The organism is Pedobacter sp. R20-19 (genome assembly GCF_000708265.2).
Classification (GTDB): domain Bacteria; phylum Bacteroidota; class Bacteroidia; order Sphingobacteriales; family Sphingobacteriaceae; genus Pedobacter.
The window spans coordinates 749729-807399 of the sequence record NZ_JCKI01000001.1; the positions used below are offsets into that span (position 1 = coordinate 749729).

Genomic DNA, 57671 nt, shown 5'->3' on the forward strand with positions numbered 1-57671 from the left:
CCACTGGCAGATGAAAGTGTGTCTAACAGTTGGTTGGGTAATTTTGCAACGGCAAAACAGAATAACATTATTTTAACCAATCTTAAGTCTGAAACCAGTATTATTCAAAAATCGGTTTATGAAGAAACCTACCTGGTTAAAGATTCCATCCGTAAAATAAACTGGAAAATAACTGATGAGTTCAGAAACATTGCAGGCTATGATTGTAGACGGGCAAATGCTTTGATTATGGATTCTATTTACGTAGTTGCCTTTTATGCGGATGTAATTCCGGTATCTGGCGGTCCGGAAACCTTTAGTGGGTTGCCAGGGATGATATTGGGCGTAGCTTTGCCACGTGAACATATTACCTGGTTTGCAACGAAAGTAAAAGATGTAGAGGTTACAGATGCACAGCTTAAAGTACCTTCAAAAGGGAAGCCCGTAAATAAAAAACAATTGAGTGATATTTTAAAGAGTGCGTTGAAAGATTGGGGCAATTATGCCAGTGATATCTTAAAATCTGCAGATATGTAATGTTTAAGTTGCGCACTTAATTATTTTGTTAGCCCGATAAAAATGTATAGCCAACTATATAATCATATTAAAAAGTTTGTTAGTTTGAGTAGTGGTGAAGAAGAAATTCTAGCCGCTTTACTCAAAACGGTATCTGTTAATAAGAAAGCATTTTTATTGGAGCAGGGGCAAATGTGCAAGGCAAATTATTTTGTTGTAAAAGGATGCATCAGGCTATATTTTATTGATATTAAAGGTGCAGAACAAACAACGCAGTTTGCCATTGAAAACTGGTGGCTATCTGACTTGACCAGCTTTCTGTTTCAAAAACCATCTGAGTTTTTCATTCAGGCTGCAGAAACCACAGAAGTGATTGCCATTGCCCATCATCATTACGAAGAAATGTTTACTCAATTGCCCAAGTTGGAGAGGTATTTTAGGTTGGTATTACAGAAATCTCACCAAGCTGCTCAAATGCGGATCAGGTATCTGTACAGCATGACTGCCGAAGAAAGATATCATCATTTTAATGCGTCATTTCCAGAGTTTGTTCAACGGATTCCACAATATATGCTTGCTTCTTACTTAGGTTTTACGCCTGAGTTTTTAAGTAAAATTAGGGCAAAGCGATAATGTTTACCATAGAGTTTATTGCTATAAAAATTGAGCTTATCTGTATCTTATATTACTATATGTTTCATAAATATTGTTTTCTGCAATTTAAGACATGTAAGGAAATATAAGATCACAAGTAAAGTTATAAGCATATAATTAGTGTCTAATAACATTAAAAATTGAGCTTATATGTATCTTATATTATTATATGGTTCATAAATATTGTTTTTTACCATTTAAGACATGAAAGGAAATAGACAATATCTTAATTGTTTCAACCAAGGAAGGCACTGAACAATGCCTAAAATCTTAAGAAGGTGATGTGATTATTAAACCTTATACCCAGTTTTGCTTTCTTTGCGAAGAGCTTTGTAAATTTTGCGGTTAACTCGCTTCTTTTCTTAAACTAGATTAAGTTTTTTGATCCTTTGATTCCAGACCTTTATAGTGTAATCAAAAATATAAAAATGGAAACTAGAATAAACATTAAAAAAGTGGAGCCAGCAGCTTATGAAGCCATGTATGGTTTAGAAAAATATTTATCAGGCACTAACATTAACCCAATCCTATTGGAACTGATTAAAATGAGGGCATCGCAAATTAATGGCTGTGCTTTCTGCCTAAATATACACAGTATAGATGCGCGTAAAATAGGTGAAACCGAGCAGCGTTTATACTTACTAAATGCATGGAGAGAGACCACTTTATTTACCGAAGAAGAGAAGGCAGTTTTAGCTTTAACGGAAGAAGTAACCTTAATTTCAAGCCATGTTTCAGATGCTACATACAGTAACGCTTCAAAATTTTTTAATGAGCAAGATTTAGCTCAGGTGATTATGTCCATTATTACCATCAATGCCTGGAATAGAATTGCCATAGCAACGAAGTTAATGGTTGACTAATTGCTTCGATCACTCATCTGCATGAGCAGATGAGTGATCATTTTAAGATTTATTTATCTTTTGTAAACCTTCGTAAATTAAACGTGCAATTTCCTTGGCACCAGCGGGCTGAAAATGCGTATTGTCATTTTGCCCCTTTGGGTAGGCGACATATTTCCCGGAATCTAAATTCATAAAATAGTTTCTGGTAACGAAATCAGTGCCTTTTGAAGTAAATAAATCTGCTGAAAGTGTGGTTAAGTCAATTACCGGAACACTTAATTCCTTCGCTACATCCATAACAGCCTGAGGATATTCACCATGAGCACTGCCAAGTACTCCATTCTTCCAGGGATAATTTCGGGTTACGGGAGTAATCAGAATAGATTTGGCACCTTTCGCCCTGGTTTCATTTACATACATTCTTAAAAATTTTTTATAGCCAGGAATATCAACATAACGCTCAGGTTTATCTTTTGCCCCATCATTATGTCCGAATTGAATGAGCACCAGGTCATTTTTCCTCAATGTAGATAAAACCTCTTTCCACCTGCCTTCTTCAAAAAATGACCTGGTACTTCTGCCACCTTTGGCTTTGTCTACTACCAGGGCACTATCATTTTTGATCAGATGATTTAAGTTTTTCAGATTGTCTTTTGTAAGGAACTGCTGAAAAACCTGTCCCCAACCCATTAGTGGATAACGTTTCTGCGTGTAATCTGCTTCAAGGCTATAATCAGCAACAGTAGAATCACCAATCAGGTAAACCTTAACAGGTTCACGCTTCATGATAAATGACATTAATAAAATAGTGATTCCTGTGAAAAAAAAGATTTGAATATATTTTTTCATATGCTACAGTTATTTTAATTTATCAATTCTGAACCAGTCATATTCCGCTATTCCGGCATCATTGGTTTGTGTCTCCCTTATAGCGAACAAGCCTACTTTTGCGCCAATCCATTGCCCCGCTGTAGCCTGAAATTCATCACCAACATGATTAAATTTGATGCCGTCTTCACTAAAACTAAACTGACATTTAGCACCTACAGCAACAGTTACCCTCATGTAAACCTGGCCTGATTTAAGTTTGGCAATTTCTTTTTCGCTTTCAGTTTTTCCCTTATCCGCACTCTGGCAAATGCCAAACATCAGATAAAGTCCATCCTTTCTACTTTGGACGCTGATTTTAGCATAACTTCTACCCATTATTACTAAACCGGTTTGTTCATTTTCAAGCTTCGGATTTGGCTTAAAATTAACCTTTGTAGTTACCGTAAATTCTTCTGCAGGAAATTTCTGCATCAGTAAATTAGGTACATCCCATAAGTTTTTTCCTTCTTCAGGAATTTTTGCCGTGTACAATTTTAGCACACCTTTTTGAGCATCAGTGAATAACCATACAGGCTGAGGATTGGCTTGCCACTGCCATTGCAGACCTAAAGTTTCCGCATCAAACTCATCGCTTTCTACAAGGGTTTCTATGGGATAAACTTTACCTACATTTGGTTTTTTATATACCATAACTGGTTCCCCAATACCATCATCATCCTGATCAGAACCAATTATTGGCCAGTTATTTTTCCATTTCATCGGTTGTAACTGAACCACTCTGCCATAGGCGTCTTTATCCTGAAAATGGAGGAACCAGTCTTCGCCGGCTGGTGTATTTACCCAGGCACCCTGATGTGGCCCGTTAACTGTTGATTTTCCCTGATCCATCACTACCCTTCTTTCATAAGGACCGTAAATATTTTTACTTCTTAATACCAATTGCCAGCCAGTAGAAACCCCGCCAGCTGGTGCAAACAAGTAATAAAAGCCATTGCGCTTGTAAAATTTAGGTCCTTCAATGGTTGGGTCTAAATCATGCCCATCATAAACAATTCTACCGGTCTCGGTAGCTTTTGTCCCATCTGGGGCAAGTGGCATTACGGCCAATACACTTTTAATTCCCGCTCTGCTACCCGCATAAGCATAAGCCAGGTAAGCTTTTCCATCTTCATCCCAAAGTGGACAAGGATCAATCAGGCCCTTGCCTGAAATAACCAGCTTTGGGGCAGACCATTCACCCGTTATGGTTTTGGCCTTAGTAAGGTAAATGCCGAAATCCGGATCAGGGTAATAAATATAAAATTCACCATTTCTATACCGGATAGCTGGTGCCCAAACACCATTGCCATGCTGGGTCTTTTCAAAATGATCAAATGGAGGTTGCCTTTTTAAAGCGTGTCCAATAATTTTCCAGTTTACTAAATCTTTTGAATGAAGAATAGGCAATCCTGGAACAGCGTCAAAGCTAGAAGCAATCAGGTAAAAATCATCACCCACGCGGATTGCATCAGGATCTGAATAATCGGCATTTATAACAGGGTTTTTATAATTTCCATTACCTTGATCAGCCACCCAAACTTTTGAAACATAACTTTTATTTTGAGATTGTGCCAACGCCTGGATGCAAAGACTCATTACTAGTATGGAGTTCAGGAAATATTTCATTATGATGATTGATATCTGGTTAGTATTATGGGATTAAATATTTAGCTAACGGTATTTAAGTAAGGCTGCTGATCAAGCAAAATAGTCAACTAACAAGATTAAGCCTTTTTTTATTTTTGAACAAGCTGATACTGTGCAATCGTTCCCGACATCGTTTGCGCATTTATTATTGAATTTCTTTTTTCCGGTGAATATTAATGTTTAAAATTGCTCATCATATATTTGTTAAAGCTCGGCTGCGTGATAAAGTTTAAACTTTGCGTGGCCGATTTTATTTATACTAACCAAAATCCGAGATGAAGTTTATAGCCGTAATTTTGCTTATTACGTTTTCATTTACCGCAAATGCCATAGATGTTAAACCTGATTTTGTGGTGGATGCAAAAGGAAGTGGTAATTTCAAAACCGTTCAGGAAGCCATTCATGCCGTACCCGATTTTAGAAATAAAGTCACCACTATATTCATTAAAAAGGGAATATATAAAGAGAAATTAATTCTGGCAGCATCTAAAAAGAATGTAAAGTTTGTGGGTGAGGATTTAAATGAAACGATTTTAACCTATGATGATTTTGCTCAAAAGAAGAACACTTTTGGAGAAGAGAAAGGTACATCAGGTTCTGCCAGTTTTTATATTTATGGAGAGGGATTTTCTGCTGAAAACATCACTTTTGAAAATTCTTCAGGTCCGGTGGGGCAGGCTGTTGCAGTTTGGGTTGGTGGCGATAAATCTGCTTTCATAAACTGCAGGTTTTTAGGTTTTCAAGATACGCTTTATACTTACGGAGGCAACAACCGCCAGTATTATAAAAGCTGTTATATTGAAGGTACAGTAGATTTTATCTTTGGTTCTGCTACGGCCTGGTTCGAAAACTGTACTCTTTTTTGTAAAAAACAAGGTTACATTACCGCTGCTTCTACCGCAGATACCACTAAATTTGGTTATGTTTTTAACCAATGCAAAATCAAAGGTGATGCGCCAGCCAATAGTTTTTATTTGGGTAGACCATGGCGGCCATATGCAAAGGTTTCATTTCTAAACTGTGAATTGCCAGAGTTTATTCGCCCGGAAGGCTGGAATAACTGGGGAAAAGAAAGTAACGAACAAACAGCATACTATGCTGAATATCAAAGCACAGGAAAAGGTGCACAGCCAACAAAACGGGTAAAGTGGGCTCATCAGCTTACCAATGAGGAGTATAAAAGTTACAATCTCGAAAATGTATTGCGTGGATGGAATCCAGAACAGAAATAGTATATTTAAATTACTGAAGATCAATATTTTGATTTTTTATAAAATTAGTTTTGCAAGTTTTTTCCGGCAACGTTTGCATAGATTTCTTTTCGCTTTTAGGGGCAAACAACGTACACTTGTTTTACAATAACCAAGTATAATTTAACCGCACACATAATGAAATACAGTTCTGGTAGTCTATGCCATTTTAAAATCGCCCTCGCATTTATTTTTATTTCTTCTGCAGGTGTGGCAATGGCTCAGCAAAAAATGAGTTTACCCATTATCCAGCAGGTTAACATTAAAAATGATACCACCAGTATTGTTGCTTTTGGAGCAAAGGGTGATGGAATTGCTTTGAATACAGAAAGCATCAATAAAACTATAGCCAACGTAAGTCAGAAAGGTGGAGGTGTGGTTTTAATTCCTTCGGGATTATGGCTTACCGGCCCCATAGAATTAAAAAGCAACGTTAATCTTCATTTAAAGCGTGATGCCATTCTTCAGTTTACAGCTGATTTCAATCAATATAAATTAGTAGAAGGAAATTGGGAAGGTAGACCAGCCTGGCGCAACCAAAGTCCAATTTCTGGAACAAACCTGCAAAACATAGCCATTACCGGAACCGGAATTATTGATGGAAACGGTGGCGCATGGCGCATGGTGAAGAAAGATAAGTTAACCGAATCTCAATGGAAAAATTTAGTTGCATCTGGCGGCCTTGTTCGTGAAGATGGTAAAATGTGGTATCCATCTGCTAAAACTGTTAAGGGATCAAACACTAAAAATGCAGGCGTAATTGAGCCTGGCAAAACAGCAAAAGATTATGAAGATATTAAAGATTTTCTTCGTCCGAATTTGCTGGTATTAACCAATTGCAAAATCGTTCTTTTAGAAGGTGTTACTTTTCAAAATTCTCCAGCATGGAACCTGCATCCATTGCTTTGTGAGGATTTAACCTTAAGAAATCTACAAGTTAAAAATCCGTGGTATGCACAGAATGGTGATGGGGTTGATGTAGAGTCATGTAAAAATGTATTAATTGAAGGCAGTACCTTTGATGTAGGTGATGATGGAATTTGCATTAAATCTGGTAGGGATGAAGCAGGTCGTAAACGTGGTGTACCTACAGAAAATGTAATTGTAAGAAACAATGTAGTATACCATGCGCATGGCGGTTTCGTTATTGGAAGTGAAATGAGTGGCGGTGCTAAAAACATTTGGGTATATGATTGCTCTTTTATTGGTACCGATATTGGTTTGCGTTTTAAAACGACCCGTGGTAGGGGAGGTATTGTAGAAAACATCTACGTAAACAACATTAACATGATTGATATTCCTGGCGAAGCCATCTTGTTTGATATGTATTATGCCGCAGTAGATCCAATTGTTTTAGCTGGCGAAAAGCGTGAGGCCATTAAAAGCGTAGTGGTTCCGGTGACGGAAGCTACACCGCAGTTCAGGAATTTTTACATCAAAGATGTAGTGGCTAATGGTGCCGGGAAAGCCATCTTTTTTAGGGGTTTACCAGAAATGAATATTAAAGATATTCACCTGGAAAATGTAACCATTCAAGCTAAAGAAGGCATAGAAATCATTGAAGCAACAGGCATTTCTTTAAAAAATGTAAATGTGATTACCGATAATTCTAACCCAATCGTCAATATTCAGAACAGCTCCAATATTAATATCAATAACCTTCAATATAAAAGTGGAGCAGAGTTATTGTTTAATGTAGCTGGTCAAAAATCAAAAGGTATTAAAGTGAGTGGAACAGATGGCTCGAAAGCTAAAAAGGCCACCAGCATTGCTGCCGAAGTAAATAAAAACGCATTAGAGATTTCAAAATAATGAAGAAGAGATCAATTTTATATACCGCAATTGCGCTTCTGGGATTCTCTATAGTATCCCTAACTGGTTTTGCACAAAAAAAACTTTCCGAGCAGTTAACCCGAACTGCAATGGAAAAACTGTTTCAGGATACCACCTTATTGAAAGGCGCCAAGGGCCCTAAATGGACATATGATATGGGGGTAGTATTGGAAGGTGCTGCTGCCGTTTGGCGCAATACCGGAAATGGCGACTATTTCAAATACATCCAATCTTCTATGGATGCCTATTTAGATAAAGAAGGAAATATTACAACCTACAAAGCCGAAGATTTTAACATTGATAATATTAAAAATGGCCGTTCACTTTTGCTTTTGTACAAAGTTACAGGTCAGCAGAAGTATCTTCTAGCAGCAAACAAACTTTACGACCAACTGCAAAAACAGCCCCGCACAAAAGAAGGTGGTTTTTGGCATAAGAAAATATATCCCAACCAGATGTGGCTTGACGGATTATATATGGGCGAACCTTTCTATGCTGAATATGCTAAACTGATGAAAAAAGATGCGGCATATGATGACATTGCCAATCAGTTTATCTGGATGGAAAAAAATGCACGCGATTCGAAAACTGGCCTTTTGTATCATGGTTACGATGAAAGCAGGACCGAAAAATGGGCAGACCCCAAAACAGGTTTATCACCTCACGTTTGGGGCCGGGCAATGGGCTGGTACATCATGGCGCTGGTTGATGTTTTAGATAATTTCCCTGAAAATCATCCACAGCGAAAAGAATTATTAGCTATTTTAAACCGGACGGCAACAGCGGCGGTAAAATATCAGGATGCGAAATCGGGTGTTTGGTATGATATTGTCGATCTGGCAACTAAAAAAGGCAATTACCTGGAAAGTTCTGCATCGAGCATGTTTGTTTATGGCTTAGCTAAAGGTGTTCGTAAAGGCTGGTTACCACAAACTTTTATGGCTGCGGCAAATAAAGGTTATGCCGGACTAAAAAAAGAATTTATTGAAAAGGCTGGTGATGAAAGGGTAAATCTGACTAAAACTGTTTCCGTTTCTGGTTTGGGCGGTAAGCCTAAATACCGTGATGGCAGTTTTGAATATTACATTAGCGAAAAGGTAATTACCAATGATCCGAAAGGTGTTGGGGCTTTTATTTGTGCTGCCGCTGAAATGGAAATAGCCGCATTGCCTAAAACTGGAAAAGGCCTGACTGTTACAGTTGATAATTTCTTTAACAACGAATACATGACTGGCCCAACGGGCGATAAAATTCCATTCCATTACTTGTGGGACGAAGACGATAACAATGGATTTTCTTTGCTTGGAAAAGTATTTAACGATTCAGGTGTAAAGACAGCAACGTTAAAAGCTGCACCAACCTTGGCGAATTTAAAGGGCAGTAATATTTACATCATCGTGGATCCGGATACAGAAAAGGAAACCGCGAACCCAAACTTTATGAATGCAGATCATGCCAAACAAATAAGTGAATGGGTAAAAGAAGGTGGTGTTTTGGTGCTGCTATTAAACGATGTAGGTAATTGTGAAATTACCAAATTTAATGTTTTGCCAGAATCATTTGGAATTAAATTTAATGAGGATAGCCGGAACAAAGTTCAAGGCGCAAACTTTGAGCAAGGCGCTATAAAAATTCCTGTCGGAAACACCATTTTTAAAACAGCTAAGAAGGTTTACATCAAAGAAATTTCAACGATTGTAGCCAAAACACCAGCTGTTTCAGCATTAACCGATAATGGTGATGTGATTATTGCCACCGCAAAATATGGTAAAGGAACGGTATTCGCCGTAGGCGATCCATGGTTTTACAATGAATATATAGATGGCAGAAAGCTTCCCGCAGAATTTGAAAATTTTAAGGCTACGAATGATTTAGTCAACTGGTTAATTAAGCAGGTGCCGGGGAAGAAATAAGATAGTAAGCAGCGGAAGTAAAATACATATAATCTTGTTTCTGCTACCGAAACTCAGAATTTATGCTTATTGCGAAGGAGAATTACGATCGCCATTCCCTCCTTTGGAGGAGTGCCCACAGGGTGGGGTGGTTATAGATAAATATGATTCGTGGCAAGAAATAGACTTAACAAAATGATCAGAATTAAAACAATATTCACCCTTTTATGCAGTTTTTTGCTGACTTCTTGTTTCGCACAAATGCCGACAGATTCTACAGCAGAAAAAATGTTGGTTTATCAGTTAGGGAACGGCGGTTGGCCTAAGCAGCTGGAAGATAAAAGCGTAGTGAACTATGGTGCGTCTTTAACACCACAGTTGTTGGCGAAAGTAAAAGCCACCGAAGATAAACATGCCACATTCGATAATAAGGCTACCAGTAGAGAGGTTGTTTATTTGGTAAAAGCTTATAAAAAGACACAAAATAAAACATATTTAAAGGCCGCTGAAAAGGGCTTGGATTATATTTTGGAAGCACAATATGCCAATGGTGGTTGGCCGCAATATTATCCTGATCAGTCCCTTTATCGCTCAGAAATTACCTATAATGATGATGCCATGGTTAATGTGTTGAATATCCTTCAAGACATTGCCACTCAAAAAAATAATTTCGAGGTAGTAGACAAAGCATATATCCAAAAAGCGGAGAAAGCCGTTGCAAATGGTGTTGACTGTATCCTTAAAACGCAGGTAAAACAAAATGGACAACTTAGCATTTGGGCAGCACAATATGATAAAGATTCGATGTTACCTGCAAAGGCCAGGAATTTTGAACCCGCTTCCTTAAGTACCAGTGAATCGGCAGGAATTGTTCGCTTTTTGATGCGCATTCAAGGCCCATCAATTGGGATAAAAACAGCCCTTGCATCAGCAATAAAATGGTTCGATACTTATAAAATAACAGGTTATCGTTTTGATAGGGAAAAAGGGAAAACGGCAGCTTTAATTGCTGATCCTTTCAGCATGGTTTGGGCACGCTTTTACGATTTGGATAAAAACGTACCCATTTTTGGTGACCGGGATAATTCCATAAAGTCAAAGCTGGAAGAGTTAAGTCCGGAGAGAAGGAATGGTTACGCCTGGTATGGTAACTGGGGGCAAAAATTGATAGAAAAGGAATACCCGAAATGGTTAGCTGCAAACGGAAAATAAATAAAAAATAAACTCGTCATTGCAGAGGTACGAAGCAATCTTAAACTTGAGGTAGAAATTTTACCGCTTAAGATGACTTCGTTTCTTACCATGACGGAAACGGTGTGAACATGATTCTAAACAAAGAAAATTTAAAAAACATCAGCGGATCAAAGGTGAAGAAACCAACTGCTGAAATGCTGGAGTTGCCAGAAAAGGTGATTCAATTTGGTACTGGCGTTTTATTACGCGGCTTACCAGACTATTTTATCGATCAGGCAAATCATCAGGGTATTTTCAATGGAAGAATCGTGGTGGTTAAAACCACATCTAAAGCTGGAGCAGATGATTTTGCCAATCAGGATAACTTATATACGCTTTGCGTTAAGGGTATTGAAAATGGTGTCGAAGTGGAAGAAAACATGATTAATGGGGCCATCAGCCGCGTATTATCAGCAACATCAGAATGGGCAGAAATTTTAAAAACTGCACATCAGCCAGAAATGAAAGTGGTGATTTCAAATACCACCGAGGTTGGAATCGTAAAAAGCGAGGATAAAATTACAGATACACCACCGCAATCTTTTCCAGGTAAACTCTTGGCTTTCTTACATGAAAGGTATAAGGCCTTTAATGGATCAGCGGAAAGCGGGATGGTAATCGTTCCAACTGAACTCATTAGCGATAATGCCGATAAATTAAAAGAAATTGTGCTCGATCTGGCCATTCAGAATAAATTAGGATGGGATTTTGAAAACTGGTTAAAAACAGCAAATCATTTCTGCAAAACACTGGTAGACCGGATTGTGCCAGGAAGACTTCCTGCAGAAGCGCAGCAAAGCATGGAAGATGAACTGGGGTATACTGATGGATTGATGATCATGGCTGAACCCTTTAGGCTTTGGGCAATTGAATCATCAAGTGAGCGAGTAAAAGAAATTTTATCTTTTGCTTCTGCAGATAAAGGTATTTTTATTGTACCATCCATTGATAAATTTAAAGAACTGAAACTGCGTTTATTAAACGGAACACATACCATAAGCTGTGGATTAGCCATTCTTGCTGGTTTTCATACCGTTAAAGAAGCCATGGCTGATGAAGATTTTTCTAACCATGTGCTAAAACTGATGCAGGAAGAAATAGCACCTGTGGTAGAGAATGAAGATATTAGCAAAGATGAGGCCATCGCTTTTGCAAAAAGTGTGATCGATCGTTTCAGTAATCCATTTTTAGACCATCAATGGCATGCCATCACCCTCAACTATACCCAGAAATTGCAGATGCGCAATATGCCATTGATTAGAAAATATTATGCACTTAATAACGAAGTACCTCAACTTACTGCGCTTGGTATTGCGGCATATATTGTTTTCATGAATGTTACTCAGGAGGGCGACCAATATATATCTACAATTAAAGGAAAAAATTTCAGTACACAGGATGAGTTTGCTGAAGTACTTCATGGTTACTGGAAAAACCCTGAAACCGTAGTAGATAGTACGCTTGGAGATCGACGTTTGTGGGATAAAAACTTAAATAATTATCCCGGTTTCAATGCAGCTGTAAAATCTTACGTGGAACAATTACAAAATAAAGGTGCAAAAGAAACTTTGAGTAACTTGCACAAAGAAAGAACAATTTAAAAATGGTGACTAGAATTTTAAAAATCCATCCAAATGATAATGTGCTGGTAGCCTTACAGAATTTAACGAAGGGCGAAACCATCATTTACGATGGACATGAATATGTTTTACAGGATGATATTCAGGCGAAGCATAAATTTTTTATGCAAGATATGAATGCAGGTGATCATATCATTATGTATGGCGTTTTGGTAGGCAAAGCGCAACATTTTATTCTTAAAGGAGGGTTAATGGATACTGAAAATACCAAACATGCTTCAGACCCATATGAATTTAAACCCTATCATTATGAGTGGCAGGCACCAGATGTTTCAAAATTCCAATACCGCACTTTTAATGGATATGTACGAAATGATGGTCGCGTAGGTACAGCAAATTACTGGTTGTTTATTCCAACCGTATTCTGCGAAAATCGCAACCTGGATGTGATCCGTGAAGCACTGCACAATGAATTGGGTTATGCCGTAACTGATAAATATAAATCATATGCACACCATTTAGTTGAGGCCTACAAAAATGGCGAAGATTTAAGCGAGGCAGATATCAGTTCTATCGGACAGGCCAATCATGTAGCCAATCGTATTTTTAAAAATGTTGATGGTATTAAATTTTTAAATCATCAGGGTGGATGTGGCGGTACCCGTCAGGATGCAGCAACATTAAGCAAGCTTTTAGCCGCTTATGCAGATCATCCAAATGTTGCTGGGGTAACTGTTTTAAGTTTAGGCTGCCAGAATTTACAGGTACAGGATTTTGTGGACGATTTAAAACAACGTTCTCCAAATTTTGATAAACCGTTATTTATTTTCGAGCAACAACAATCGCAAAGTGAAGAACAGCTGGTAAAAGAAGCGATTAGAAAAACATTTATTGGTTTAACAGAGATCAATAAAATTGAGCGTCAGCCAGCACCATTAAGTAAACTAGTTTTGGGTGTAAAATGTGGTGGAAGCGATGGTTTCAGCGGAATCAGCGCCAACCCAGCTGTCGGCTATACTTCAGATTTATTAGTGGCTTTAGGCGGAACAGTGCTTTTAGCCGAATTCCCTGAGCTGTGCGGCGCAGAGCAACAATTAATTGATCGTACAAAAGATGAAACTGCAGCCCGTAAATTCATCCAGTTAATGACAGCTTATAACCAGGCTGCAGAAAATGTAGGCTCCGGATTTTTTATGAATCCATCACCTGGAAACATCAAAGATGGTTTAATTACTGATGCTATAAAAAGTACAGGTGCAGCTAAAAAAGGTGGTACATCACCGGTTGAAGATGTTTTAGATTATACCGAGCCTGCTACAAAACCGGGATTAAATTTAGTATGTACACCAGGTAACGATGTAGAAGCCACAACGGGAAAAGCAGCGGCAGGTGCAACACTTATTTTATTTACAACCGGATTAGGAACGCCAACAGGAAACCCGGTTTGTCCTACCATTAAAGTATCTACCAATAATTCTTTAACCAAACGCATGGGCGATATCATCGATATCAACTGCGGGCCGGTAATTGAAGGTGAAAAAACCATTGAACAAATGGGCGAAGATATTTTAGAATATTGCATTAAAGCAGCTAGTGGAGAAGTGATTCCGAAAGCAGTACTCTTAAACCAGGATGATTTTATTCCATGGAAACGGGGAGTGAGTCTTTAGTTTGGAGTTATTAGTTGGGAGTTTGGAATCAGAAGTGTCCTAAGTCTCAAGCTTAAAAACCGTTATTGCGAGGTACGATGCCATCTTTTTCAAAAATAGAATGCCGTACGCTCAATGATTATAAATACCAAAAGAAATTAGTGGTCTGTGCCTTCACAGAACATAATACAAAGATTACTAAATAAATAAAATGAATAGATAGGCGTTTTGATCATCTCAAATCTATTATCTAATGTCTCAAATCATATCGAATGAAACCATTTTTAGACGAAAATTTTCTTTTGCAAAGCAAAACTGCTGAAAAGCTTTACCATGATTTTGCAAAGTCTTTACCCATCATTGATTACCATAATCACCTTATTCCTGATCAGATTGCGAATGATAAACAGTTCGAAAATATTACGCAGGTTTGGCTGGCTGGCGATCATTACAAATGGAGGGCGATGCGTGCCAACGGTGTAGATGAAAAATACATTACTGGCAATGCTTCTGATTTCGAAAAATTTGAAAAATGGGCCGAAACCGTTCCTTACACTTTACGTAACCCATTATACCACTGGACACACCTGGAATTGCAGCGTTATTTTGGCATCACCGATCTTTTATCAGGCAAAACGGCCCGTAAAATTTACGATGAGTGTACGGCTAAACTGCAAACACCGGAATATTCAGTTCGTGGTTTATTGGCAAAAATGAATGTAGAGGCGGTTTGTACCACCGATGATCCGTTGGATAGCCTGAATTTTCACCAGCAATTGGCCAATGAAGGTGTAGCTTTAAAAATGTTACCCGCATTCCGTCCCGATAAGGCCATGAACAGCGATGATGTTGCAGGCTTAAACGAGTATATTGATAAACTGGAAAGTGTGGTTAACAAAACCATTAGTAGTTTTCAGGATTATATTGATGCGTTAAAAAGCCGTCATGATTACTTCGCTGCCAACGGTTGTTCCGTATCTGATCATGGTTTAGAGCAGATTTATGCGGAAGATTATACCGATCAGGAAATCACTACCATTTTTGATAAAATCAGAAGTAAACAAGAAATCTCTTATGAGGAAAACCTGAAATTTAAATCTGCCATGCTGATCTATTTTGCAGAGTGGGACCATGAAAAAGGATGGGTACAACAATATCATTTAGGTGCTTTGCGTAACAACAATGCCCGTATGTTGCGTCAATTAGGTCCTGATACAGGCTGGGATTCTATTGGTGATTTTTCTCAGGCCAGAATGCTCTCTAAGTTCTTAAACCGTTTAGATAATCAAGATAAATTAGCAAAAACAATTATCTACAATTTAAATCCTGCAGATAATGAGCTAATCGCAACCATGATTGGCAACTTTAACGATGGGTCGATCGCTGGTAAAGTGCAGTTTGGATCTGCATGGTGGTTTTTAGATCAGAAAGATGGCATGATTAAACAGTTAAATGCTTTATCAAATATGGGGCTTTTAAGTCGCTTGGTAGGTATGTTAACCGATTCCAGAAGCTTTCTATCTTTCCCGCGTCACGAATATTTCCGCAGGATCATTTGTAACCTTTTTGCCGAAGACATAGAGAATGGCGAATTGCCTGACGATTTGGAATGGGTCGGGAAAATAGTGCAGGATATTTCGTACTTTAACGCAAAAAATTACTTTACTTTTTAATTCAGCGCCTCGGTTGGTGTCAGCCCAAAACGAAATTTAATTAATGGTTCGTAGGCTTACGAACCAGGCAGATAAACAGCCGAACAAACTAAAAAATGAGTAACCAGATATCATCCTCGATACAAAAAGGAGCAAAAGTTTTAAGTTTTGGAGAAATCCTTTTGCGCATCTGCCCGGATATGGATGGACAGTGGCTAAAGGAAAATAAGCTGCCATTTTATGTTGGCGGCGCAGAACTGAATGTGGCTACAGCATTGGCGCTTTGGCAAGTGCCATCGGCTTATCTTTCTGCCATGCCAGAAAATTCAGTTACGCAGGACATTGTGGGTTATCTTCATGAAAGAAATATTGATACCAAACCCATGGTTTTTCATGGCGATCGTTTGGGTTTATATTACCTTCCGAAAGGAAAAGATTTAAAAAATGCTGGTGTAATCTATGACCGGGCTAATTCTGCTTATGCAGATTTAAAAGTAGGTCAAATTAATTGGGATGAAGTTTTTGAAGGTGTAACCTGGTTTCATTTTAGCGCCATTTGTCCTGCGATTAACCAATCTATAGCAGACGTTTGCCTGGAAGCTTTAAAGGTGGCTAGTGAAAAAAATATTACCATTTCTCTGGATTTAAATTACAGGGCCAAACTTTGGAAATATGGTAAAGACCCAATCGATATCCTTCCAGAACTGGCGAAGTATTGCACCCTGATTATGGGTAATGTTTGGGCAGCCAATAAAATGCTGGGTACACATCTCCATGATGATTTAAAACCAACAGAAGGCTATGCAAAGGAAACGTTACTGCAACAAGCCATCGATACCTCTAAAGAAATATTAAGTTTGTTTCCGGCATGTAAGGCCGTTGCCAATACTTTTCGCTTTGATCACGGAAAAGGCATCAGGTATTACACGGCCATTTACAGCAATGATGAATTAACCGTTTCACCAGAATACGTTTCTGATGAGATTTTAGATAAAGTAGGCAGCGGCGATTGTTTTATGGCCGGGTTAATTTATGGGTTTTACAACCATCTTCCGGTTGCAGAAACCTTAAATTTTGCTACCGCAGCAGCTTACGATAAATTATACATTCCAAGCGATGCCACCACCAGCACCGTTGCGGATATTGAAAAAAGAATAATACATCATGATTAGTAACCAACACAAGATTTTAGATGCCATTTTAGAACAAGGCATGTTGCCACTTTTTTACCAGGATAGTGAAACAGGTAGCGTAGAGGTATTACGCACTTTATATAAAGCCGGTGTTCGTGTATTTGAATACACCAATCGTGGGAAATCAGCCTTGCCTAATTTTAGGAAGCTTAAAGAAATCAGGGATGCTGAAATGCCTGACCTTTATCTGGGCATCGGAACCATTAAAACACCGGCCGATGCGAATGCTTTTATTGAGGCAGGAACAGATTTTATTGTAGCACCCATTGTTAATCCTGCAGTTGCAGAAATTGCCAATAAAATAGGGATGCTCTGGATTCCTGGTTGTATGACTCCTACAGAAATCAGCATTGCACAAGAACATAAAGCGATGCTGATTAAAATCTTCCCGGCTAATATTTTAGGGCCGGAATTTATTTCATCTATTAAAGATCTCTTTGCCGGACAGCTGTTTATGCCAACCGGAGGTGTGGAAATTAATGCTGATAACCTGAAAACCTGGTTTAAAGCTGGCGTTTGTGCCGTGGGGATGGGCAGCAAATTAATCAGTAAGGATGTAATGAGCAAAGGCCTTTATGATGAACTTTTTGAAAACACCCAACTGGCGCTTAACCTGATCAAACAAAGCAAGTAACTAACCACACCAACCTAAAATGAGCCAAACCAAACCAAGCAATTACAGATGGACCATATGCCTGCTGCTGTTTCTTGCTACTACGATAAACTACTTAGACCGGCAGGTTTTATCACTCACCTGGACAGATTTTATTAAACCGGAATTTCATTGGGATAATAATGACTATGGAAACATAACGGCACTATTCTCTATTTTCTATGCGATTTCTATGCTTTTTGCTGGCAGATTAGTGGATAAGCTAGATACCAAAAAAGGCTTTTTATGGGCCATTGGTGTATGGTCTGTTGGTGCCTGTTTACATGCTTTTTGTGGAATTGCCACTGCCGGAATGATTACCGGAAACTGGATGGTAGGTTTTGAAGGTGCGAAGGATATTATTGCCGGAGTGAACAACACCGGAATGGTCGTTTCAGTAAGTGTTACGCTATTTATTTTTGCCCGTTTTGTGCTGGCTGTTGGTGAAGCCGGGAATTTTCCTGCAGCGATTAAAGCTACAGCAGAATATTTCCCTAAAAAGGACAGGGCATTTGCTACCAGTATTTTTAATGCAGGTGCCACAGTTGGTGCACTGGCAGCTCCTATAACCATTCCCTTTATTGCTAAGGCATATGGATGGGAAATGGCTTTCCTGATTATTGGTGCTTTAGGTTTTGTATGGATGGGCCTTTGGGTTTTTGTATACAACAAACCGGAGTTGCATAAAAGGGTGAGTGTGGAGGAATTGGCTTACATCCAGCAAGATGTGATCAATGATAGAAAACTGGCTGATTATGTTGAAGAGACTAAAGAAAAAGTTTCATTTATAGATTGCTTTAAATATAAACAAACCTGGGCTTTTGCCTTCGGTAAATTTATGACAGATGGCGTTTGGTGGTTCTTTTTATTCTGGACACCAGCATACCTTAAATCAGTTTATAACATGGATTCTACCCAGAGTGCATTGCCGCTATTTGTACTGTATATGATTACCTTGCTTTCCATTATTGGGGGCTGGTTACCAACTTATTTTGTAGATAAAAAGGGAATGAATCCTTACGAAGGCAGAATGAGGGCCATGTTAATTTTTGCTTTTTTTCCACTTTTAGCATTGGCTGCACAGCCTTTAGGGCATATCACGTACTGGATTCCGGTAATTATTATTGGTATTGCTGGCGCTGCACACCAGGCGTGGTCGGCCAATATATTTTCTACGGTAGGAGATATGTTTCCTAAAAAAGCCATTGCCACCATTACCGGTATTGGCGGGATGGCTGGTGGTATTGGTTCCTTCATCATCAATAAGGGATCGGGCTTATTATTTGATTATACAGGTAAAAACCAAATCGTTTTTATGGGGTTTAAAGGAGAGGAAGCAGGTTATTTTATCATCTTCTCTATTTGTGCAGTTTGTTACCTCATTGGATGGACGGTAATGAAAACATTAGTGCCAAAATATAAAGTAATTGAACTAAAATAATTAAGTGCCAGAATCTGTTTGGATTCTGGCTTTAAAATAATTTAAATCTATAGTTATTCTATCGATTTTATAATTGTAAACCTAACAACCAAAACTAAATTGAGCACAACACTAAATCTCGAAAGTATTTTCGTTGAAGAAAGCCAGATTCCAGATGAATTTAGGCTGAAGGAAGAAATCGATCAGAAGGAGTTTTTATCTAATGGAGAGATGAAAACCTGGAATGGGCCTTTTAACGAGGTTTTTTCTCCGGTGTGCGTAAAAACACCTGAAGGTTACAAACGGAAGCGGATTGGTAGTTTTCCGGTTTGTACGGAGAAGGAATCGACAGAAGCACTAGATGCCGCGGTGGCTGCTTACGACAATGGTCGCGGGCAATGGCCAACCATGAGCGTAGCTGATCGCATTACCTGTGTAGAAAACTTTACCCGGAAAATGATTGAGCAAAAGGAAATTGTTGCTAAACTCATTATGTGGGAAATTGGTAAATCCTATGCTGATTCGGTGAAGGAGTTTGATCGTACGGTAGAATATATTTACGCCACAATTGATGCTTTAAAAGATATCGACAGGCAATCATCACGTTTTGAAATTGAGCAGGGAATTGTAGCACAAGTTCGCCGTTCGCCACTTGGTGTAGTGCTTTGTATGGGACCTTTTAACTATCCGTTAAATGAAACCTTCACTACCTTGATTCCTGCTTTGATCATGGGCAATACGCTTTTATTCAAACCACCTAAACATGGTACTTTATTGCACTATCCTTTATTAGAGGCATTCCGTTCGAGTTTTCCTAAAGGCGTAGTGAACACCATTTATGGCCGTGGCAATACAATTGTTCCTGGTTTAATGAAGTCGGGCAAAATTAATGTATTAACATTGATTGGATCAAGTAAAGTAGCGAATGAGCTGAAAAAATTGCATCCTAAAGTGAATCGTTTGAGGGCTATCCTTGGGTTAGATGCAAAAAATGCTGCCATTATTACTAAAGATGCTGATTTAGATTTAGCGGTTTCTGAAACTGTTTTAGGTTCGCTGTCTTTCAACGGACAACGTTGTACCGCACTTAAAATTGTGTATGTACACCGTAGCCTGGCACAGGAATTTTTAAAACGTTTATCTGCCGAAGTGGAGAAACTCAAATTCGGAATGCCTTGGGAGAAGGGCGTCAATCTTACTCCGCTTCCTGAATTGAACAAACCGGAATATTTAAAAGAATGTATTGATGATGCCATTGCGCATGGCGCTAAAGTGGTAAACAAAAATGGTGGACAAACGCTGGAAACATTCGTTTATCCGGCAATTGTTTATCCGGTAAACAGTAATATGAAATTGTATCGCGAAGAGCAATTTGGTCCGATTGTACCAGTGGTTCCTTTTGATGATTTGGAAGAGCCTATTGAGTATTTGATTGGTTCGCCACATGGGCAGCAGGTGAGTATTTTTAGTAATAACGCTGCTGTGATTTCATCTTTAATTGATCCTCTGGTTAACCAGGTGAGTCGGGTAAATATCAATTGCCAGTGTCAGCGAGGGCCAGATGCATTTCCTTTTACAGGAAGAAAAGACAGCGCTGAAGGAACACTTTCTGTGGTTGATGCTTTGCGTTCTTTTTCTATTCGTTCGCTGGTGGCAACCAAGTTCACTGATGATAACAAAAAATTATTGAATGAGATTGTGAATGGAAATGATTCAAATTTCTTAAGTACGAAGTATATTTTTTAATAGGAGTAGCCAACTTGCGAAGTCTCAAAAGCCAGTGCAGCAAGACTTCGCAAGTTTTCATATGTATCTAAAATTTAATAAATAGATTGCCTGTTAGTGTTATCGTCCTTGCGAACTGAAGGGCAAGGGCTTAGCGTGGGGTGAAGTAATCTCTTTCGATTAGACTTACGAAGTTTCCCGCCTCACAATTCCACCGAAACTTCGTAAGTCAGGTAGCCAACTTGCGAAGTCTCAAAGGCCAGTGTGCAGCAAGACTTCGCCAGTTTCCATGTCCATTTAAAACTCTACCAAATTAACTGATTGCTAGTGTTATCGTCATTGCGAACTGAAGGGCAAGGGCTTAGCATGGGGGTGAAGCAATCTTTCTTGTAAAATAGATTGCTTCCCTAAAAGGTCGGGGCAAGCTGTCATTCCACCTCACAAAGACGATTAGATAAATCCCTTTACAATACTATTTTACACTCTTCGCAATACTGAGTTTATTTTCTTTGATGCCCTTCACCACTAAACCTGCAATTTGTTTTGCACCTACCGGACTTAAATGCGTGTCATCCTTCTTTCCATTAGGGTAATTTACATTTCCAGAATCCACATGCATAAACAATTTGATTGATCCTTCATCCCCCAAATCATTTAATAACTGTTCTGTTTTAGCAAGCATATCAATCAAAGGCACTTTTAAGGAATCTGCTACTTGTCTGGTTACACCAGGGTAATCCCCATGGCTATCTTTCAAAATTCCATTCTTAAAACTTCTTCTGGAGATCGGCGTAAGCAAAACAGGAATGGCCTTTTTACTTCTGGCTTCGTTCACATAATTCACCAGGTTGATTTTAAAATCAGCTAATGAAACTCCAACAGCTGGCTTATCAACTTTTTCATCATTATGTCCAAATTCAATCAAAACATAATCATCAGGTTTTAGATTTTCCAGAATAGGTTGCCAATGATTTTCTGCCCGGAAAGATTTGGTACTCCTGCCGTTTAATGCCTTATTCTCCACTTTAACATCACTGTTAAAAAACGATTGTAATTCCATTCCCCAACCTGTTTCAGGATAAGCTTTAGCCTGCTTGTTGGCTGCTGTAGAATCACCAATGATGTAAAGTGTTGTTTGTTTTTGAATGATGGAAAATCCACTGAAAATTATCAGGCTGGTTAAGGCAAAAAGGACAAAGAATTTTGTTTTCATGTGCTAGTTTTTAATGGCAGGATTCCAGTGATCTGTGCCACTGAATATATTTTTAACAGTATAATCTCTAATTTCCCGATCAGATAATTGCTTGCTCCAGTTTAACCTCGTAGCTGGAGATGCACCATCACCTACGCTTTTATACTCCGCGTAAAAAGTAGTTTTTTCTTTATCCGGAAACATTTTATCGCCTTTCCAGGGGTTCCATCCTTCGGGAAGAATGTGTTTGCCTAACTCACATCGAATGAAAACTGTTTTGGCAAAGGGCCGCCATGGTCTGCCCAGGTAAACTTTATTAACCGATTGATCAACTACAAGTTTACAGTCAAGAAACACAAAGCCAAATTGTTGATTTTCAGAAGTGGCGGCAGCTGTAACATACGAATCGCTTAAACTTTTTATTTCGCAATTTTGAAATATAGCGGTAGCCTGCCCGAAAATAAAATCTGTTGTACCTTCAATATAACAACTCACGTAATACTGTCTGCTTTTTTCTGTGGCGGCATATAGGGTATCCTGATTACCTAAAAATTTGCAGTTTCTGGCAACAAAACGATCGCCTTCTACATGAAGCGCCACCGCCTGTCCCACCCGCCCTGAAGAATTGATAATGGTCAGGTTTTCTAAAATGCAATCATTGCCCTGCACTAAAACAGAATAGGAGGTATAAGTGCTCATTTTTTCATTCCCAAAAGCATCTTTGTTCGGGTTCATCTTTCCAGAATAATCATTAAACGTGATGATGGTTTTTTCTTTGTTTTCTCCAATGATACTGATCTTGGTTTTCCAGGAAGGAATAATTAGTTTCTCCTGATAAGTCCCGTTTTTTACAAAAATTTTAACCTGCTTTTCACCTAAATCACGAACCGAATTTACAGCTTCCTGAATGGTTTTGTAGTTGCCGCTTCCATCTTTCGAAACGGTTATTTCGGCCGGATACCTGGAGTCTTGCGCATGGGCTTGTAGAAAAAACAAAGCCAGTAGAAACAGTGCGGTAAATCTAAAGGATATGATTTGAAGCATTTGATAAAAGTGAAATTTAAGATTTAAAGATCAATAAAAAAGGGCAGAATAAATCCTGCCCTTTCATTAAATTGAGAGGTTTTAATATGTCCATCTTGGGTCACCAATTGCACTGCCTGTATTGCCGGCCGTTCTAAGTGTAGAATTAGCCGGAAGGGTAAAGTCAGTTGTAGTGGCAGACCAGCCTAAGTTTTGGGTTTGATTGCTGGTTAAGGTTGCTGTTCCAAAAGTTAATGCGGTACCTCCGGTTAAAGCGCTTGAAAGGTTAAAATAGTTACTGTTTGAGATGCTCAATGTGCTTCCTGCTCCGGTAGCCCTGATGGCCGCTGCATTAACAGTACCAGATTTTGGTGTGTTCGCTAAAATGCTATTCAGTATCGTAAATTTTATAGGATTTGCACTGGCATCAAGCAAAGCATATTTTGCATTTCCACCGAAACCATTAAAGGTTGAGTTGCTTATGGCCACAGTTGGTATTACATCGCCCGCATAGGTTGTACTCGCTGTTACTAAACCAGGGCCGGCATTGTAAAATGTAGATTTGGATATACCAATGGTATTAAATTGCATTTTATTTACATGGAAAGTATAGTAAGCTGAAGAGCCATTTAATCCCATATCGTAAACGATGGTATTGTTTACTGCAATGTTGGTGATTTTAAAATCTCTGGCCGCTGTTCCACGGTCTCCACGGAGAAATGCAGTAGTAGCGCCATGTACAATACAGTTTTCTACCACTACATTGGTGAAGGTTGCTGCTGAACCATTTGCTGCCTGAGAACCAATAAAGTTGATAAAATAAATTGCGGCTCCGGCTGTGCCGTCAAACTCAATTCCTGAAAGTGTAACCCCTGCACCTGTACCCTCCAGATCTATTTCTTTGTAGTTTACCTTTGTATCGGTTGGGTTACCAGAGGTTGATTTTAGGGTAATCGTTTTCTGTGTGATGAATGAAGTGGCTGCTAAAGTGTAAGTACCCGGATTTAACCCGATGATTGCACCATTAGCTGCATTGGTAATGGCTGCGGCCAAGTCATCACCTGGATTTAGTTTCACCGTATAATTAGTTGGTAAAAGCGTGGTAAAAGTAACCAGCCCTTTGCTTTTAGTCCCATCAAAAAGTTCTGCGCTGTATAAAACTCCTGCAGTTATTCCGCTAATGGTTTTTATCCCGGCAGCTGCATCAGCAGTGCTAAGCGATGTTGTTACTGCAGCACCAGTAGCAGGAGTAAGTACAATTGAACTTAAACCAGTTGTTGGTTTAAAGCGAAGTGTGATATTGGTTTCTTTGATGTCGTTATCCCTTACGGCCAGAAACAATTGTGTGCCGCTTAACTGAAACACACTGCTTCTTACATATTTAGATTCAGGTTGATCTGCGGTGGCATTGGCCTTAATCCTGGCGTAATATTTTGTCCGCACCGGAATATTATCTTCTGTAACCGTTACGCCCGCAGTATCTGATGTTGCGGAGTATTTAATGGTTGCAAAAGTAGAATCGGTAGAGAAATCTATGCTGTACTTTAATGCTTTACCTGTTGCCATCAATGGTACAGTCCAGGTTAATTTAGCCTGAGTTTCTCCTGAGGTAATTTTAACTTCACTAGGTTTAAATAACCGGGCAGGTTCATCAGGCTGATCTTCTGATTTTTTACAGGCATTTAGCGCAATAGCCATTAAAACAAGTATTGCTATTTTGCTGCTGATCTGAGCTATCATTTTTTTCATTATTGATGTTTCTAAACGTTAATAACCAAAGTTTTGTACCATGCTGGTGTTTTCGATCAAAGCCGTTTTCGGATAAGGGAAAAGCTCTTTTTTATTGGCTTCGAAATAAAAGGCTATGCCTGTTGAAGTACTAGTAATTGAATTGTCTTCTGATACAGATTTCCTCCAGTTTTTGGTTGTGTATCCTGTTGGTGCTGAAGCAACACCCAATCCAGGTGAAGCAAAAACATTGTTGGGCGTGCCGCCAAACAAATCTAAAGTGGCTACCTCATTTATGCTGGTGCCTAAAAGGTAATTTCCTTCCTTGGCATAAATATAATCCGGAACTCCTGCATAAGCGCCTGTTCCGGCAATTAATGCCCTTATTTTTGCGCGTGTTTCTTCGAATTTACTACCTAATAAATTCCATCTGATCAAGTCATATTTTCTAATCGCCTCACCACCAAACTCCAATAAACGTTCTTTAACCAATGCGTTGAAAAAATCAGTTTTAGCAGTTGGCGTAACAGGGATTTGTGTTTCAAAACCCAGGTAGGCTCTTTTCTGAACTTCCTGCAGGGCGCTTACTGCGGTTGCTGATGGTGCGCCATTAATTTCATTATCTGCTTCGGCGTACATTAACAACACATCTGCAAAGCGGATTAAAGGCCAGTTAATACTAAAGTTCTGTGCTGCTGAAGAACCGTTATAGGCTGTCCACGATTTGCGGAATTTTCCATCCGTCATATTAAAAAGTGTATTAATGATCTTTTTTGAAGTGGCCGTAATTTCGAACACGCCAATGGTTACATCTCTGCGGCAATCTTTAGTAACATCGAAATCATAAAAATAAGTTGGAATGGCATTCATTCCGCCACCGCCTGTACCATAAGTAGAAGCGGCATTGAAACGGACACCATTGTAATAACCTAATTTACTATCGGTTGTGGCGTTACTTCCAAAAGCGGCCACTTCAAACATCAGTTCGTGGGCATCATCCAGGCGGGTTCCGTGCAAGGTTTTAAACACATTTTCATAACTTGGATTTAAGCTATGTTCAGATCTGTTATTCATAATATCCAGACACTCATCAAATGCAATTTTGTAGTAAGTTAAGTAATCGCTGCTACGCGTCATTTGGTTACGTTTCAAGGAGTATCCGCCACGTGCCAGCGCTAAACGTGCCCTTAATGCTTTGATGGCGCCTTTTGTAAAGCGAAAACTTCCATATTCAGTAATCCCACTTCTCCATGGCACCAGGCCTTCGGCTGTTTTTAAATCGGCAATAATTTTATCATAGGTTTGATTGCGGTCTACATTTGGGCCATAAAGTGTTTCAGCATCTGCTGATGGTACGAAAGATACCGGCACATCTCCCCAGTTGCGGATCAGTTCATGTAAAAATTGTGCCCTTAAGGTTAAGGCTTCACCTAAATAGCGCTTCATAATCGTTTTATCAGCTTCTGATCCTTCATTATAAAGTTTGGAAGCCGGAATATATTTGATGCAAATATTGGCACGTTCTACGCCTTGATAGAGTTGCAGAAACGGATTGGTGAGATCTGTATTATCAGAACTTGCGCCATACATGCTTATTCCACGGCGATCAGAAGAACTGTAACTGCCTGATGTTCTAAAATCATCTGCTGTTACACCGAACAAGGTAGAAATCCGGTTGCCATAACCATTATCACCACAAAGTCGGTTATACACCCCAATAATGGCTGCGTTAGTATTAGCTGTGCTTTCAAAAACCACATCAGGAGAAGAAGTAGATGGCGATTGCACATCTAAATATTTTTTACATGAAGTATTAACGCAAACTGCTGCAATCGTCATGACCATTAAAGCAGATTTTATAAATTTATTGTTCATTTTTCTTTAATGTTTTGATTAAAATACCATGTTAATACCTGCTAGAATATATCTGCTGCGTGGATATGCGGCGTAATCTATCCCTGGTGTTAGCGGATTTGAACGGCGGGTATTTGCTTCCGGATCGTAACCGGTATAACCAGTAATGGTATATAAATTATTAACTGTTCCGTAAACCCTGAGTTTAGAAATGAAACCCGTTCTTTTCATTAATTTCTGTGGTAAAGTATAGCCTAAAGTAACGTTGCTGATTCTCAAAAACGAACCACTTTCTATGGCATAGGAGGTAAGTGCGTAATTACCAGTGGTTGGGGTCCACATGGTGGTGTTGGCATTCATGGCCGTTAATAGATTTGGATCGGTAACTTTTACGCCATTTGCATCAAAGTTCTGCCAGCGATCATTCATCACAGAAAGTAAATTATTGTCTTTTACATTGTATTGTGAGGTGAATTCAATCTTATTGGCGTTATACACCTTGCTTCCATAACTGAAGTTGACAAAAACCGTCATGTCGAAGTTTTTATAGGCAAACTGGTTATTAAAGCCTCCTGTAAATTTTGGCTGTGAAGTTCCTAAAACCGTTCTGTCATCATCACCACTCATCATACTGGTTGATGAAGAAAGTTTTTTAACCTTCATATCACCTGGCTGCGGATCACGACTTCCTAAAAGTACCCTGCTGTTGGCAACGGTTGGCTTTAACGTGTAGGTGTATGCGCCTGTCGTTGCGTTTTGTATGTAAGTAAAATCATCTATCGTATAACGGCCGTCAGAAACGAAACCATAAAACTGTCCAACAGGCTGACCAACTTCTACTTTAAAATCGCCAAGACTATTTACCCAGCCAGATTGGGTGATGTAGGAGTTTACACCATTTTGCAGTTCAACAATTTTATTGCTGTTAAAGGAAATGTTAAAACTTGTGGTGTAATTGAAATTCTGGGTTTTTACAGCCTGATAATTTAATTGTAATTCAAAACCTTTGTTTTGCGTTTTGCCTACATTTTGTTGTTGAGTGGCATAACCAGTAGTTTGTGGCACATTGGCATTTAAGAGCAGGTTTTTAGTCCTGTTGTCGTAATAATCCAGGTTAAGGGAGAGCCTGTTTTTGAAAAGGTCGATATCAATCCCTAAGTTTTTTGAAAGATTGGTTTCCCAGGTAATGTTCGGATTGGATAAAATATTACCCGTGGCCGTACCAGAAATCAAGCCAGGCGTAACTACATTATCTCTATCGGCATAACCGCCAGTAGTAGAGCTGATGTAAAATAAAGTTCTGAATAAATCCTGACCAATGCGATTGTTTCCGGCTGCACCATAACTCATTCTTACTTTAAAGTTTTCTAACCAGTCGAGGTTCATGTCTTTAACAAACTTTTCTTCTGTTACTCTCCATGCCACCTGTGCTGATGGGAAATAACCCCATTGCTTGCCTTCCGCAAATAAGGAAGAAGCATCTGTTCTGAAGTTTACAGTAGCCAGGTATTTGTTTTTGAAAGCGTAGGAAAGCCTGCTGAATAAAGAAAACTGCCTTGTTCCGGAAATTAAAGAAGTTGGCCTGTCTTGCACGGTATTAGCAGGAGCTGCACTTTTAAAGGCGTCTTCTGCAGAAATATCTATTGGAAAAAATTTAGTAGTGGTAGATCTCGAATCAATGTCGATCATATTAATTTCTTGCCCAACCAAAATATCTAAACTGTGGTTTTTGCCTAAATCTGGTTTATAAGAAAGGGTATTGGTATTGATGAAAGACTTTTGAGATACGGTATCCAGCTGAATGGCTGGTAAGCCAGCGCTGTTTCTGGCCACATTACTTACCGGACCATTAAAAGTATTGGTATGTCTGCTCACCCTGTTGTAGCCCACGGTACTTTTGAAAGTCAGGTTTTTTAAGATGGAATATTGTGCATAAGCACTGCTAATTAAATCATTTCTGTAATCATATTTTAGTTCCTGGTTGGCCAGCGTAATGGGATTTGATAAACCAGTAGTCAGGTAATCAGCATCAAATAAATCTCCACTGTCACTTCCGCCAGAATAAGGTTGGTACCGCACCGAGTTTCTTAAGCGATTGGTACCTTGCGATCCGGTTGAGGTGGTACCCACACCATCAACACGCTGGTGGCTGTAACGGGCATTAATGCCAGCCCTTAATTTACTGGTAAATTTATGATCCAAACGAACAGATGCAAAGGTTCTTTTAAAACCAGAGTTAAGCATAATGCCATCTTCATCTGTATTATTGACTGAAACATTGTATGTAGTTTTTGTAGAACCGCCAGAAAGATTTAAAACCTCGGTATGGCTAAATGCCTGTCTGCCAAAAACTTTATCCTGCCAGTCGATATTCTGAATATTTTTATAGATATCCAAATCCTCAAAAGTACCATAGCGCTTGGTGAAACTGTCCTTAACATCCTGCGTAGTGTTGTTATTGTAAAGCTCGTATTGGTATTTAACAAACTCATAAGGATTCATTACATCCAGTTTATTTACAATTTGCCTTGCGCCGGCATAAGCATCAAATGAAATGATCGGTTTGCCGGGTTTACCGCTTTTAGTGGTAATGATTACTACACCATTTGCACCTCTGCTGCCATAAATGGAAGTGGATGCCACATCCTTTAATACATCAATGGATTGAATTTCGTTTGGAGATAAGATAGATAAGGCATTTTCTACCTGAATTCCGTCTACAATATACAATGGTGAGTTATCGCCTGTTAACGAACTCCCGCCACGAACTTTAATCACCACTTCCGCTCCCGGGCTGCCTTCTGTTGTGGTTACCGAAACACCTGCCAGCTTTCCTGCCAATGCCTGGGCTGCAGTACTTACAGGGAATTGCTCAATATCTTTTCCTGAAACAGAAGAAACAGCACCCGTTAAGGCCTCTTTTCTTACTGAACCATAGCCAATATTAACCGTAACCTCCTGTAAATTATTGGCATCTTCTTCTAATGTAATATCTAGTTTACTTTGGTCTCCAAGCGTAACCACCCGGGTTTTATAACCAACATAGGCAAAAGTAATGACTGCGCCTTTGCCCGGAACGGCTACTTTATAACCACCGTTAGCATCTGTGCTTACGCCAGATTTAGAATCTTTTACGGTTACACTTACGCCAACTAAAGCCTGCCCGTCTGCTTTATCTTTTACGGTTCCTGTGAGCTGTTTGTTTTGAGCATGAACTGCAGTGAATCCAAAAAAAGTGAGAAATGATAAAAAGAGTAAAACTCTGCTCATAATGATGAATTAAATTAAATACTTGGTTTAAGTTTTAGGTGGACATATGCCGGGAGAAGAAAATTCTATTTCGGAATGTTTTGGTTTGTTAATATTTGGTTACGTTGATGGAAACAATTTTACAAACTTAAAATGGATTGAAATCAGATTTAACAAAAAAAGTGTGCAATCGTTCCCAAAAACGTTTATGTGACGTTTATTAATTGCGGTTTCAAAGTCCCGAACAGAGATATTTTTTGTAACTTGTACGCATCACGAAAAATGAGATTTGAAACTTCTACCATAAAAGATATTGCCAAGGCTTTAGGATTATCTACTTCTACGGTATCCAGGGCCTTGAGAGATCGTTACGAAATTAGCGAGGAAACTAAAAAACTGGTTTTAGCCTATGCCGAAAAGGTTAATTACCGTGCAAATCCAATTGCCCGTAGTTTAAAAGAGCGTAGAAGTTATTCCATCGGGATTATTGTAAGCGAAATTGCCAATAACTTTTTCTCGCAGGTGATTAATGGGATTGAATCAATTGCATACGATAGAGAATACCATGTGATTATTTCGCAAAGCCATGAATCTTATAAACAGGAAAAACTGAATGTAGAGCACCTGGCATCACGTTCCATTGATGGTTTACTGATCGCACTTTCTTCTGAAACACAGGATATTGAATATTTACGCAGTTTATATGCCAAAGGCTTACCAATCGTATTTTTTGATCGTGTTCCTGAAAATTTTGAAACACATAAAGTCATTGCGAACAATTTTAAAGGTGCATTTGATGCTACAGAGCACCTGATTTTATCAGGGAAAAGAACCATAGCGCATTTAACAAACTCCGAAAATCTTTCCATCACCAAAGAAAGGCTAAAAGGATATCAGGCTGCACTGGCTAAATATAATATTGAATTTAAAACAGAACTGGTGAAATATTGCCAGCACGGCGGCATGCATAGCATTGAATTGGAAGAGGCCGTGAAAGAACTTTTGCCCCTTAATCCGGATGGTATTTTTATTTCCAGCGACCGCCTGACTACGGGTTGTATTATGGCGATGAAAAAAACCAATCCAGGAGTGGCGCATAAAATTGCAATTGCAGGATTTACCAATTCCAATTTGGTTGAACTCTTTTCTCCTTCACTAACGTCTGTAAAACAGCCTGCATTCGAAATGGGCCAGGTGGCAACAGAATTGCTGATCTCTATGATCGAGGCCAAAAGACCGGTTACTGAATTTGAAGTGAGGGTTTTAGATACCGAGTTGGTTAAAATGCAAAAGACTTTAGGAAACAGGTTTTTGTAGATGACTGGGCTGCTAAAGCATCGGGTTATTTTTTAAATAACGCTTAATGCTATTCACCCACGGCCTATCGCTAAACGCCATACGCTATTCGCCTAACTCCAAACTAATACTTACCTTTGCCGAATGGTAGAAATCGTATTAAAAAAGGGAAAAGAAAAAGCGGCATTGCAAAGACATCCATGGGTATTTTCCGGAGCATTGGAGAAAGTTAAAGGTAAACCCGAAGATGGTGATGTAGTTAAAGTTTTCGCCTTTGATAATGAATTTCTGGCTTACGGTTATTACAACAGCAACTCTCGTGTGGCTGTTCGTTTATTGGAGTGGGATGAAACCCAAACCATTGATCAAAACTGGTATGAGAACAGATTAACCCAAGCCATTGCCTCCCGTCAGTTTATCTTGAATGAAGAAACCAATACCTGCCGTTTGGTATTTAGTGAGGCTGATTTTCTACCGGGCTTAATTGTGGATCAATACGCTAACTTCCTCTCTTTACAAATTTTAAGTTCTGGCATCGAAAAGGTGAAAACGATCATTGTCGACATTTTAAGATCTGCGCTGCAACCGAAAGGAATTTTCGATAAAAGTGATGCAACCGCCAGAACACATGAAGGTTTGCCAATTGAAAATGGATTGCTTTGGGGCGAAAATCCACCAGAATTACTGGAGGTAAAAGAAAATGGAATTACCTACAACATCAATATTGCCGAAGGCCAGAAATCTGGTTTTTATTGCGACCAGCGTGATAACCGAAGTATTTTAGCCAGTTATACCAAAGGTAAAAAAGTGTTGGATTGTTTCAGCTACAGTGGCGGCTTCAGCTTAAATAGCTTAGCAAATGGTGCTGCAAGCATTACCAGTGTAGATAGTTCTGGTTTAGCGGTAGAAACATTGAAACAGAATGTAGCCTTAAATCATTTTGATTCGGCAAAGGTTAATGCCATTCAATCTGATGTAAATAAACAGTTGCGTATTTTTAAGGACGCTGGTGAGAAGTTTGATGTGATTGTACTTGATCCACCAAAATATGCACCATCTCGCTCTGCTTTAGATCGTGCTGCAAGGGCTTATAAAGATTTAAATCGTTTGGGCATGTTGCTTTTAGAAAAGGGTGGATTACTCGCTACTTTTTCTTGCTCGGGTGCCGTTGATATTGAAACCTTTAAACAAATTATTGCTTGGGCTGCGCTTGATGCAGGAAAGGAAGTGCAGATCATTAAACAATTCTGCCAACCTGAAGATCATCCGGTAAGGATTTCTTTCCCAGAAGGGGAGTATTTAAAGGGATTGTTACTGAGGGTGCTTTAATAAAAACAATCTATTAAGTCAACTTGCGAAATTCTTCAACGCTCAGGCTTTTGAAATTTCGTAAGTTAATTTTTCACCATCCAGATCTGCGTAATCTCTGTAATCTGCGGGAAATAATTCTTAAGAATAAATATCTTCAAAATAACTCACCACCAAAGATTTCATCAGCATTTCTTGTTCCAGCATGGTATAGGGCGGTATGGTCTTGATTAATTTCCAGTGTGGCCAGCCATCCTGATCTAAACCTTCCAATTCATAAAAACCCATTTCACTAAGTAAACGGCAGGTGGCAATATGCATCAGTTCTTCCTTTTGCCTTTTACTATATTTTTTAGGCCCTTTGCCCAGTTCCTGTACACCGATCAGGAAAAGCATCACTTTCAGATCAGGAAAATCAGAATCAAACTCCTTCGCAATTTTCTCCTGTAATATTTTCCATTTAGCATTAATCTCCGACGGTTTCATGTTTGCAAAGATAGTGTAAAAAGGTTCATACGCAGGTTGAAAAGGTTGTCAGTTTAGCGCAAAACTTTAATCCAGAATCGTACTTTTACGTACAATCACTAGTTATGAGTACAAATTTGAATAAAAAAATAACAGCAGGTTTATTGGCCTATGGCATGTCTGGAAAGGTTTTTCATGCTCCATTTTTAAACGCACACGATGGATTTAAATTGAAAGCCGTGGTGGAGAGAAGCAAGAAAAATGCCGTGAAAGATTATCCCAATATCTTAAGTTACAGCAGTATTGATGAGCTTTTGAATGATGAGGAAATAGAACTGGTTGTTATCAATACACCAAATAATCTTCATTACGAACACTCGAAAGCGGCACTTCAAAAGGGGAAACATATTTTAGTTGAAAAGCCATTTACGGCAACTTCTTCACAGGCGAAAGAACTATTCAAACTGGCAGATCAAGTAGGAAAGCAGATCTTTTTTTACCAAAATCGCCGTTGGGACAGTGATTTCACATCCATTAAAAAAGTGCTGGCCAGTGGTAAACTGGGTAAGCTGAATGAAATGCATTTGCGTTATGACCGTTATAGAAATGTAATCGGACCAAAAGCTTTTAAAGAACAAGCGATTGAGGCCAGCGGATTGCTTTATGATTTGGGCCCACATCTGCTTGATCAGGTCATTAGCATTTTTGGTAAACCAGAAAGCTTTCACAAAACGCTGGGTAAAAACAGAAAAGATACTGTGGTTGATGATTTTTTTACCATACAGCTTAATTACAAGGATAGCGTTCATGTATTCGTTACTTCTAGTATGTTGGTGGTGAATCCACAAGCGGCATTTGTGCTACATGGTGTAAATGGCAGTTTCATTAAAGAAAGAGCTGATATACAGGAAGAACAATTGCTGGCCGGACAAAAACTAACTGATGCTGGTTATGGTATTGAGCCTGAGGGAAAACAGGGTTTACTCACTACGATCGATGAAAATGGTGATAAAACTGAAGAAATTATTCCGTCAGAAGTTGGAAGCTACCTGCCGTTATTTGATGCCGTTTATCAGGCAATTGTTTCTAACGAAATTTATCCAGTAAGCCGAGAGCAAGTACTCATCCAACTGGAAATATTGGAAAGTTAAACAGGACAGGCAAAATTATTTAAAATCTAACCAATGGCTTAGTGCCAAAAAATACCCGTATGAATTCTTTACCCTTTGCCTATTTAATCCCCATTTTTTTAATTGCACTTTATTTTATTTTGCGCAAAAAGAAACCAGCTATTGAGCCATTAACAGATACAGACCGAAAGATTCTGGATGATTATGTTGGGTATTACCATAACCTGGATTCGACTGATAAACTTAAGTTTGAGCAAAAGGTGGCAGAATTTTTTAGTACGGTTAAAATTGAAGGAATTGGATTAGACATGACTACCTTGGATGAATTGCTAATTGCTTCCAGTGCCGTTATTCCCATCTTTGGGTTTACAGACTGGCAATATAAAAACCTGAGCAGCGTGTTGTTGTATCCGGATACCTTTAACAAAGATTTTCAGTTTGAAGGTGGCGAAAGAAATATTGCAGGGATGGTTGGAACGGGTTATATGAACGGACAAATGATTTTATCTCGTTCTGCACTTCGTCATGGTTTTTCAAAAAGTGCCGGAAAAGAAAATACAGCTATTCATGAGTTTGTGCATCTTTTAGATAAATCTGATGGTGCTACTGATGGTGTTCCGGAAAATCTGATGGCGCATGAATATACCTTGCCCTGGATTAAAATGATGCATGAGGAAATGGAAAGAATTGAAGATAATAAATCAGATATTAATCCATATGCCATTACAAACGAAGCAGAATTTTTTGCAGTGGTTTCAGAATATTTTTTCGAAAAAACCGAGCTGTTAAAAGAAAAGCACCCGGATTTATACCACGCATTGAGCAGAATTTTTGCTCAACAACCAGTTTAACTGATCAGATGAAGGTTTTAAAAATATATCCTGTTCTTGCATTTATTTTTTTAAGCCTCACTGCAGGTGCACAGAAAAAATACGTATTGAAACAGAACTTCCCTATTGGGAAGAAATATGATTTTACGTTAATTTCTGATCAGGTCATTAATCAAAAAATGGCCGGGCACAGCATTAACCTGAGTCAGAATATCGGTACAGAATACCTCTTCGATATCCGAAATGGCGAAGGGCAGGAGAAAAATATCGAAGTGACTTATAAGCGTATCTTCATGAAATCTAAAGGAATGGGCAACCAGATGGAAATGGATTCTGAAGATGCTGACACGATTAAGGAAAATTCATTTCGTGGATTAAAGGATGCGACGTTTAATATGGTGATGTTGCCGAATGGTACACTAAAATCTGTAACTGGCGTGGAGCAGATGGTGAGTACTATGGTGGAAAGGATGAAGGCAGATTCTTTAATGAAGATTAATATAAAAGCCAGTTTAAGTCAGCAGTTTAATGCTGAAGGTATGAAGCACACTCTGGAATCTTCTCTTAAAATTTATCCGGATCAGGCTGTTAAAGTAGGGGACAGTTGGACAGTGGACACCAAAATGCAACTGACTATGCCTGTAGAAACCATTACGAAATATACGCTAACGGCGGTGAAGGATGATATTGCATTTTTAAAAATCAATGGAACACTACTTTCAAAAGGCAGTTTTCAAAGCATGGGCAATAAAATCGATACTGATTTAACCGGAACCAATGTTGGGGATGCGGAGCTTGATATTACCACCGGACTAATTCTTAAAAGTCACTTGCGGATGGAATTGACGGGTAAGATGCAAACAGGTGGTCAGAATATTGATTTTGAATTGCAGGGAATTAATAAAATTGTGGGTAAAGAACAAGTAAACCCTATAGGTTTTTAAAATCTATAGGGTTTAGCCTTCGAAATTTTGCAAGTTAGACCAACCGACTTACGAAGTTTTAGTAGGATTGGGGTTTGGAAAACCTCGTCAGTCTAATCGCAACAGATTTCTTCACGCTAACGCTAAACGATAATCTTCAGGCAATTACGGATTTGTATTTGAGTTGTTACTAACAATTTTTATTTTAACGGGCGCTTCATATAAAACTGTTTTATGTATCTGGCTGGCGCATCAATCTTCGTTGAATCTGAAAAATTTCCCATTGCATCAATAACCTTAATTTTATCAACAGCAATAGTTGAACTACCTTTATCAGTAATGAATAAACTATCGATTTGGTACTTATTCCCGTCGACTTCATCCCCTGAAATGTTAATATCAGATTTTCCGGATAATATAAGTGCGAGTGATTTGTATGAAGATGAAGTGCTTCTAAATTCAATATCCTTCATGTTGAGCTTCAATTCATCCACTTCATTATGGCTTAGAGAGAAGTTATTTACCTGTTGGCCGCTTACATTTAATTGTGAAATCTTAGTTTTTTGACCAAATGAGACACTGGATACATTTTTTAAATCAAGGTTTAGCTGTTTGGCTTTTGCATTAAGATCCAATTGCATTGCATCGGCAACAGTCAGCTGATTAAATTTTGGTGCAAAAATGATGAGATTTAAAATATACTTATCATCATCCTGATCTGCTTTTCTGGAAATATGTAATCTTCCAGTAGCATCAACAATGGCATGATAATGTTGGTCAACATCCTCAGAAATTTTATATCCATATGTTGGATTTTCTACCAATGTTATATTCAAAATGGCCTTGTCTGAACCAGTGATATTTATTTGATTAAAAGCCTGATCGATTTTATGTAATACGAATGCGGGTGTTTTAGCGTCAAACTGTTCTAAGCCTTGATTATTTTTAACGGCTTCACTAATTGGGATGTAGTTTGTTTTGACGTAGACCGCAATCCCTACGATAGGAACAATAATCAGCATTGCTGCAAGAGCAATTAATAATTTATTACTTGTTTTCATATTTCTAGGCGTTAAAATTCTCTTTAATAAAATTTTCGTATTTACGTTGGAGCTCATCAAAACTGATGTTTAATAAGTAAATATTTCTGAATAAAACCGGAAGTTCATCCGCTATAAAATGCGTTTTTCTAAAATCCTTTACCTGATCTACAGCCTTTTCAGCAACGAAAAAACCTATCCCCCTTTTATTGCTAATAATGTTTTTGGTTTGAAGTAAATCGTATGTACGCATAATGGTGTTCGGGTTTACTTCCAATTCAACTGCCATTTCCCTTACTGAGGGTATCTTTTCTTCGGCCTTCCATTTTTCCAGCAAAATATGTTCACATACATAATCTGCAATCTGTAGGTATATTGCCTTGTTATCTCTAAATTCCATATCTATACCTGTTTATATTAAGCTTCTTTTTCTTTGAGGCGAATGTAGGTGATGAACCATAAAGCCACGGTAATGGTGGCGCTCACCAAAAATATCCAGAGGAGCACATTTTTTTCATTAAAATGAATATTAATCCGGGTCATATTCCTGGTAAGCAAATCACAGGTTTTATAAATAAGGTAACCAACTGCGTAGGTAAAAATGATCACAGAAACGGCCGTTTTAATGTAATGAAAACGGTTAAAATAAATAGAACCTAAAAGAAAAATGCTCGTAATTAAGAATGGAAATGCAAAGAAAGCGCTGCAATATTTTAGGTATTTTTTATCGCTAATCACCTGATCAAACAAGCCATCTACTGCTTTTATCGGCGTTTTAAGAGTTTCAGCTGATTTAAATGTATTCAGGTTTGCGTTGAGGTATTTAACAAATCCCAAATCAATCAAGTAGAAAACCAGTAAATAGCCTAGCACCGTTACTATGACGGTATAAAAAATGCTGACCATAAATTTTTCAAAGGTCGAAGCCGGAATCATAAGTTCGTGTATCGTTCTTGATTTTTGACCTAAATTTGTAAAATAGGTACTGGAGGTGATACTGATAAAAAGAAAACCCAAAATCAGAAACAGGCCATATCTGAAACGCATGTCTAAATTGCCTTCGTGATCAAAAATATTATGATCAGTAGAAGAGGGGGTAAAATAAGAATAGAAGGCAAAGATAATTCCAGCTAATACAATCACTGTCCCCAGATAAATTTTACCAAAATCCATCCACTGCCTTTTTACCAGTAATCCGAACCGGTTTAAGTTGAATAAGTTACTCATGAGTGCTTAATTAAAATAAGGTTTAAATTTTGTTTTTTCGGTAAGGATGGCATTAAACAAGAGTTCCAAATCCAGTTTGCTTTCTTCTTGATGATAGTTAGGCATCACAGCATAATATCCGGAAAGCGATGGCTCAGCATAAATAATAGAGTCGTCCACTGCCTTAACTTTCTTGAAGGTTAGCTTTTCAGTGATTTCATCTACAGATGCTTGCAAAGCAATGTCGTTTTCATCAAGCATGATTACGCTATCAATTAAGTTATCTAAATCTCTTACCTGATGCGTGGAAATAATAATGCAGCATTCATCTGTTAAAGCCGAAGCCATTATTTTCCTGAACTGCGCTTTTGAAGGAATATCCAGGCCATTGGTTGGTTCATCCATAATGATCAGTTTAGCTTGTGTGGCCAATGCAAAAGCAATGATTACTTTTTTCTTTTGTCCATAACTCATGTTAATCAGCTTCTGACTCACCGGGATATCAAATTCCTGAATCAGATTTGTAAAATAATCGTGATTAAATTTTTTATAAAAAGGAGCATTAGCACTAACATAAGCATCAATTTTTACAGCAGGCAAATAGAACTCTTCCGGAATAAAGCAAATTTGCTCCAGCATGGCGGGTAGCCTTTTAGTCGGATCGAAACCAAACACATCTAGCGTGCCTTGCTGTGCATAAACCAAACCTGCAAGATTTTTAAGTAAACTGGATTTGCCAGATCCATTCTTTCCAAGTAAGCCGTAAATACGGCCTGCATTTAACTGGAAACTGATGTTTTTGAATAATGGCTGGTTCTTGCCATATCCAAAGTGAAGATTGTTAACTTTTATCATATCTACTGTATTAGTTAAATAGTACACTAATGTATGATTGATTTTTGATATCTCCAAATCTTTTATTTTTTCACCCTCAAATTTTATAACATGTTTGTAAAATGTGGGCTAACACCCTTTTATGTTAAAACATGATCGGGGTGGAGATTGTATCTTTATGTGTAGTCTGATCAATAATTTATACTAAAGAAAGCTTTTTATTAATCAGAGGTTTTGAACTATTATAGAACAGTTACGCAATTAATAAATGAAAAAATACGATAATGGAATATAGAAAAATAGGAAATTCAGACTTAGAACTTTCAGTAATTACCTTTGGTGCATGGGCTGCAGGTGGCTGGATGTGGGGAAGTACAGACCGGAATGATGCGATAAATGCCATTAAGGCCTCTTATGATTTAGGCGTAACATCTATTGATACTGCTCCAATTTATGGTCAGGGAGATAGTGAACAGATTGTTGGCGATGCCATTAAGGACATCTCCAGAGACAAGCTTCAGATTGTAACTAAATTTGGCATGCGCTGGGATTTAGCTAAAGGCGATTTTGGTTTTAAAAGTAAGAACAACGATGGTAAAGACATCGATATTTATAAATACGCTGGTAAAGAAAGTGTAATTTATGAATGCGAACAATCGTTAAAACGCTTGGGGACTGATTATATTGATTTGTACCAGATCCACTGGCCAGATATTACCACACCCATTAGCGAGACTTTTGAAGCAGTAAGCAGACTTATTGAGCAAGGAAAGGTACGTTATGCCGGTGTTTGCAATTATAATGCAGCACAGTTGGCAGAGGCCGATCAAACTTTAGAAATTATATCCAACCAGATTCCATTTAGCATGATTAACCGTGGGGTAGAAGATGAAACGGTTCCTTACTGCATTGAAAAGAACAAATCTGTTTTGGCTTATAGTCCGATGGAACGTGGTTTGCTTACCGGAAAGATCACACCTGATTATCAGTTTGAAGAAGGCGACCACCGGAAAGATGTTAAATTTTTTACACCTGAGAATATTGAAAAGACAAACGCCTTTTTAGCTAAAATTAAGCCTTTGGCCGATGAAAAAAATGCTTCGCTTTCTCAGTTGGTTTTAAGGTGGACGGTAGAACGCCCTGGGATAACCATTGCATTGGTAGGTGCCAGAAATGCTAAACAATCCGTTCAAAATGCGGAAGCCATCAATGTAAAGTTGTCTGCTGATGAAATTGAGATGATCAATACAGAATTGAAGAACGCTGGTTTTTAACTTAATCAACGCAAAGAATTGAAGCAAAAATTTACAGTTCTTTGCGGCAAAATGTAACTTAGTTATGTCAAAATTATTTTCTCCTTTAACTTTAAAGGATGTAACCTTAAAAAATAGAATTGTTATTTCCCCTATGTGCCAGTATTCGGCGGTGGATGGTTTTGCCAACGATTGGCATTTGGTGCACTTGGGAAGTCGTGCGGTAGGTGGTGCAGGTTTGATTATTCAGGAAGCCTCGGCTGTAACACCTGAAGGCAGAATTACACATGCTGATTTAGGAATCTGGAAAGATGATCATGTAGAAAAACTAAAACAAATTGTTTCTTTCATTCATGAAAATGGTGCAATTGCCGGGATTCAACTGGCACATGCCGGCCGGAAAGCAAGCTGCGATTTGCCATGGAACGGTGGAGAACAACTTGCTGAAGGAGAAAACAGCTGGAAAACAGTAGGACCTTCTCCCATTCCTTTTAAACCTGACCAACAGACTATACCGCATGAATTGAGCATTCCTGAAATACAGGAAATTGTTTTTGCCTTTCGTGCTGCGGCAAAACGTGCACTTGATGCAGGCTACAAAGTTGTTGAAATTCATGCAGCACATGGTTACCTGTTGCATCAGTTTTTGAGTCCGTTAAGTAATCAGCGGACAGATGTATATGGTGGAAGTTTTGAAAACCGGATTCGTTTGGTTATTGATGTGGTAGAAGCAGTGCAATCTGTATGGCCGGATAATCTGCCTTTATTTGTTCGTATTTCTGCAACAGACTGGACCGAAAATGGTTGGGATGAGAATGACTCTGTTCAGTTATCTGCCGTTCTTAAAGATCGGGGTGTAGATTTAATCGATACCTCTTCTGGTGGCAATGTACCAGATGCTGTAATTCCTGCCGGACCAAATTATCAGGTGCCCTATGCTGATGAAATCAGAAAGAAAATCGGTATTTACACCGGTGCTGTGGGTGTAATTGTAGATGCCAATCAGGCAGAAGAAATTTTACAGGAAGGCAAAGCTGATTTAATTTTCATTGCCAGAGAATCGCTTCGTGATGCTTATTTTCCAACCCATGCTGCCCAGATTCTGGGTGATGATGTGGAATGGCCAAATCAATACGTGCGGGCCAAAAGAGAAACTTTTAAAAAGTAAGTTTCACCTAAATCAAAAAATCGTCATTACCAGGTGGCTTTTTCAACCGCCGAAGCAATCTCACTTGCTGAATAGATTGCTCTGTGCCTCACAATAACGAGCGTACATAAAAAAAATAAAGCCGCAAACTCACCGAATTTAATCTGTGAATCTGCGGCTTTTTTAATCCTTAAATGATTTATTTTACTAGCGTAAATGGTACATACAAACCGAAAGTGATATTTCTTCCTGTATTGTAAACACCTAAACTTGGATTTTCAGAACTCAAACGTCCTGGTTTATACCTGCTTAAAGCATCATAATATTTCTGATCCAGCAGGTTATTAGCTGATACAGAAAGCTTAACCGGTTGGTTCCCTAATTTAAAGGTTGCACCAATACCTGCATTTAACAAAGTATAGCCACTGGTTGGTGTTTCAAAAGTGTCATCCACACGATTTTGTTTAAAGGCAGAGTTGATCCCAACAAAAAGATAAGCATCATTAGTGCCTTTGAATTTAGGCTCAAAACGAAGTTCATTTCTCAATGTTCCGGCAGGGATAAAAGCCAAAGGCCTGTCTAAAGTGTTATTATGTGCATGAACATAGCCAAAAGTATTTTCAAAGTGAATAAAAGGAACCGGGTGAATGGTTAAGCTAGCTTCTGCACCATATAAATTGGCATTTACCTGGCCATAACGATAAACAGGATATTCTCTTCCTTCAGCCATGGTGGTTTCACCATTATTAGAAGCATAAATAAAATTGTGAATATAGTTGTTGTAAACGCTGGCACTTGCACTAATAATTTTGCCCTCATACTCCAGGGCGGCATCTACCTGATAACTGCGTTCTGGGCTCAGGTTTGGATTTCCAATTTCGTAACGGAAGGTTCCTTCATGCACGCCATTAGAGGCCAGTTCTGCTGGGTTTGGCGCACGGAATGCAGAACCTGCATTGGCTTTGAAATTTAATTCATCGTTAAACTGATGGGTAAAACCTAAAGCACCACTCACATTCGAGAATTTATTCTGGAATGCGGCAAATTGCTGTTCTCCATCTACAAATAACTCTTTGCCATTGTTTTTACGGTAATCATAACGGGCACCAATGCTAAACGTGTTGGTTTCCCAGTTCTTCTTCGCATACGCAAATACGCCTAAACCATAAGTGTTATAATCAGGAATTAAAAACTCATCATCTGCTTTATTCTGGCTATGTCCGGCATCAGCACTTAAACCAAAAACAGGCTGCCATCCATTGGTTTCGTGGATATAGTATTTTAAATCAGCATTGTAAGTTTTCAGGTCGAAAAATAAAGAAGGACTTGGTCCGTCTTCCAATTCGCGACGTTGATTTTGTTGATAACCAAAATCTGCCTTTAAATTACCATTACCAAGAATAAAGTTGTTGTTCAGCGCAATTTTAAAATGCCTGATGTCCTGACGGGGATAATCTAAGCTGCGGCTCTTGAAATCTGAATTTAAGAACGGATCTCCATTTTCTTTTACGAAGTTTCCATTGGCATCCAGGGTAGGATCATAAAAACCAATGTTATTGTGGAAATTAGAAACGTTTAGATGAGAATATCCCCAGCTTTTATTCAGTCCAACCATACCACTAAAATCAGTTTCATTGTATCCTGAATTGGGAAAGTATCCGGTTGGGGTTTTAAAAGAATATGCATTTTTGTATGTACCACGAGCTCTCCAAACAAAGCCATTTTCATTCCCTGTTAACATCAAAGAATTTGCTGTTAAACCATTGTTGGTAGAATAATTGCTGATCAATTCGCCTTTTACCTGGCCTTCTGGTGCCGTACTTGGTTCTAGTAAATTAATAACACCACCTAATGCGTCTGATCCATACATTAATGAGGCTGCGCCACGCAAAACCTCCACCCGGTCTGATTTAAACTGATCGATTTCAATGCCGTGTTCATCTCCCCATTGCTGGCCTTGTTGTTTAATCCCATCATCTAAAGTAACGATGCGGTTATAACCTAAACCCCTGATCACTGGTTTTGAAATGGATGGTCCGGTAGTAATTTGTGATACACCGGGGATTCTTGTTAAGGCATCAATCAGGTTAGTAGAAGGGGCCAGCAATTGCTCTTTATCCATTACTGCAGATGATGCACTGTTTCTTTTACTGGTACTGCTAATGATACTGCCCGTAATTACAATCTCTTTGGTTTCTATTGCTGTAGGTTGCAAAGCGAAAGTTAAATTAGATGGTGCGGCAAAGTTTACTACTTGGGTAGCTGTTTTGTAACCTATAAAATGAACTTCTACTAAATAACTTCCTTTTGCAGGCAGGTTATTTAAGGTAAATTCTCCTTCTGTATTGGTAACTGCAGTTACTTTTAAATCGGGGATATAAATGGTTGCACCAGGTAGCGGCTGGTTGCTGCTGGCATCCGTTACTTTTCCGGTAATGTCCTTTAAAGTGGCAGCGAAAACTGTACTGCTGAATATGGTATATAGAATCACTAAGCCGATAAGCTGTAATTTTTTCATTGTTTTGTTTTTAATAAAATATCATGAATAGCCACTGAAATATTTAATCAGGGTTAATTCAAAACGACTTTAATTCGTGAAAAATAGAAATAACGGGTTCAAAGCCTAAAAAGCTTTGCTCAGGTATTAAATAGAAATGTAGGTGTAAATACCTTTCAGGAAGTTAAGCCGAAGGAGGGCCGCGTAAGCAGGTGCCGAGTAATTGGGTGTAGGAACTTTTTAGTACAGGCTCTTTTCTGCTAAAAATGGTTGCTGAAAGAAAAATGCGGTAAACCTGATGGATCTGTACATAATCCTTTTCAAAACTTGCATTACAAATTAAACAAGTATCGCCATGTGCCTGAACATGGGTAAGGTGATGGCAGTTAACTTCTTTCTTAGGGATTGGAATTTCCTGGTGATGATGTAAAACACTCCAGGGCGTTAAGGCAATAGCAAAAGTAAACAGCATAAATGCTGAGAAATACTTTCTAATATTTTGCTGATGCTTTTTCAATGGCTCAAAAGTAATAAATTATTGATCAAAACAATATATTTGGAAAGTAACATTGTATTTAAGGATTTATTGTGCTAATATTTGACTGATTTATGAATTTATACCTCAAATGGATTAAAAAAAACCTGGTCAATATTGGAATTTTGACCTTATTCCTGGTACTTCTTTTTGTTCCTGATGCAAAGGCTTTATTAATCAGGGGATTAATGACAATTGGTTTTTATAAGCCAACTGTAGAAAATACAATTTTGCCTGCTACTAATCTTGAAGGTATTCAATTCAAAGACATCAGCGGGAAAACCATTGATCTGGGGGATTTAAAAGATAAAGTCATATTTATAAATTTTTGGGCAACCTGGTGCCCGCCATGTCGTGCGGAAATGCCCTCACTCCATAAATTGTATGCCCAGTTTAAAAATGATAAAAACGTGGTTTTTATTTTTGTAGATGCGGATGATGACCTTAAAAAATCATCTAAATTTATGGCAGATCGTCAGTATGAACTACCATTATATGCCTTTGCCAGTGAAATCCCGAAGCAGATTTTTGAAAGTGCCTTGCCCACGACCGTGATCTTTGATCGGCAAGGCAGATTATCTTTCAGGCATGAAGGAATTGCCAATTACAATGATCAAAAGTTTGTTGATTTCATAAATAAATTAAAGAACACAAAATAGCCTTATCACCATGAATTGTGCGCTATCAGGAATTTTGATACTGAGCAATATTTTTTTATAATATATGTAGTTAGCTACATATATTTGCGTTTTAATACTTGATGATGCAAAACGATTTTAAAATTGAAAGATTGGATAATCACTTCTGTGAAGCAATTATTGGGTTAATTCTACCTATTCAACAAATAGAATTTAAGGTAAATATTGATTTAGCTGGGCAACCTGACCTGTTGGATATTGAAAAACATTATGATGGTTCTGGCGGTGCTTTTTGGGGTGCTAAATGCAATGGCGAACTGGTTGGTACCATAGCCCTAATTGCTGCACCAGCACATCATTCAGGTACCATCAGGAAAATGTTTGTTAAAAAAGAATTTCGTGGAAGAGCATTAGGGATAGCACAAGCTTTATTGAAAACCCTTTTAACCTATTGTGAGGATAATAATTTGAATGATATATATTTAGGCACAAAGGATATACTACAAGCAGCCTGTCGCTTTTACGAACGTAACGGATTTAAACAAATAGCGATGGATCAATTACCTGTTCAATTCCCCCGGATGGCTGTTGACAATGTTTTTTATAGTGTGAATTTAAAATCTGTTTAATGGAACAAAATGTAATTGATGCTTCGGGTTTATTGGCTATCTCTACGCGCCTGCAACGACTTAGTGATCAGATCCGTAAAGATGGTTTGCTGATTTATAAAGCATTCGGAATTGATTTTCAACCCAAATGGTTCCCGGTGTTATATACTTTGTATAAAAAATCGACCATGAGCGTAGTTTCCCTTTCTGATGAAATAGGTTATGCACACCCTTCAACCATTAGTTTATTAAAGGAATTGGAGAAGGAAAAATTCATCCGGTCTAAAAAAGACAAAGTAGATACCCGTAAACGTTTGGTTGAGCTTACAGAAAAGGGAACTACACTTCTGTCTACAATGGAGCCAGTTTGGGAGGTGATTATTAAAGCTACAGCAGAAATTACCAACACAGAAAATAATTTAATGAAAGCCATAAACGAAGTGGAATCAAGTCTGAAAGAAAAAAGTTTTCTACAAAGGGCAGAAGTTTATATCAAAAAATAATTTGAATTTGGAATGGAAGAATGATAGGGTGACGGAGAAGGTTAACCAATCATTTTATTACTTTTGTGGCCATGATTTCATTTTTCGAAGCTTCGCTTAAACAACTTTCCATTCACCATACCGGAAATAAACTGGTTGAAGAATATTACAAATTATCTGATGCCCCGCTCCATATCGATGATGAGGTTTTGAGTAACTTGTTAATGCAATACTTTCTTAAACCATTTGAAAAAGTAAATGAGGTTTATCATTTTTTTCATCCTAATGATAACTTAAACCTAAATGAAGTTTATCACTTTGCACACGAAATTTTTGAGAATACCGAACTTTTTCATGAAGATTCTCAGCAACTGGCTAAATATTTATATGATGTAGCCAATCACCCAAAAATAAAATCGGGGGAATTGTACGTTGCCTACTTTGAGAAAGTGCAGATTGAGGGCGAACAATTGGATGTACTGGGAATTTTTAAATCAGAAACTAAAGACACCTACCTCAAAGTTTTTCCGAAAGATGATGGCTTCAATATGAGCTATGAACAAGATGCCATTAGCATTAATAAACTGGATAAAGGTTGCTTAATTTTCAATACCGAAAAAGAGTTAGGCTATAAAGTGGTAGTTCTGGATCAATCCAAAAGTAGCAATGAATCTGCTGTATATTGGAAAGATGAGTTTTTAAAGTTGAAGATTAGAAACGATAGTTATAACCAAACCAATAATGTTTTGGGGGTTTATAAAAACTTTGTCACGCAGAAACTGGATGATGATTATGAAATCAGCAAAGCAGATAAAATAGATTTACTAAACCGCTCGATGAAATATTTCAAAGAAAAGGAAACTTTTGATATCGAGGAATTTGGAAACGAAGTGATTGGGAATGCGGAAGGAATTGAATCTTTTAAAAATTATAAAAAGAATTACGAAGAAGAATTTGAATCTCCCATTGCGGATAATTTCGAGATTGCAGAATCAGCGGTGAAGAAACAAGCAAGGGCCTATAAAAGTGTACTTAAACTGGATAAAAACTTCCATATTTATATCCATGGCAATAAAGATATGATCGAAAAAGGTTACGATGATGATAAGTCGATGAACTTTTATAAGGTGTATTTTAGAGAAGAAGAGTAGTTTGGAGTCTTTAGTCGGGAGTCATTAGTTCGGAGTCTTGGGCAGAGATGAGTTGGTGTTGAGAGTTAAGGAGTTTGGAGTTTTGGGTGTGAATAGACTAATGACTATAGACTTTAGACTAAGGATTCATTTGTGCAGAAGATTGTTTTTTCTATTCCCTCTAACCTACTCCTTAAACTTTCTAACCCAATAACCTCTTCCAACTAAATCCGCTGTTGTGCTTTGAGCGCCAGATACTGATTAATCACGTTTACCGTCAGTTTTTGCGGAGCTGTTAGTACCGAAAGTATCCCATGTTTACTCAGTTCTTTCACCATTAACTTTTTCTCGTAGATAAATTTTTCTGCAATGGTTTGATGGTAAATGCCCTCTATGTCTTTTGCTGGTTCGGTACTTAGTGCTTTTAATTCGGTGTTTTCAAAGAAAACCACCAAAAGTAAATGGTATTTAGCCATTCTTTTTAAATAGGGGAGTTGCCTGTGTAAGGCAGATAAACTTTCAAAATTGGTGAAAAATACCAGTAGTCCACGCTGTTTTACTACGGTCCTCACTGAACTGTACAAAAGTTCGAGATTGCTTTCCAGGTATCGGGTTTTCTCCTTATACAAAACATTCATGATGGTACCTAACTGAGAAGATTTGCGGTCGGCAGGAACGATGGCACCAATTGTTTCGGATATGGTAATTAACCCTGCTTTATCTTCTTTGAGCATGGCCACTTTAGATAGTGCCACACTCGCGTTGATGGCATAATCCAGTAAGCTTAAACCTTCGAAGGGCATCCGCATGACACGTGATTTATCAATTATGCAATAAATATTCTGCGCACGTTCATCGGTATAGGTGTTCACCATTAATGCACCTTTACGGGCAGTAGCTTTCCAGTTAATGGTGCGAATATCATCTCCACCTACGTAATTTTTAATCTGATCAAACTCACTGCTTTGGCCAACTTTTCTGATTTTTTTGATGCCAAATTCTGTAAGGTAGCGAGACACCGCCATTAATTCATATTTACCCAAATTAATAAAGGATGGATAAACAGGCAATATTTTTGCGCCATCAAAGTTATACCGTCGATTGATTAAACCGAGTGGTGATGAAATGAAAATCCTGATAAAGCCAAAATCATATTCCCCACGTTTGGTAGGCCGTAGGTTATAATGAATGGATTTAATATCTCCCGGTTGCAGGCTTAGCTTAAAATTTTTATCCCTCAACTGAAACTGAAAGGGAATTTCATCTATTACACGAAGATTTATTTTAAAGCCATACTTGTTTTTAACCTCAATCTGAACGGGATTTTCATCACCATTGCTTAAACGTTTTGACGTGATCCTTTTCGCCTCAACCCCTTCCTTATTTCGATACTGAATAAACACATCGATAAACCATAATATCAACAGCACGCCTAATGCCACCTCCGGAATTTCGCCCAGCCAGGAGAAAAAGAACTTCAGCAAGAAAAGTATAATGCAAAATCCCAGAGCAGCAAACAGGCGGTCTGTCAGATAAAGATTTGTATAATATTGCTGAAAGAATTTTTTCAAAATGTGTTTTATTGTATGGATTGTTTAACGCTTTATAAGATGCATCACTGCCAACTGAACTATCTTGGTACTTCTATTTTTTTAATAATCTGATGAACGATATCGCTGGTTGTTAAACCTTCCATTTCCTTTTCAGGTGATAGCAAAATCCGGTGTGCCAGTACGGGTACGGCCACTGCGATGATATCATCCGGTGTTACAAAATCACGATTCTGGATGGCGGCCAAAGCTTTAGAACTGTGTACAATAGCCAGAGATGCTCTTGGCGATGCACCCAAATATAGTGACGGATTGTTCCGGGTTTCATTCACGATTTTAGCAATGAATTCTAGTAATTTGGGTTCTACAAATAAGCTGCGGATAATGGATCTGGCCTCTTGAATTTGTTGAACAGACAACACTGGTTTGACATCTGCCGCCAGGCTTTTGTTTACCAGCGTGTGTTGCGCAATTAAAATAGCAGTTTCTTCTTCCAGAGACGGATATTTAATTTCAATTTTAAATAAAAAGCGATCTAACTGTGCTTCAGGTAAACGGTAAGTTCCTTCCTGTTCAATGGGGTTTTGGGTAGCGAGCACCATAAAAGGTTCGTCCATCAGGTAAGTTTCGCCATCAATAGTCACCTGGCGCTCTTCCATTACCTCAAACAAAGCCGATTGTGTTTTTGCCGGGGCCCGGTTGATCTCATCCACAAGAATGATATTTCCAAAAATTGGCCCCTTTCTAAATTCAAAATCACCAGTTTTGGTATTAAAGATAGGCGTACCTAAAACATCAGATGGCATTAAATCAGGCGTAAATTGTACCCTTGAAAATTGTGCATCAATAGATTTGGCCAGTAGCTTTGCGCTTAATGTTTTGGCTACTCCTGGCACACCTTCAATCAGGATATGCCCATCAGCCAGTAAGCCAACAATCAGAAAGTCGATCACTTGTTTCTGTCCGACGATGATATTTCCCAGCACATTTCTGATTTGATCTACTGCTGCGTTTAGTACGCTTAAATCCGTGCGTGGGTTAAATTGTTCCTGCTCCATTGCGTTGCGTATTTTTATAAAACTGTTCTATGCTTTCGTTTAAATTAATGAGTTCATGGTCGCTTAAATTCGCCATGGTAGGTATATTCATCATATACCGGGTTAAAGTTATGGCTAATGGTTCATTAATGCCAGTTTTCTCCCTGATCAAGTTGGCGAAATTCGCGTCTATTTCATTCGTTTTGATATAATACCTCGAACGTAAATATTCCAGAAAGTAATTCATTTTCTTCATGGCAATATCCTGGTTGTTCCGTTCGTGGTAGTAAACACTGCCTACTACGTTTACAAATTCAACTGAAGCATTCGTCATGGGGTCTACAATTGGAATAATGCGCTGTTTGCGTTTAATTTCGAAAAGGACAAAAATAATCAAGCTGAAAATAGTCAGGTAGTAAGCCCACTTCAATTCTGGATGTGCAAAAAATACCCTTAAAACATCAGTGGTTTCCGTTTTCTGCGCAGAGAAATACTCATCCAGAATTACCGTTTTTCTATTTTGAAGATAACTCAATGTTTTTGCACTATACTCTGCGCCATATTTATCCAGCAGCACGAAATTCGTGTAAAAACCAGGCTCTGCAATTAAAAACAGAGATCCCTTACCGAAATTAAAACGAATAAAATTCGGTTGCTGATCAGCATTTATACCTAAAACTACAGTTTGCTTTGAATCAATAGTACCAAAATACTGGGTGCCTATACCACGCTCAAAACCATAACTGGCATCGGTCTTTAAATTAGGGTTGGTGAAATTTAGCGCACTGCCATTTCTGGAGATGGTGCTGGCCGTGTTAAAGTTTAAAAATTTTTCCAGTTTACCAAAGTCATAACTCGCAATAAAGAGATCATTCCCGGCCTGAATATATTTTTTGATCTGTTCGAACTCATATTTTTCGAAATTCACATTTTGTGCAACGATAATATAAGCAGATTGATTGTAGCGGCTATTTTTGAGTGTATTATAAACAGCCAGTTGAGTTTGTTTTACAGTTGCATTGGGTATAATATCCTTTATTCTATGGTGAAGAATATAGGTGCCGTAAGGAATTTTATCAGTAGAAAGATAGGTTGGATCCCAATTGGTGGGTACAGGCTTATTGTATTGGGCCAGTAAATAAGCGAGGATCAATATTAATCCAAGCGCGAAGTAAATTTTAAAGCTCCTCATTTAATCTGGTTATTAAAGTGGTTAAATGATTGCTTTATTGGTTCAAATTTTTGCTCATCTATGGGGAAATCTCCATACCAGATATAATCAAACTGAAGGGTTAGCTGGCTGAAATCATTCTTGAGCTCCGGTTTGCTGATTTCAGTTAAATAATTGTAATTGGTTTTGTCTGGCTGCCATTGAATCAGTTGGGCATCACTCAATTTTTTTAATGCCCTTAAATACAGGAGCCTCACGGCAAGTCTAAATTTACCTTCGCCAATTAAACGCTGTAATTCTTTATCGTAATCAATTTCATGAATGTTTTCGTTTAAAACATCGTATGGTAAAATGGTTTCCAGTGGTTTTTTGCTAAAGATGTTTTTTGCACCAATCATTTTAACAATCAGAAAAGCCAATAAGGCAATCCCCAGCCCGATAAAGAGATATTTTGATACTGAATTAGATGCTGCGCCAACAAATAATTTGCTAATCATTTTCCAGAACCACATCCAGAATCTTTCCCAAAGGGAGAGCTGCCGGCCTTCAATCTGATCATATTGAAATTCCTTTTGTTCTTTATAATCACTGATGGCACGTTTATCAAACTTTGATGGCGTAATCTGGCTGCTATCAGTTCTCATCTCGTGTTTCTCCTGCTTCGGTTTAGCAACCTGAGCCTGGGCTTTGTTGATGACCGGGAGAAAAAAGAGTAAACCGATAAGAAAATATTTGAGCAGAAATTTCGACATTTTAGTATTCTTCGGGACGGGTATCAACTGGTTTTTCTGAGGTTCCGAAATGTGAGATTCGCTCCATTAAACCTACATTTTCTTTTTGTTCAATTAAACTAAAATACATAAGGGTAATGGTAATAATCGGTACAATGGTAAATACCTGGCAAAGCGACTGCAACACGGTGCTAATCATCGTTAAGGTTAATGACATATGCGCACCTTTGCTAGAGAACATCCCAACCATATTAAATAGCGTAGTGGGCAAGATCACCATGCTCATGCAAGCATATATGATAATCCATATGACCACTAAGGTTCCGAAAGTAATCCAGAAATTCTCTTTAATAATTTGAAAACTTCTGCTAAAGGCATAACCCAAGGAAGCATTCTCTATAACCATAATCGGGAGCATCATGGTGACAAAAGGAAACAGATAAAAGCCTGGAACGAGGCACAAAACAAAACCTACCATAAGCATTAGTAAGAGTAAAATGGAACTGCCAAAAACCCTCCAGAAATAATATTTGAAGAATCCCCAAACCTCTTCCGTCGTAGGTGTTTGGTTTCCTTTTTGCACATAAATAGCAATGTAGGAAAGAATAGCTACGGACATGCTGGCATAACTAGCTAAAGAAAAAACGATGGATAGAAAATATTCAACGCCGTACAGCCCAAGCCCGGTTGAACTGCCTCCATTACCCACAGTATTAATCACGTTAACCATTTTATATTGTTGCATTAACATAGTAGACATGCTGGCCAAAACAAATAGCCCGCAAAAGGTAAAATATGTTTTAATCAGCGGCTTAAAATTTTGCCGCATAAAGGTAAAGGTATCATTAATCACCTGTCCAAAATCTCTTCGTTTCTTAAATTCTAGGGCTTCGATCATGTTAATTATGGGCGTTTATTTGCTTTTGATTGATTTTTATTGGGTAAATAAATACATACCAGATGATAAATGAGGCTGATGATCCTAAAATCAAAAGGCTAAGTACTAAAGGCATTTCGGTATGGCGGGTAACAAAACTTTCGAAAAAGGCAGCTACAATGAAAATGGGAATTAATCCCAGAACCATTTTTAAACCTTGTTTTGCACCTCTTAAAGTTGATTCCATTCGGGTATAAGTTTTAGGGAATAAAAAGCTGTTTCCTAAAACCAAACCAGCTGCTCCTGCTAAAACGATGGCAGAAATTTCGAGTGTTCCATGAATCCAGATTACCAGAATCGATTGCAAACCCAGGCCTTTACTAAAAAAGAAATACTGGAATGAACCGAGCATGATGCCATTTCTAAATAAGGAGACAACAGACCCAAATGAAAATATAATGCCCATTGCGAAGGTATAAAGGGCAACATAAATGTTATTTGCGCCAATCTGTAAAAACATCAAAAACTCATTCTGTTGCTTGTAAACACCAAACGGATCGCCTTTGGCAATATTCTCATTGGTCATGTTTACATAACTATCGCCCATAATTAAGCGGACAAAAGTATCATCATACTTAGCTGATAAGGCACCGATAGCACAGGAGACTAAGAAAAACAGAAGGGCGTAAACGATCTGCTTACGATGCTGAAAAAATACCAATGGAAGTTCGGTTTTCCAAAAAAACAGGAATCGATTTGACTTTTCCTTTTTGTTTTTATAAACCGACTGATGTAGTTTAGAGGCCAGTCCGTTTAAATACGCCGTAGTTTTAGAATTGGGGTAAAAAGTTTTTGCGTAAGCGAGGTCGTTGGTGATTTCTACAAACTGATTGGCAATTTCATCAGGATTGGCATGAGGTATGGCTTCAAAGTATTTCCACTTTTCCGAATTTTGTTTAACAAATAATGCTTCTCTCATTTAATGATACGCCAAATCTTGGGTTAAAATAGTTAAATTTTAACATATACAAAAGATACTCGTAAAACATTGATTAGAAACGAGCGAAAAAAACTGAATGTGCTTAGTGACTTTATCCTTAAAAAAAATTATGTTTGAGCATGGATACCATAAAAATCAGCACTGCTCAGAATATAGATATTGAATATGAAATAGCCGGTTTAGGTGAACGCATTGCGGCAAGATGTATTGATCTGGCTGGTTTTATTGTACTCTATATTTTGGCTAGCATTATTGGGTTAATTGCTGCTTTTAGCTTGTCCTCTACCGGTTTTTATGTCGCCCTAATTGGCTTTATTGTGATCTTCATTTTTTACGATTTAATATGCGAGTTATATATGAATGGGCAAACCTTTGGCAAAAAGGCATTAAAAATTAAAGTGATAAGTCTGGATGGTAGCCAGCCTACCTTTGGTCAATATATTTTCAGGTGGTTATTCAGGATGATTGATTTTGGGATTCCACTGGGCTGGGGAGTTGTAGCGCTGGTATCTGTGGTGGTTACTAAAAACCATCAGCGTGTGGGTGATATCCTGGCAAAAACCACGCTGATTAAAACAAAGCCCCGCACTCAAATCCAAAATGTAGCTTTCAACTTTGCTTTACCTGATGAATATCAACCTGTATTTAAAGAAGTGCTTCATCTGAACGATCGTGATATAGAACTTGTTCATGAAGTATTAACCAGCTATTACCAAACCAGAAATCCGGAACTGATTTATGCTATGGCAGCTAAAACAAAAGAACATATTCTAGTTTCTATCCCTGCCGGGATGAATGAACTGCAATTCCTGGAAACGGTGTTAAAGGATTATAACCACCTTACGTCAAATATGAGCGTTTAATTAATTACCTGATGAACATTTTATAGACATAAGAAATCATCACGAAATTCCCTACAACCAGAATAAGTGTTTTGAGTACTAATGATTGATGTTTGACCGGAAATTTATATAATATTCCGATTATCAGGAAAAGAAATATTAGTGGAATAGTTGGAGGATAAAGTAACCAGCTTTTATGAAAATTGCCTTGAAACAGGGCGATTACAGATCGCTGAAATCCACATCCAGGGCAATCAATTCCTGTTAAGGCGTTAAACGGACAAGTTAATAAATGATTTTGCAGCCAATCAAAAATGTTGATTGAGCTGCAAAATATAAATGTTATCGTAATCAATTGATGTTAAACATTACCTGGACCATTATTCGGATCTTGTTTATTTCCGAAAGGATTATTTGGGTTGTTAAAAGGATTGTTAGGATTATTAAATGGGTTATTTGGATTGTTAAAAGTGTTATTTCCAAAACCACCATTGTGAGCCTCTGCGGCAGATGGGCCTAAATATTTAGCATCTCCGAAGCCTAAAATGGGCCAGAAAATATATGGAAATAAAACCATTCCTACTGTAAAACCTTCTGATTTGCCAAAGCTTTTACTGACCAAATTGTATAGCCATATGATAAAAACAAAATTTACACAAGGAAGTATTAACCATAATACCCAGATCATTGGCTTTCCAACAATCTCTATTAAAATGATAAAGTTATATATTGGTATGATAGCCGCCCATCCAGGCTTGCCAGCTTTTTCAAAAACTTTCCACATACCAATAACCCATACGGCAATTATTGCCAAATAAAGGATTACCATACCCGTACCAATTCCTGCGGCTAGTCCGCTTGCTTCATACTCATTCATAATTTTTGTTTTTTTAAGGTTTTAGATTTAAATAGTTAAACTAAAGTAAAATTTTTATTTACAATTACCTAACGATTTGTCTGATTAGTACAGTGCTTTTAAAACCTTTGGGGATAATTTGGCAGCCCAACTGGCATACATTTTACCGCTCGGATGTAAACCATCTTTTGCTAAAAGTCCTAAATCTATAGCCGCATTTCTTGATGCAGGTGTGATATCAGTATAGCTCACACCCGCTGCTAAGGTAATAGATTGATTTACTTCATTAAAAGCATCAATTTCTTTGGCGATAGAATTGACATCTTTACCCGAACTTTTTCCAAAAGGAGTAACGCCCCAATCAGGAATAGAAACTACAAAAACATGATCTTTTTTACCATCCGCAAAAGCTATCGCCGTTTGTAACAATATTGAGAACTCTTTTTTATACGTATCAATCGGGTAGCCCCTGTATTGATTATTTACACCAATCAATAGGGTAACAAAATCATATTTTACTTTAACGTCTGCCTGCTTAATGGCGCTTTGGAGTTCATCAGTTGTCCAGCCGGTGGTGGCAATAATTCTTGGAGATGATACATCTGTTTTTTGAGCTTTTAATAAGCTTTGCAGTTGAAAAGGGAAAGATTCTTGTGGCAAAACAGATTCGCCAATGGTATAAGAATCACCCAGGGCAAGATAAGATTTAGTTCCTGACGGAGCAGGTGTGGTGATGATCGGTAGGGGTTGATCAGTAGGTGACATGCTTTTTTCTTTAGTGCAAGCCGAAGTTAATAAAGAAAATAAAATAGCTGTAAATAAAACTTTCATGATTCATTTACGCAAAAGCAATCATAAAGGTTTTGATGTGATCTGGATTACACTTCTGTAAGCTGTTAGATCAGTTTCATTTGGAAAAGATCAGCAATGTGGTGCTTCAATCTGCCCTTTACTTCCTCCAGATCTAATGTATAACCCAGTTCTTTTTCCAGAGAAGTAACGGCTTTATCATCAATACCACAAGGTACAATGTTTTTAAAATATTCCAGATCTACATTCACGTTAAAAGCAAAACCATGCATGGTTACCCATCGACTGCAACGAACGCCCATGGCACAGATTTTTCTGGCTTTTTCATTGTCAGGATCTAACCAAACCCCTGTGTAGCCAGGGTAACGGCCAGATTCGATGCCATAATCTTTTAGGGTTAAAATAACGGCTTCTTCCAGGGTGCGGAGATATAAATGAATGTCGGTAAAAAAATTATCAAGATCCAAAATCGGATAACCCACAATCTGCCCCGGGCCATGATAAGTGATATCACCACCACGGTTTATTTTATAAAAGGTAGCATGTTTTTCAAGCAAGCCTTCTTCATCCAATAATAAATTATCCTGATGTCCGCTTTTGCCTAAGGTATAAACATGTGGGTGCTCATTAAAGATGAGGTAATTTGGCGTGGGTAAATGAGTGCCATTTATTCTGTTCTCCGTTTTTACAGCCACTGTTTTGTTCAACAGCACTTCTTGTTTGTCCCAAGCCTCCTGATAGTCTGTTAAACCCCAGTCTATAAATTGCGTAGGTACTTGTTTGGGTTCCAAAGCCTTTTCTTCCAACTCAGTCATTTAATTCAATTTATGCTTTGTTTGCTACATAACCTAACATGTAACCATCTTTTGTTTTAAAGTAGTTAACGGTTAATTCTCTGGTACCGCCCGGTAACTCCACCAGAGCATTTAAATTTCCTTCTGCCTTTAATTTAAAAGGTTTAATATGAATATCTCGTTTAAATTCAAGGCCTTTTTTGCCATGCCACTTATAAATAGCTTCTTTAGCACACCAGGCAACATATAAGCCTTCTGTATTGTTTCCAATTTGCTTTTGAGCAAGCTCAATATCACTTAAAAATTTATGTTTAATGCTTTTAATTTTATGCTTAATGAGTTCAATATCTACACCAACGGCAAATTCCTTACTAATCATTACTGCCGCATAATCGTAAGAGTGACTTAAAGAAATCTGATATTCCGAATTGACCAGATATGGCTTACCATCTTCATCAAACTGACAATCAATGTATGCTGTAGTATTAAGCATTTTTCGTAATAAAAGCCGCGTACTTAACCAATGTAAAAGTCTTTTGCCATTGTTAAATGAAGAGATAATATCCAGTTCATGTTGCTTAAGTTGTAGGCCAGCCAACATTTCTTCTTCAGTTTCTTCAATCTTCCAGATGGCAAGAACCGAATGGTCATCAATATTTTTATTATAAACTATTGGCATTTATAAAATTGAAAAATTAGCATGCAATATTATCTTAATAAATTGATAATTTAGGCCAAAAATACGCATAAAAATGATATTATCTGACAAAAGGATATTAGAAGAAATTGATAAGGGTACCATCATCATTGAACCCTTTAAGCGCGAATGCCTGGGAACTAATTCTTATGACGTTCACTTAGGGAAATACCTGGCTACTTATAAAAGTAGAATATTAGATGCTAAAGCCCATAACGAAATAGAACATTTTGAAATACCTAAAGATGGATATATTCTTCATCCAGGCACTTTGTACTTAGGTGTAACCCTTGAATATACCGAAACACATAGCCATGTTCCTTTTTTGGAAGGAAAGAGTAGCACTGG

52 protein-coding genes (2 of these 52 running past the window's edge) are annotated in these 57671 nt (G+C 38.1%); 27 read left to right on the top strand and 25 right to left on the bottom strand.

All coding sequences use genetic code 11. The annotated features are described in order from the left end of the window. The 3 genes from AN34_RS03340 to AN34_RS03350 all read left to right on the top strand — a co-directional run. Positions 1–516 carry the 3' portion of a GLPGLI family protein gene (locus AN34_RS03340; protein ID WP_029282287.1) on the top strand. It extends 258 nt beyond the left edge of the window, so 516 of the gene's 774 nt are visible here — the last part of the coding sequence; the start codon falls outside the window, past its left edge; its stop codon occupies positions 514–516. 42 nt (positions 517–558) lie between these two features. Further along, positions 559–1128, top strand: a complete 570-nt coding sequence (locus tag AN34_RS03345) for a Crp/Fnr family transcriptional regulator (RefSeq protein WP_029282288.1) — start codon at positions 559–561, stop codon at positions 1126–1128. A 449-nt stretch (positions 1129–1577) separates the two neighbouring features. Continuing rightward, positions 1578–2012, top strand: a complete 435-nt coding sequence (locus AN34_RS03350) for a carboxymuconolactone decarboxylase family protein (RefSeq protein WP_029282289.1) — start codon at positions 1578–1580, stop codon at positions 2010–2012. A gap of 42 nt (positions 2013–2054) precedes the next feature. Here AN34_RS03350 and AN34_RS03355 read toward each other — a convergent pair whose 3' ends face one another. Further along, positions 2055–2843, bottom strand: coding sequence for a rhamnogalacturonan acetylesterase (locus AN34_RS03355; RefSeq protein ID WP_029282291.1), 789 nt, complete (start codon positions 2841–2843; stop codon positions 2055–2057). A 9-nt stretch (positions 2844–2852) separates the two neighbouring features. Then, complete coding sequence (locus tag AN34_RS03360) at positions 2853–4460, bottom strand: glycoside hydrolase 43 family protein (protein ID WP_231625472.1); 1608 nt, start codon at positions 4458–4460, stop codon at positions 2853–2855. Positions 4461–4786: 326 nt separating this feature from the next. On the opposite strand from AN34_RS03360, the gene AN34_RS03365 reads away from it, so the two are divergent. From AN34_RS03365 to AN34_RS03415, 11 genes are all read left to right on the top strand, one after another. Beyond that, entirely contained in the window at positions 4787–5743 is a 957-nt protein-coding gene (locus AN34_RS03365; RefSeq protein ID WP_029282295.1) for a pectinesterase family protein, read from the top strand. A gap of 156 nt (positions 5744–5899) precedes the next feature. Next, positions 5900–7573 (top strand): glycoside hydrolase family 28 protein, encoded by a 1674-nt coding sequence (locus AN34_RS03370; protein WP_029282296.1) that lies wholly within the window; start codon positions 5900–5902, stop codon positions 7571–7573. Then, positions 7573–9507: a glycoside hydrolase family 88 protein gene (locus tag AN34_RS03375; protein ID WP_029282297.1), complete on the top strand. Its 1935-nt coding sequence runs from the start codon at positions 7573–7575 to the stop codon at positions 9505–9507. Before AN34_RS03370 ends, AN34_RS03375 begins: the two co-directional genes overlap by 1 nt. 174 nt (positions 9508–9681) lie before the next feature. Continuing rightward, positions 9682–10698 carry a pectate lyase gene (gene pelA, locus AN34_RS03380; RefSeq protein ID WP_029282298.1) on the top strand — a complete coding sequence of 339 codons (1017 nt, stop codon included), beginning with the start codon at positions 9682–9684 and terminating at the stop codon, positions 10696–10698. Between the two features lie 110 nt (positions 10699–10808). Further along, on the top strand, positions 10809–12320 hold the full coding sequence (locus AN34_RS03385) for a tagaturonate reductase (protein WP_029282299.1): 1512 nt from the start codon (positions 10809–10811) through the stop codon (positions 12318–12320). Between the two features lie 2 nt (positions 12321–12322). After that, the gene (locus AN34_RS03390; protein ID WP_029282300.1) at positions 12323–13969 is read left to right on the top strand and encodes a UxaA family hydrolase; all 1647 of its coding nucleotides are present in this window, start codon (positions 12323–12325) and stop codon (positions 13967–13969) included. A gap of 251 nt (positions 13970–14220) precedes the next feature. Further along, on the top strand, positions 14221–15621 hold the full coding sequence (uxaC, locus tag AN34_RS03395; RefSeq protein WP_029282302.1) for a glucuronate isomerase: 1401 nt from the start codon (positions 14221–14223) through the stop codon (positions 15619–15621). A gap of 95 nt (positions 15622–15716) precedes the next feature. Next, positions 15717–16772 carry a sugar kinase gene (locus AN34_RS03400; protein ID WP_029282304.1) on the top strand — a complete coding sequence of 352 codons (1056 nt, stop codon included), beginning with the start codon at positions 15717–15719 and terminating at the stop codon, positions 16770–16772. Next, on the top strand, positions 16765–17427 hold the full coding sequence (locus AN34_RS03405; protein WP_029282306.1) for a bifunctional 4-hydroxy-2-oxoglutarate aldolase/2-dehydro-3-deoxy-phosphogluconate aldolase: 663 nt from the start codon (positions 16765–16767) through the stop codon (positions 17425–17427). Before AN34_RS03400 ends, AN34_RS03405 begins: the two co-directional genes overlap by 8 nt. 19 nt (positions 17428–17446) lie before the next feature. Then, positions 17447–18886: an MFS transporter gene (locus AN34_RS03410; protein ID WP_029282312.1), complete on the top strand. Its 1440-nt coding sequence runs from the start codon at positions 17447–17449 to the stop codon at positions 18884–18886. A 99-nt stretch (positions 18887–18985) separates the two neighbouring features. Next, a complete protein-coding gene (locus tag AN34_RS03415) occupies positions 18986–20611 on the top strand; it encodes an NADP-dependent glyceraldehyde-3-phosphate dehydrogenase (protein WP_029282314.1) in 1626 nt (541 codons plus the stop codon). Positions 20612–21062: 451 nt separating this feature from the next. On the opposite strand, the gene AN34_RS03420 is transcribed toward AN34_RS03415, so the two are convergent. The 5 genes from AN34_RS03420 to AN34_RS03440 all read right to left on the bottom strand — a co-directional run bounded on the left by AN34_RS03420 (position 21063) and on the right by AN34_RS03440 (position 29657). Next, positions 21063–21803 carry a rhamnogalacturonan acetylesterase gene (locus AN34_RS03420; protein WP_029282316.1) on the bottom strand — a complete coding sequence of 247 codons (741 nt, stop codon included), beginning with the start codon at positions 21801–21803 and terminating at the stop codon, positions 21063–21065. A gap of 3 nt (positions 21804–21806) precedes the next feature. Continuing rightward, entirely contained in the window at positions 21807–22826 is a 1020-nt protein-coding gene (locus AN34_RS03425; RefSeq protein WP_029282317.1) for a pectinesterase family protein, read from the bottom strand. 81 nt (positions 22827–22907) lie between these two features. Then, positions 22908–24545 carry a DUF4957 domain-containing protein gene (locus tag AN34_RS03430; protein ID WP_197285471.1) on the bottom strand — a complete coding sequence of 546 codons (1638 nt, stop codon included), beginning with the start codon at positions 24543–24545 and terminating at the stop codon, positions 22908–22910. Between the two features lie 27 nt (positions 24546–24572). Beyond that, positions 24573–26408 carry a RagB/SusD family nutrient uptake outer membrane protein gene (locus AN34_RS03435; protein WP_029282319.1) on the bottom strand — a complete coding sequence of 612 codons (1836 nt, stop codon included), beginning with the start codon at positions 26406–26408 and terminating at the stop codon, positions 24573–24575. Between the two features lie 18 nt (positions 26409–26426). Continuing rightward, positions 26427–29657 (bottom strand): TonB-dependent receptor, encoded by a 3231-nt coding sequence (locus tag AN34_RS03440; protein ID WP_029282320.1) that lies wholly within the window; start codon positions 29655–29657, stop codon positions 26427–26429. Between the two features lie 261 nt (positions 29658–29918). Here AN34_RS03440 and AN34_RS03445 point away from each other — a divergent pair, with 261 nt between their 5' ends. Together AN34_RS03445 and AN34_RS03450 are read left to right on the top strand one after the other, a co-directional pair. Then, positions 29919–30953: a LacI family DNA-binding transcriptional regulator gene (locus tag AN34_RS03445; protein ID WP_029282322.1), complete on the top strand. Its 1035-nt coding sequence runs from the start codon at positions 29919–29921 to the stop codon at positions 30951–30953. A gap of 123 nt (positions 30954–31076) precedes the next feature. Further along, positions 31077–32261 (top strand): class I SAM-dependent rRNA methyltransferase, encoded by a 1185-nt coding sequence (locus AN34_RS03450; protein WP_029282324.1) that lies wholly within the window; start codon positions 31077–31079, stop codon positions 32259–32261. 120 nt (positions 32262–32381) lie between these two features. Here the strand turns inward: AN34_RS03450 and AN34_RS03455 are convergent, their stop codons facing one another. Next, a complete protein-coding gene (locus AN34_RS03455) occupies positions 32382–32726 on the bottom strand; it encodes a hypothetical protein (protein ID WP_029282326.1) in 345 nt (114 codons plus the stop codon). A gap of 104 nt (positions 32727–32830) precedes the next feature. On the opposite strand from AN34_RS03455, the gene AN34_RS03460 reads away from it, so the two are divergent. The 3 genes from AN34_RS03460 to AN34_RS03470 are packed head-to-tail and all read left to right on the top strand — an operon-like array spanning position 32831 to position 35609. Then, positions 32831–33856 (top strand): Gfo/Idh/MocA family oxidoreductase, encoded by a 1026-nt coding sequence (locus AN34_RS03460; RefSeq protein WP_029282327.1) that lies wholly within the window; start codon positions 32831–32833, stop codon positions 33854–33856. Between the two features lie 59 nt (positions 33857–33915). Next, positions 33916–34686: a zinc-dependent peptidase gene (locus AN34_RS03465; protein WP_029282328.1), complete on the top strand. Its 771-nt coding sequence runs from the start codon at positions 33916–33918 to the stop codon at positions 34684–34686. Between the two features lie 8 nt (positions 34687–34694). Next, positions 34695–35609, top strand: coding sequence for a DUF6263 family protein (locus AN34_RS03470; protein ID WP_029282330.1), 915 nt, complete (start codon positions 34695–34697; stop codon positions 35607–35609). Positions 35610–35788: 179 nt separating this feature from the next. On the opposite strand, the gene AN34_RS03475 is transcribed toward AN34_RS03470, so the two are convergent. Genes AN34_RS03475 through AN34_RS03490 form a run of 4 tightly spaced genes read right to left on the bottom strand, consistent with a single transcriptional unit; the run spans position 35789 to position 38689 of the window. Then, the gene (locus tag AN34_RS03475; RefSeq protein ID WP_029282332.1) at positions 35789–36649 is read right to left on the bottom strand and encodes a hypothetical protein; all 861 of its coding nucleotides are present in this window, start codon (positions 36647–36649) and stop codon (positions 35789–35791) included. Positions 36650–36653: 4 nt separating this feature from the next. After that, complete coding sequence (locus AN34_RS03480; RefSeq protein ID WP_029282335.1) at positions 36654–37028, bottom strand: GntR family transcriptional regulator; 375 nt, start codon at positions 37026–37028, stop codon at positions 36654–36656. Between the two features lie 17 nt (positions 37029–37045). Next, positions 37046–37855 (bottom strand): hypothetical protein, encoded by an 810-nt coding sequence (locus AN34_RS03485; RefSeq protein ID WP_029282337.1) that lies wholly within the window; start codon positions 37853–37855, stop codon positions 37046–37048. Between the two features lie 6 nt (positions 37856–37861). Further along, positions 37862–38689: an ATP-binding cassette domain-containing protein gene (locus AN34_RS03490; RefSeq protein WP_029282339.1), complete on the bottom strand. Its 828-nt coding sequence runs from the start codon at positions 38687–38689 to the stop codon at positions 37862–37864. Positions 38690–38952: 263 nt separating this feature from the next. Here AN34_RS03490 and AN34_RS03495 point away from each other — a divergent pair, with 263 nt between their 5' ends. Next, a complete protein-coding gene (locus tag AN34_RS03495; RefSeq protein ID WP_029282341.1) occupies positions 38953–39942 on the top strand; it encodes an aldo/keto reductase in 990 nt (329 codons plus the stop codon). Positions 39943–40006: 64 nt separating this feature from the next. Beyond that, positions 40007–41089 carry an NADPH dehydrogenase NamA gene (gene namA, locus AN34_RS03500; RefSeq protein WP_029282343.1) on the top strand — a complete coding sequence of 361 codons (1083 nt, stop codon included), beginning with the start codon at positions 40007–40009 and terminating at the stop codon, positions 41087–41089. A gap of 178 nt (positions 41090–41267) precedes the next feature. On the opposite strand, the gene AN34_RS03505 is transcribed toward namA, so the two are convergent. After that, complete coding sequence (locus AN34_RS03505; RefSeq protein ID WP_029282345.1) at positions 41268–43586, bottom strand: TonB-dependent receptor; 2319 nt, start codon at positions 43584–43586, stop codon at positions 41268–41270. A 163-nt stretch (positions 43587–43749) separates the two neighbouring features. Continuing rightward, the gene (locus tag AN34_RS03510; RefSeq protein WP_029282347.1) at positions 43750–44082 is read right to left on the bottom strand and encodes a hypothetical protein; all 333 of its coding nucleotides are present in this window, start codon (positions 44080–44082) and stop codon (positions 43750–43752) included. 92 nt (positions 44083–44174) lie between these two features. On the opposite strand from AN34_RS03510, the gene AN34_RS03515 reads away from it, so the two are divergent. From AN34_RS03515 to AN34_RS03530, 4 genes are all read left to right on the top strand, one after another. Continuing rightward, positions 44175–44759: a TlpA disulfide reductase family protein gene (locus AN34_RS03515; RefSeq protein ID WP_029282349.1), complete on the top strand. Its 585-nt coding sequence runs from the start codon at positions 44175–44177 to the stop codon at positions 44757–44759. Between the two features lie 101 nt (positions 44760–44860). Beyond that, a complete protein-coding gene (locus AN34_RS03520; RefSeq protein ID WP_231625473.1) occupies positions 44861–45367 on the top strand; it encodes a GNAT family N-acetyltransferase in 507 nt (168 codons plus the stop codon). After that, on the top strand, positions 45367–45849 hold the full coding sequence (locus tag AN34_RS03525) for a MarR family winged helix-turn-helix transcriptional regulator (protein ID WP_029282353.1): 483 nt from the start codon (positions 45367–45369) through the stop codon (positions 45847–45849). Before AN34_RS03520 ends, AN34_RS03525 begins: the two co-directional genes overlap by 1 nt. Before the next feature lie 71 nt (positions 45850–45920). After that, the gene (locus tag AN34_RS03530; protein WP_029282356.1) at positions 45921–46979 is read left to right on the top strand and encodes a nucleoid-associated protein; all 1059 of its coding nucleotides are present in this window, start codon (positions 45921–45923) and stop codon (positions 46977–46979) included. Positions 46980–47182: 203 nt separating this feature from the next. Here AN34_RS03530 and AN34_RS03535 read toward each other — a convergent pair whose 3' ends face one another. The 6 genes from AN34_RS03535 to AN34_RS03560 are packed head-to-tail and all read right to left on the bottom strand — an operon-like array spanning position 47183 to position 53303. Continuing rightward, entirely contained in the window at positions 47183–48529 is a 1347-nt protein-coding gene (locus AN34_RS03535; protein WP_029282358.1) for a DUF58 domain-containing protein, read from the bottom strand. A 59-nt stretch (positions 48530–48588) separates the two neighbouring features. Continuing rightward, on the bottom strand, positions 48589–49566 hold the full coding sequence (locus AN34_RS03540) for a MoxR family ATPase (protein ID WP_029282360.1): 978 nt from the start codon (positions 49564–49566) through the stop codon (positions 48589–48591). Continuing rightward, the gene (locus AN34_RS03545; protein ID WP_029282362.1) at positions 49547–50737 is read right to left on the bottom strand and encodes a DUF4350 domain-containing protein; all 1191 of its coding nucleotides are present in this window, start codon (positions 50735–50737) and stop codon (positions 49547–49549) included. Before AN34_RS03545 ends, AN34_RS03540 begins: the two co-directional genes overlap by 20 nt. Then, positions 50734–51468, bottom strand: a complete 735-nt coding sequence (locus AN34_RS03550) for a DUF4129 domain-containing protein (RefSeq protein ID WP_051666184.1) — start codon at positions 51466–51468, stop codon at positions 50734–50736. The genes AN34_RS03545 and AN34_RS03550 overlap by 4 nt, the downstream gene beginning before the upstream one ends. 1 nt (position 51469) lies before the next feature. Beyond that, the gene (locus tag AN34_RS03555; RefSeq protein ID WP_029282366.1) at positions 51470–52345 is read right to left on the bottom strand and encodes a hypothetical protein; all 876 of its coding nucleotides are present in this window, start codon (positions 52343–52345) and stop codon (positions 51470–51472) included. A 1-nt stretch (position 52346) separates the two neighbouring features. Then, positions 52347–53303, bottom strand: coding sequence for a stage II sporulation protein M (locus AN34_RS03560; protein WP_029282368.1), 957 nt, complete (start codon positions 53301–53303; stop codon positions 52347–52349). Positions 53304–53443: 140 nt separating this feature from the next. Between AN34_RS03560 and AN34_RS03565 the strand changes: the two genes are divergently transcribed. Continuing rightward, positions 53444–54187 (top strand): RDD family protein, encoded by a 744-nt coding sequence (locus AN34_RS03565; RefSeq protein WP_029282370.1) that lies wholly within the window; start codon positions 53444–53446, stop codon positions 54185–54187. 4 nt (positions 54188–54191) lie between these two features. Here AN34_RS03565 and AN34_RS22080 read toward each other — a convergent pair whose 3' ends face one another. The 5 genes from AN34_RS22080 to AN34_RS03585 all read right to left on the bottom strand — a co-directional run bounded on the left by AN34_RS22080 (position 54192) and on the right by AN34_RS03585 (position 57305). Further along, positions 54192–54521: a DUF2752 domain-containing protein gene (locus tag AN34_RS22080; protein WP_082468303.1), complete on the bottom strand. Its 330-nt coding sequence runs from the start codon at positions 54519–54521 to the stop codon at positions 54192–54194. Positions 54522–54527: 6 nt separating this feature from the next. Next, positions 54528–55043 (bottom strand): DUF5684 domain-containing protein, encoded by a 516-nt coding sequence (locus AN34_RS03570; protein ID WP_029282372.1) that lies wholly within the window; start codon positions 55041–55043, stop codon positions 54528–54530. A gap of 84 nt (positions 55044–55127) precedes the next feature. Further along, on the bottom strand, positions 55128–55853 hold the full coding sequence (locus AN34_RS03575; protein WP_082468304.1) for an SGNH/GDSL hydrolase family protein: 726 nt from the start codon (positions 55851–55853) through the stop codon (positions 55128–55130). A gap of 65 nt (positions 55854–55918) precedes the next feature. Then, entirely contained in the window at positions 55919–56647 is a 729-nt protein-coding gene (gene lipB, locus AN34_RS03580; protein ID WP_051666186.1) for a lipoyl(octanoyl) transferase LipB, read from the bottom strand. Positions 56648–56657: 10 nt separating this feature from the next. After that, complete coding sequence (locus AN34_RS03585; protein WP_029282378.1) at positions 56658–57305, bottom strand: 4'-phosphopantetheinyl transferase superfamily protein; 648 nt, start codon at positions 57303–57305, stop codon at positions 56658–56660. 73 nt (positions 57306–57378) lie between these two features. Here AN34_RS03585 and dcd point away from each other — a divergent pair, with 73 nt between their 5' ends. Continuing rightward, positions 57379–57671, top strand: the 5' portion of a protein-coding gene (gene dcd, locus AN34_RS03590) for a dCTP deaminase (protein ID WP_029282380.1). It continues 244 nt past the right edge of the window; only the first 293 of its 537 coding nucleotides appear in the window; it begins with the start codon at positions 57379–57381; the stop codon falls past the right edge of the window.

Coding starts and splice junctions, on each gene's coding strand:
- AN34_RS03525 (WP_029282353.1), top strand. CDS start 45,367: ATGGAACAAAATGTAATTGATGCTTCGGGTTTATTGGCTATCTCTACG.
- AN34_RS03370 (WP_029282296.1), top strand. CDS start 5,900: ATGAAATACAGTTCTGGTAGTCTATGCCATTTTAAAATCGCCCTCGCA.
- AN34_RS03425 (WP_029282317.1), bottom strand. CDS start 22,826: ATGCTTCAAATCATATCCTTTAGATTTACCGCACTGTTTCTACTGGCT.
- AN34_RS03465 (WP_029282328.1), top strand. CDS start 33,916: ATGAATTCTTTACCCTTTGCCTATTTAATCCCCATTTTTTTAATTGCA.
- AN34_RS03560 (WP_029282368.1), bottom strand. CDS start 53,303: ATGAGAGAAGCATTATTTGTTAAACAAAATTCGGAAAAGTGGAAATAC.
- AN34_RS03530 (WP_029282356.1), top strand. CDS start 45,921: ATGATTTCATTTTTCGAAGCTTCGCTTAAACAACTTTCCATTCACCAT.
- AN34_RS03355 (WP_029282291.1), bottom strand. CDS start 2,843: ATGAAAAAATATATTCAAATCTTTTTTTTCACAGGAATCACTATTTTA.
- AN34_RS03435 (WP_029282319.1), bottom strand. CDS start 26,408: ATGAACAATAAATTTATAAAATCTGCTTTAATGGTCATGACGATTGCA.
- AN34_RS03365 (WP_029282295.1), top strand. CDS start 4,787: ATGAAGTTTATAGCCGTAATTTTGCTTATTACGTTTTCATTTACCGCA.
- AN34_RS03515 (WP_029282349.1), top strand. CDS start 44,175: ATGAATTTATACCTCAAATGGATTAAAAAAAACCTGGTCAATATTGGA.
- AN34_RS03520 (WP_231625473.1), top strand. CDS start 44,861: ATGATGCAAAACGATTTTAAAATTGAAAGATTGGATAATCACTTCTGT.
- AN34_RS03405 (WP_029282306.1), top strand. CDS start 16,765: ATGATTAGTAACCAACACAAGATTTTAGATGCCATTTTAGAACAAGGC.
- AN34_RS03570 (WP_029282372.1), bottom strand. CDS start 55,043: ATGAATGAGTATGAAGCAAGCGGACTAGCCGCAGGAATTGGTACGGGT.
- AN34_RS03480 (WP_029282335.1), bottom strand. CDS start 37,028: ATGGAATTTAGAGATAACAAGGCAATATACCTACAGATTGCAGATTAT.
- AN34_RS03490 (WP_029282339.1), bottom strand. CDS start 38,689: ATGATAAAAGTTAACAATCTTCACTTTGGATATGGCAAGAACCAGCCA.
- AN34_RS03400 (WP_029282304.1), top strand. CDS start 15,717: ATGAGTAACCAGATATCATCCTCGATACAAAAAGGAGCAAAAGTTTTA.
- AN34_RS03360 (WP_231625472.1), bottom strand. CDS start 4,460: ATGAGTCTTTGCATCCAGGCGTTGGCACAATCTCAAAATAAAAGTTAT.
- AN34_RS03545 (WP_029282362.1), bottom strand. CDS start 50,737: ATGAGGAGCTTTAAAATTTACTTCGCGCTTGGATTAATATTGATCCTC.
- namA (WP_029282343.1), top strand. CDS start 40,007: ATGTCAAAATTATTTTCTCCTTTAACTTTAAAGGATGTAACCTTAAAA.
- AN34_RS03555 (WP_029282366.1), bottom strand. CDS start 52,345: ATGATCGAAGCCCTAGAATTTAAGAAACGAAGAGATTTTGGACAGGTG.
- lipB (WP_051666186.1), bottom strand. CDS start 56,647: ATGACTGAGTTGGAAGAAAAGGCTTTGGAACCCAAACAAGTACCTACG.
- AN34_RS03385 (WP_029282299.1), top strand. CDS start 10,809: ATGATTCTAAACAAAGAAAATTTAAAAAACATCAGCGGATCAAAGGTG.
- AN34_RS03575 (WP_082468304.1), bottom strand. CDS start 55,853: ATGAAAGTTTTATTTACAGCTATTTTATTTTCTTTATTAACTTCGGCT.
- AN34_RS03350 (WP_029282289.1), top strand. CDS start 1,578: ATGGAAACTAGAATAAACATTAAAAAAGTGGAGCCAGCAGCTTATGAA.
- AN34_RS03445 (WP_029282322.1), top strand. CDS start 29,919: ATGAGATTTGAAACTTCTACCATAAAAGATATTGCCAAGGCTTTAGGA.
- AN34_RS03345 (WP_029282288.1), top strand. CDS start 559: ATGTATAGCCAACTATATAATCATATTAAAAAGTTTGTTAGTTTGAGT.
- AN34_RS03430 (WP_197285471.1), bottom strand. CDS start 24,545: ATGATAGCTCAGATCAGCAGCAAAATAGCAATACTTGTTTTAATGGCT.
- AN34_RS03375 (WP_029282297.1), top strand. CDS start 7,573: ATGAAGAAGAGATCAATTTTATATACCGCAATTGCGCTTCTGGGATTC.
- AN34_RS03460 (WP_029282327.1), top strand. CDS start 32,831: ATGAGTACAAATTTGAATAAAAAAATAACAGCAGGTTTATTGGCCTAT.
- AN34_RS03475 (WP_029282332.1), bottom strand. CDS start 36,649: ATGAAAACAAGTAATAAATTATTAATTGCTCTTGCAGCAATGCTGATT.
- uxaC (WP_029282302.1), top strand. CDS start 14,221: ATGAAACCATTTTTAGACGAAAATTTTCTTTTGCAAAGCAAAACTGCT.
- AN34_RS03585 (WP_029282378.1), bottom strand. CDS start 57,305: ATGCCAATAGTTTATAATAAAAATATTGATGACCATTCGGTTCTTGCC.
- AN34_RS03440 (WP_029282320.1), bottom strand. CDS start 29,657: ATGAGCAGAGTTTTACTCTTTTTATCATTTCTCACTTTTTTTGGATTC.
- pelA (WP_029282298.1), top strand. CDS start 9,682: ATGATCAGAATTAAAACAATATTCACCCTTTTATGCAGTTTTTTGCTG.
- AN34_RS03485 (WP_029282337.1), bottom strand. CDS start 37,855: ATGAGTAACTTATTCAACTTAAACCGGTTCGGATTACTGGTAAAAAGG.
- AN34_RS03550 (WP_051666184.1), bottom strand. CDS start 51,468: ATGTCGAAATTTCTGCTCAAATATTTTCTTATCGGTTTACTCTTTTTT.
- AN34_RS03455 (WP_029282326.1), bottom strand. CDS start 32,726: ATGAAACCGTCGGAGATTAATGCTAAATGGAAAATATTACAGGAGAAA.
- AN34_RS03420 (WP_029282316.1), bottom strand. CDS start 21,803: ATGAAAACAAAATTCTTTGTCCTTTTTGCCTTAACCAGCCTGATAATT.
- AN34_RS03540 (WP_029282360.1), bottom strand. CDS start 49,566: ATGGAGCAGGAACAATTTAACCCACGCACGGATTTAAGCGTACTAAAC.
- AN34_RS03565 (WP_029282370.1), top strand. CDS start 53,444: ATGGATACCATAAAAATCAGCACTGCTCAGAATATAGATATTGAATAT.
- AN34_RS03390 (WP_029282300.1), top strand. CDS start 12,323: ATGGTGACTAGAATTTTAAAAATCCATCCAAATGATAATGTGCTGGTA.
- AN34_RS03495 (WP_029282341.1), top strand. CDS start 38,953: ATGGAATATAGAAAAATAGGAAATTCAGACTTAGAACTTTCAGTAATT.
- AN34_RS03470 (WP_029282330.1), top strand. CDS start 34,695: ATGAAGGTTTTAAAAATATATCCTGTTCTTGCATTTATTTTTTTAAGC.
- AN34_RS03450 (WP_029282324.1), top strand. CDS start 31,077: ATGGTAGAAATCGTATTAAAAAAGGGAAAAGAAAAAGCGGCATTGCAA.
- AN34_RS03410 (WP_029282312.1), top strand. CDS start 17,447: ATGAGCCAAACCAAACCAAGCAATTACAGATGGACCATATGCCTGCTG.
- AN34_RS03505 (WP_029282345.1), bottom strand. CDS start 43,586: ATGAAAAAATTACAGCTTATCGGCTTAGTGATTCTATATACCATATTC.